Origin of the sequence: Lysinibacillus xylanilyticus (genome assembly GCF_001708185.1) — a bacterium.
Classification (GTDB): Bacteria; Bacillota; Bacilli; order Bacillales_A; family Planococcaceae; genus Lysinibacillus; species Lysinibacillus xylanilyticus_A.
Genome location: NZ_MDDN01000001.1, coordinates 634386 through 692056 on the forward strand (window position 1 = coordinate 634386; position 57671 = coordinate 692056).

General features: G+C 37.9%; 54 protein-coding genes and 1 pseudogene (2 of these 55 cut by a window edge). 14 read left to right on the forward strand and 41 right to left on the reverse strand.

Annotated elements, in window-relative coordinates; translation table 11 throughout:
* The 8 genes from rnc to recG form a co-directional block, all read right to left on the reverse strand.
* Nucleotides 1-744, reverse strand: partial view of a ribonuclease III gene (gene rnc, locus BFJ97_RS03160; RefSeq protein ID WP_068983178.1) — the 5' portion only. 21 nt of this gene lie to the left of the window's left edge; the window shows 744 of its 765 coding nt (coding positions 1-744); its start codon is at nucleotides 742-744; its stop codon lies off the left edge, out of view.
* Between the two features lie 26 nt (nucleotides 745-770).
* Nucleotides 771-1073, reverse strand: coding sequence for a hypothetical protein (locus BFJ97_RS03165; RefSeq protein ID WP_068983179.1), 303 nt, complete (start codon nucleotides 1071-1073; stop codon nucleotides 771-773).
* A gap of 269 nt (nucleotides 1074-1342) precedes the next feature.
* Complete coding sequence (gene acpP / locus BFJ97_RS03170) at nucleotides 1343-1579, reverse strand: acyl carrier protein (protein ID WP_068983180.1); 237 nt, start codon at nucleotides 1577-1579, stop codon at nucleotides 1343-1345.
* A 58-nt stretch (nucleotides 1580-1637) separates the two neighbouring features.
* Nucleotides 1638-2384: a 3-oxoacyl-[acyl-carrier-protein] reductase gene (fabG, locus tag BFJ97_RS03175; RefSeq protein ID WP_068983181.1), complete on the reverse strand. Its 747-nt coding sequence runs from the start codon at nucleotides 2382-2384 to the stop codon at nucleotides 1638-1640.
* Nucleotides 2377-3330 (reverse strand): ACP S-malonyltransferase, encoded by a 954-nt coding sequence (fabD, locus tag BFJ97_RS03180; protein ID WP_068983182.1) that lies wholly within the window; start codon nucleotides 3328-3330, stop codon nucleotides 2377-2379. The genes fabG and fabD overlap by 8 nt, the downstream gene beginning before the upstream one ends.
* Before the next feature lie 136 nt (nucleotides 3331-3466).
* The gene (gene plsX / locus BFJ97_RS03185) at nucleotides 3467-4459 is read right to left on the reverse strand and encodes a phosphate acyltransferase PlsX (protein WP_068983183.1); all 993 of its coding nucleotides are present in this window, start codon (nucleotides 4457-4459) and stop codon (nucleotides 3467-3469) included.
* Complete coding sequence (gene fapR / locus BFJ97_RS03190; protein ID WP_068983497.1) at nucleotides 4456-5034, reverse strand: transcription factor FapR; 579 nt, start codon at nucleotides 5032-5034, stop codon at nucleotides 4456-4458. The genes plsX and fapR overlap by 4 nt, the downstream gene beginning before the upstream one ends.
* 127 nt (nucleotides 5035-5161) lie before the next feature.
* Complete coding sequence (recG, locus tag BFJ97_RS03195; protein WP_068983184.1) at nucleotides 5162-7207, reverse strand: ATP-dependent DNA helicase RecG; 2046 nt, start codon at nucleotides 7205-7207, stop codon at nucleotides 5162-5164.
* A 438-nt stretch (nucleotides 7208-7645) separates the two neighbouring features.
* Here recG and BFJ97_RS03200 point away from each other — a divergent pair, with 438 nt between their 5' ends.
* Nucleotides 7646-7921: a transporter gene (locus tag BFJ97_RS03200; RefSeq protein ID WP_223552597.1), complete on the forward strand. Its 276-nt coding sequence runs from the start codon at nucleotides 7646-7648 to the stop codon at nucleotides 7919-7921.
* Between the two features lie 154 nt (nucleotides 7922-8075).
* Here the strand turns inward: BFJ97_RS03200 and sdaAA are convergent, their stop codons facing one another.
* The 10 genes from sdaAA to BFJ97_RS03245 form a co-directional block, all read right to left on the reverse strand.
* Nucleotides 8076-8987, reverse strand: coding sequence for an L-serine ammonia-lyase, iron-sulfur-dependent, subunit alpha (sdaAA, locus tag BFJ97_RS03205; protein ID WP_068983185.1), 912 nt, complete (start codon nucleotides 8985-8987; stop codon nucleotides 8076-8078).
* A gap of 14 nt (nucleotides 8988-9001) precedes the next feature.
* Nucleotides 9002-9667, reverse strand: a complete 666-nt coding sequence (gene sdaAB, locus BFJ97_RS03210; RefSeq protein WP_068983186.1) for an L-serine ammonia-lyase, iron-sulfur-dependent subunit beta — start codon at nucleotides 9665-9667, stop codon at nucleotides 9002-9004.
* Between the two features lie 351 nt (nucleotides 9668-10018).
* Complete coding sequence (locus BFJ97_RS03215; RefSeq protein ID WP_068983187.1) at nucleotides 10019-11668, reverse strand: DAK2 domain-containing protein; 1650 nt, start codon at nucleotides 11666-11668, stop codon at nucleotides 10019-10021.
* 18 nt (nucleotides 11669-11686) lie between these two features.
* Nucleotides 11687-12049 (reverse strand): Asp23/Gls24 family envelope stress response protein, encoded by a 363-nt coding sequence (locus BFJ97_RS03220; protein ID WP_053594173.1) that lies wholly within the window; start codon nucleotides 12047-12049, stop codon nucleotides 11687-11689.
* A 343-nt stretch (nucleotides 12050-12392) separates the two neighbouring features.
* Nucleotides 12393-12521 carry a GGDEF domain-containing protein gene (locus BFJ97_RS23405; RefSeq protein WP_254660108.1) on the reverse strand — a complete coding sequence of 43 codons (129 nt, stop codon included), beginning with the start codon at nucleotides 12519-12521 and terminating at the stop codon, nucleotides 12393-12395.
* Between the two features lie 41 nt (nucleotides 12522-12562).
* Nucleotides 12563-12769 (reverse strand): hypothetical protein, encoded by a 207-nt coding sequence (locus BFJ97_RS03225; protein WP_068983188.1) that lies wholly within the window; start codon nucleotides 12767-12769, stop codon nucleotides 12563-12565.
* A gap of 186 nt (nucleotides 12770-12955) precedes the next feature.
* Complete coding sequence (locus BFJ97_RS03230) at nucleotides 12956-14560, reverse strand: M20/M25/M40 family metallo-hydrolase (protein WP_068983189.1); 1605 nt, start codon at nucleotides 14558-14560, stop codon at nucleotides 12956-12958.
* Between the two features lie 46 nt (nucleotides 14561-14606).
* On the reverse strand, nucleotides 14607-16040 hold the full coding sequence (locus BFJ97_RS03235; RefSeq protein WP_068983190.1) for an amino acid permease: 1434 nt from the start codon (nucleotides 16038-16040) through the stop codon (nucleotides 14607-14609).
* A 92-nt stretch (nucleotides 16041-16132) separates the two neighbouring features.
* The gene (locus BFJ97_RS03240; protein ID WP_068983191.1) at nucleotides 16133-16894 is read right to left on the reverse strand and encodes a dimethylarginine dimethylaminohydrolase family protein; all 762 of its coding nucleotides are present in this window, start codon (nucleotides 16892-16894) and stop codon (nucleotides 16133-16135) included.
* A gap of 31 nt (nucleotides 16895-16925) precedes the next feature.
* Nucleotides 16926-17798: a dimethylarginine dimethylaminohydrolase family protein gene (locus tag BFJ97_RS03245; protein WP_068983192.1), complete on the reverse strand. Its 873-nt coding sequence runs from the start codon at nucleotides 17796-17798 to the stop codon at nucleotides 16926-16928.
* Nucleotides 17799-18019: 221 nt separating this feature from the next.
* Between BFJ97_RS03245 and BFJ97_RS03250 the strand changes: the two genes are divergently transcribed.
* Both BFJ97_RS03250 and rpmB read left to right on the forward strand, forming a co-directional pair.
* Nucleotides 18020-18760 carry an IclR family transcriptional regulator gene (locus tag BFJ97_RS03250; protein WP_068983193.1) on the forward strand — a complete coding sequence of 247 codons (741 nt, stop codon included), beginning with the start codon at nucleotides 18020-18022 and terminating at the stop codon, nucleotides 18758-18760.
* 229 nt (nucleotides 18761-18989) lie between these two features.
* Nucleotides 18990-19178, forward strand: coding sequence for a 50S ribosomal protein L28 (gene rpmB, locus BFJ97_RS03255; RefSeq protein ID WP_004227417.1), 189 nt, complete (start codon nucleotides 18990-18992; stop codon nucleotides 19176-19178).
* 511 nt (nucleotides 19179-19689) lie between these two features.
* On the opposite strand, the gene spoVM is transcribed toward rpmB, so the two are convergent.
* From spoVM to BFJ97_RS03325, 15 genes are all read right to left on the reverse strand, one after another.
* Complete coding sequence (gene spoVM, locus BFJ97_RS25605; RefSeq protein ID WP_139114376.1) at nucleotides 19690-19791, reverse strand: stage V sporulation protein SpoVM; 102 nt, start codon at nucleotides 19789-19791, stop codon at nucleotides 19690-19692.
* An 18-nt stretch (nucleotides 19792-19809) separates the two neighbouring features.
* The gene (locus tag BFJ97_RS03260) at nucleotides 19810-20463 is read right to left on the reverse strand and encodes a thiamine diphosphokinase (RefSeq protein ID WP_068983194.1); all 654 of its coding nucleotides are present in this window, start codon (nucleotides 20461-20463) and stop codon (nucleotides 19810-19812) included.
* On the reverse strand, nucleotides 20460-21128 hold the full coding sequence (gene rpe / locus BFJ97_RS03265) for a ribulose-phosphate 3-epimerase (protein WP_068983195.1): 669 nt from the start codon (nucleotides 21126-21128) through the stop codon (nucleotides 20460-20462). The genes BFJ97_RS03260 and rpe overlap by 4 nt, the downstream gene beginning before the upstream one ends.
* Before the next feature lie 2 nt (nucleotides 21129-21130).
* Nucleotides 21131-22015 carry a ribosome small subunit-dependent GTPase A gene (rsgA, locus tag BFJ97_RS03270; protein ID WP_068983196.1) on the reverse strand — a complete coding sequence of 295 codons (885 nt, stop codon included), beginning with the start codon at nucleotides 22013-22015 and terminating at the stop codon, nucleotides 21131-21133.
* Nucleotides 22016-22026: 11 nt separating this feature from the next.
* On the reverse strand, nucleotides 22027-24003 hold the full coding sequence (pknB, locus tag BFJ97_RS03275; protein ID WP_068983197.1) for a Stk1 family PASTA domain-containing Ser/Thr kinase: 1977 nt from the start codon (nucleotides 24001-24003) through the stop codon (nucleotides 22027-22029).
* Nucleotides 24004-24005: 2 nt separating this feature from the next.
* The gene (locus tag BFJ97_RS03280) at nucleotides 24006-24755 is read right to left on the reverse strand and encodes a Stp1/IreP family PP2C-type Ser/Thr phosphatase (RefSeq protein WP_068983198.1); all 750 of its coding nucleotides are present in this window, start codon (nucleotides 24753-24755) and stop codon (nucleotides 24006-24008) included.
* A 6-nt stretch (nucleotides 24756-24761) separates the two neighbouring features.
* Complete coding sequence (gene rlmN / locus BFJ97_RS03285; RefSeq protein ID WP_068983199.1) at nucleotides 24762-25904, reverse strand: 23S rRNA (adenine(2503)-C(2))-methyltransferase RlmN; 1143 nt, start codon at nucleotides 25902-25904, stop codon at nucleotides 24762-24764.
* The gene (gene rsmB / locus BFJ97_RS03290) at nucleotides 25904-27265 is read right to left on the reverse strand and encodes a 16S rRNA (cytosine(967)-C(5))-methyltransferase RsmB (RefSeq protein ID WP_068983200.1); all 1362 of its coding nucleotides are present in this window, start codon (nucleotides 27263-27265) and stop codon (nucleotides 25904-25906) included. Before rsmB ends, rlmN begins: the two co-directional genes overlap by 1 nt.
* Nucleotides 27262-28203 carry a methionyl-tRNA formyltransferase gene (gene fmt, locus BFJ97_RS03295; RefSeq protein WP_068983201.1) on the reverse strand — a complete coding sequence of 314 codons (942 nt, stop codon included), beginning with the start codon at nucleotides 28201-28203 and terminating at the stop codon, nucleotides 27262-27264. The genes rsmB and fmt overlap by 4 nt, the downstream gene beginning before the upstream one ends.
* Nucleotide 28204: 1 nt before the next feature.
* Nucleotides 28205-28699: a peptide deformylase gene (gene def, locus BFJ97_RS03300; RefSeq protein WP_068983202.1), complete on the reverse strand. Its 495-nt coding sequence runs from the start codon at nucleotides 28697-28699 to the stop codon at nucleotides 28205-28207.
* 114 nt (nucleotides 28700-28813) lie between these two features.
* Entirely contained in the window at nucleotides 28814-31228 is a 2415-nt protein-coding gene (priA, locus tag BFJ97_RS03305; RefSeq protein ID WP_083226892.1) for a primosomal protein N', read from the reverse strand.
* Nucleotides 31225-32235 carry a bifunctional phosphopantothenoylcysteine decarboxylase/phosphopantothenate--cysteine ligase CoaBC gene (coaBC, locus tag BFJ97_RS03310; RefSeq protein ID WP_068983500.1) on the reverse strand — a complete coding sequence of 337 codons (1011 nt, stop codon included), beginning with the start codon at nucleotides 32233-32235 and terminating at the stop codon, nucleotides 31225-31227. The genes priA and coaBC overlap by 4 nt, the downstream gene beginning before the upstream one ends.
* A gap of 270 nt (nucleotides 32236-32505) precedes the next feature.
* Nucleotides 32506-32733 carry a DNA-directed RNA polymerase subunit omega gene (gene rpoZ / locus BFJ97_RS03315; RefSeq protein WP_068983203.1) on the reverse strand — a complete coding sequence of 76 codons (228 nt, stop codon included), beginning with the start codon at nucleotides 32731-32733 and terminating at the stop codon, nucleotides 32506-32508.
* 4 nt (nucleotides 32734-32737) lie between these two features.
* Nucleotides 32738-33355 carry a guanylate kinase gene (gene gmk, locus BFJ97_RS03320; RefSeq protein ID WP_068983204.1) on the reverse strand — a complete coding sequence of 206 codons (618 nt, stop codon included), beginning with the start codon at nucleotides 33353-33355 and terminating at the stop codon, nucleotides 32738-32740.
* A 43-nt stretch (nucleotides 33356-33398) separates the two neighbouring features.
* Complete coding sequence (locus BFJ97_RS03325) at nucleotides 33399-34274, reverse strand: YicC/YloC family endoribonuclease (protein WP_068983205.1); 876 nt, start codon at nucleotides 34272-34274, stop codon at nucleotides 33399-33401.
* A gap of 282 nt (nucleotides 34275-34556) precedes the next feature.
* Between BFJ97_RS03325 and BFJ97_RS03330 the strand changes: the two genes are divergently transcribed.
* The 7 genes from BFJ97_RS03330 to BFJ97_RS25385 all read left to right on the forward strand — a co-directional run bounded on the left by BFJ97_RS03330 (nucleotide 34557) and on the right by BFJ97_RS25385 (nucleotide 43632).
* The gene (locus BFJ97_RS03330; protein WP_068983206.1) at nucleotides 34557-36254 is read left to right on the forward strand and encodes an Rqc2 family fibronectin-binding protein; all 1698 of its coding nucleotides are present in this window, start codon (nucleotides 34557-34559) and stop codon (nucleotides 36252-36254) included.
* Between the two features lie 1322 nt (nucleotides 36255-37576).
* A complete protein-coding gene (locus BFJ97_RS03335; RefSeq protein ID WP_068983207.1) occupies nucleotides 37577-39235 on the forward strand; it encodes a peptide ABC transporter substrate-binding protein in 1659 nt (552 codons plus the stop codon).
* Nucleotides 39236-39367: 132 nt separating this feature from the next.
* Entirely contained in the window at nucleotides 39368-40297 is a 930-nt protein-coding gene (locus BFJ97_RS03340; protein ID WP_068983208.1) for an ABC transporter permease, read from the forward strand.
* Nucleotides 40297-41217, forward strand: a complete 921-nt coding sequence (locus tag BFJ97_RS03345) for an ABC transporter permease (protein ID WP_068983209.1) — start codon at nucleotides 40297-40299, stop codon at nucleotides 41215-41217. Before BFJ97_RS03340 ends, BFJ97_RS03345 begins: the two co-directional genes overlap by 1 nt.
* Nucleotides 41218-41231: 14 nt before the next feature.
* A complete protein-coding gene (locus BFJ97_RS03350; protein ID WP_068983210.1) occupies nucleotides 41232-42287 on the forward strand; it encodes an ABC transporter ATP-binding protein in 1056 nt (351 codons plus the stop codon).
* Entirely contained in the window at nucleotides 42280-43206 is a 927-nt protein-coding gene (locus tag BFJ97_RS03355) for an ABC transporter ATP-binding protein (protein ID WP_068983211.1), read from the forward strand. Before BFJ97_RS03350 ends, BFJ97_RS03355 begins: the two co-directional genes overlap by 8 nt.
* 294 nt (nucleotides 43207-43500) lie before the next feature.
* A complete protein-coding gene (locus tag BFJ97_RS25385) occupies nucleotides 43501-43632 on the forward strand; it encodes a hypothetical protein (protein WP_302621779.1) in 132 nt (43 codons plus the stop codon).
* A 528-nt stretch (nucleotides 43633-44160) separates the two neighbouring features.
* Here BFJ97_RS25385 and BFJ97_RS03360 read toward each other — a convergent pair.
* From BFJ97_RS03360 to BFJ97_RS03380, 5 genes are read right to left on the reverse strand one after another with little or no spacing between them, the layout of a single operon-like run.
* Complete coding sequence (locus BFJ97_RS03360) at nucleotides 44161-45972, reverse strand: oligopeptide ABC transporter substrate-binding protein (RefSeq protein WP_068983212.1); 1812 nt, start codon at nucleotides 45970-45972, stop codon at nucleotides 44161-44163.
* A gap of 17 nt (nucleotides 45973-45989) precedes the next feature.
* Nucleotides 45990-46889: an ABC transporter permease gene (locus BFJ97_RS03365; RefSeq protein ID WP_068983213.1), complete on the reverse strand. Its 900-nt coding sequence runs from the start codon at nucleotides 46887-46889 to the stop codon at nucleotides 45990-45992.
* A gap of 36 nt (nucleotides 46890-46925) precedes the next feature.
* Nucleotides 46926-47888 carry an oligopeptide ABC transporter permease gene (gene opp4B / locus BFJ97_RS03370; RefSeq protein WP_068983214.1) on the reverse strand — a complete coding sequence of 321 codons (963 nt, stop codon included), beginning with the start codon at nucleotides 47886-47888 and terminating at the stop codon, nucleotides 46926-46928.
* A gap of 1 nt (nucleotide 47889) precedes the next feature.
* Nucleotides 47890-48825, reverse strand: a complete 936-nt coding sequence (locus tag BFJ97_RS03375; RefSeq protein ID WP_068983215.1) for an ATP-binding cassette domain-containing protein — start codon at nucleotides 48823-48825, stop codon at nucleotides 47890-47892.
* Nucleotides 48822-49835, reverse strand: a complete 1014-nt coding sequence (locus BFJ97_RS03380) for an ABC transporter ATP-binding protein (RefSeq protein ID WP_068983216.1) — start codon at nucleotides 49833-49835, stop codon at nucleotides 48822-48824. The genes BFJ97_RS03375 and BFJ97_RS03380 overlap by 4 nt, the downstream gene beginning before the upstream one ends.
* Nucleotides 49836-50723: 888 nt before the next feature.
* Here BFJ97_RS03380 and BFJ97_RS03385 point away from each other — a divergent pair.
* From BFJ97_RS03385 to BFJ97_RS03400, 4 genes and pseudogenes are all read left to right on the forward strand, one after another.
* Nucleotides 50724-50945, forward strand: a pseudogene (locus BFJ97_RS03385) (MBL fold metallo-hydrolase); the annotation flags it as partial.
* Between the two features lie 587 nt (nucleotides 50946-51532).
* Nucleotides 51533-52735, forward strand: a complete 1203-nt coding sequence (locus BFJ97_RS03390; protein ID WP_375200170.1) for an RNA-guided endonuclease InsQ/TnpB family protein — start codon at nucleotides 51533-51535, stop codon at nucleotides 52733-52735.
* Between the two features lie 186 nt (nucleotides 52736-52921).
* Complete coding sequence (locus BFJ97_RS03395) at nucleotides 52922-53509, forward strand: MBL fold metallo-hydrolase (RefSeq protein ID WP_068983218.1); 588 nt, start codon at nucleotides 52922-52924, stop codon at nucleotides 53507-53509.
* A gap of 180 nt (nucleotides 53510-53689) precedes the next feature.
* Nucleotides 53690-55219 carry a cardiolipin synthase gene (locus BFJ97_RS03400; RefSeq protein WP_068983219.1) on the forward strand — a complete coding sequence of 510 codons (1530 nt, stop codon included), beginning with the start codon at nucleotides 53690-53692 and terminating at the stop codon, nucleotides 55217-55219.
* 416 nt (nucleotides 55220-55635) lie between these two features.
* Here the strand turns inward: BFJ97_RS03400 and pyrE are convergent, their stop codons facing one another.
* The 3 genes in view from pyrE to BFJ97_RS03415 are tightly spaced (at most 2 nt apart) and all read right to left on the reverse strand, a layout consistent with a single transcriptional unit that may run on beyond the window.
* Nucleotides 55636-56265 carry an orotate phosphoribosyltransferase gene (pyrE, locus tag BFJ97_RS03405; RefSeq protein ID WP_068983220.1) on the reverse strand — a complete coding sequence of 210 codons (630 nt, stop codon included), beginning with the start codon at nucleotides 56263-56265 and terminating at the stop codon, nucleotides 55636-55638.
* A gap of 2 nt (nucleotides 56266-56267) precedes the next feature.
* Nucleotides 56268-56972, reverse strand: coding sequence for an orotidine-5'-phosphate decarboxylase (gene pyrF, locus BFJ97_RS03410; RefSeq protein ID WP_068983221.1), 705 nt, complete (start codon nucleotides 56970-56972; stop codon nucleotides 56268-56270).
* Nucleotides 56969-57671: the 3' portion of a dihydroorotate dehydrogenase gene (locus BFJ97_RS03415; RefSeq protein ID WP_068983222.1), read on the reverse strand. It continues 212 nt past the right edge of the window; the window shows 703 of its 915 coding nt (coding positions 213-915); its start codon lies beyond the right edge, outside the window — the gene reads right to left on this strand; its stop codon occupies nucleotides 56969-56971. The genes pyrF and BFJ97_RS03415 overlap by 4 nt, the downstream gene beginning before the upstream one ends.

A 57671-nucleotide genomic window follows, 5' to 3' on the forward strand; every position in this document is an offset into this window, starting at 1 on the left:
TTGATCACGCATTGCACGCATTGCACATTGCGCAGCTTGCTGCTCGGCTTCTTTTTTTGATTTCCCACGCCCAATACCAAGCTCCTGTCCATTTAATAGGACACTCGATACAAAGGTACGGTTATGTGCAGGACCCTTTTCATCAATAATTTCATAATGAAGAAGACCGTTATTTGTTTGCTGTACCATTTCTTGCAATTGACTTTTAAAATCCATCACATGCGAAAAAGCACCGACTTCTACTTTCGGGAATACGATTCGTTCTAAAAAGGACACAACCGTTTGTAAGTCTTGATCTAAATAAAGGGCACCTACAAATGACTCAAATACATCTGCAAGTAGCGCTGGGCGTTCCCGTCCACCTGTTAATTCCTCACCTTTTCCGAGTAATACAAAGCGACCGAATCCTAATTCATTTGCAAAGATCACAAGTGATGGCTCACATACAATGGATGCTCGTAGCTTCGTTAGCTCACCCTCACTCATATTAGGGTATTTCTCAAAAAGGTATTTAGAAACAGACAGTTCAAGTACTGCGTCTCCTAAAAATTCAAGACGCTCATTATCCGTAAACAATTTACGGCGATGCTCATTCACATAAGATGAATGTGTGAATGCTTGATACAATAGATTTTTATTAATAAATGTGATATTTAATTCATGCTGTAACAGCTCGAATTGATTGCGTACTTTTTCAGGAAGTACGCCAGATTTCTGCATAGTTCCTTTTCTTTTCATAGCCATTGAACAATCTGCCTTCCTAATAGTTTCTACCGTTTTAGTGTACCTTTTTCAAGGCATTTATGCAAAAGTATTTCGGCTGAAATACAACGTTTTGGAAATTTTTTCGCATTTTTTCCGCCATAATCAATTTCGCCTTGGCGTAATTGCCGCTGACGCTTTGCTTTCGCGCAGATAAACAATGCGTCTGGATTTTGAATTGTGCCCAGGCCTGCACGAAGGCCGACACGTTGTCGGTCATTTCGGTAATGCACAGGACGCGGTGCTCTTAGACTGAGTTCCTCTATTTCAGTAGGTGTTTGGACATAAAAAAGAACCACTCCTGCATTCATCTCACCATCTTTAGAGGTAAGAATCTTCTACTGAATAAAGATAAAAAAAGGGACGTCACAGTTCGAAAAACGAACCGTTTCGTACCCTTTTTAATACACCTTAGTATAGTATCTGCTCTTCACATTTAAGCAAAAAACAGGAGTAATCTCTGCCATAGGCTTTAACTTTATTCAACTAATTCATAAACACTTATTGTATAAAAACTATGACTGCGTTCATGTCAACACTGATAGCGGTGAAAAATTTATGCTGAATAAAGTAAACGAAATTAGTTTATTTTACTTTCGATGTATGAAATTGCAGAACCAACTGTTGAGATTTTTTCAGCATCTTCATCAGAAATTTCCATATCGAATTCGTCTTCAAGCTCCATTACAAGCTCAACTACGTCTAATGAGTCAGCACCTAAATCATCACGGAAAGAAGCTTCTAGAGTAACTTCACTTTCTTCAACACCTAAACGGTCCACGATTACTTTTGTTACGCGTTCTAATACTGTAGTCAAAACATTCACCTCCCCTCAAATGATTATACAAAAAATTATTATTTATGACTAATTGAAATTACATCACCATGCCGCCATCTATATGTAGCGTCTGCCCCGTCATATAGTTTGCATCATCTGAAGCTAGGAATACTACTGCCTTTGCGATATCCTCTGGCTGCCCAAGTTTAGCAAGAGGAATTTGAGTAAGCATTCCTTGCTTTATATCATCTGGTAGTTGATCCGTCATTTCTGTTTCAATAAAGCCTGGTGCAATCGCATTTACTAAAATATTGCGTGATGCCAATTCTTTTGCAGTCGTTTTAGTTAATCCAATAACACCTGCTTTGGCAGCTACATAGTTTGCTTGCCCCGCATTACCAGCTACACCGACAATCGATGAAATGTTGATGATACGACCTGCACGTTGCTTCATCATTTGACGTGTTACTGCTTTTGTACAAAGGAAAACACCTTTAAGGTTTGTATCTAACACATCATCCCACTCATCTTCTTTCATACGCATTAACAAGTTATCACGAGTAATACCAGCATTATTTACTAAAATATCAAGTGAACCGAATGTTTTCACAGCTGCATCCATTAATGCTGTAACTTCCTCTGTTTTTGAAACACTCCCTTGTACAGCAATAGCCTCGCCGCCATTTTCTTGAATCATCGCGACAACTTCTTCTGCCTTTGCCTGAGAGCCACTGTAGTTAACAACAACTTTAGCACCCTCATCAGCAAGCTTTAATGCAATAGCGCGTCCTATTCCACGCGAAGCACCAGTTACAACAGCTACTTTCCCCTCTAATTTACGCATTAATTGTCCACTCCTTCGCCGCTTCTAGCACAGCCTCTAATGATGCTTCATCATAAACACAATAAGTCGCAACAGATCGGTCGATTTTTTTCACTAATCCACTTAACACTTTGCCTGGTCCACACTCAATAAAGACATCCACACCTTGTGCAATCATTTCACGCACAGATGCTTCCCATTGCACAGCGCTATATACTTGTTCTACTAACTCATGTTGAATAGCAGGAACATCCTCTAATTCTTTTGCCATAACGTTGCCGATCACAGGAATTCGTGGTGCTGACAATGATATTTCAGCTAATGCTCCACTTAATTTTTCAGATGAAGGACGCATTAGCTCTGAATGGAATGGTCCACTAACAACTAAAGGAATTGCTCGTTTGGCGCCCGCTTCCTTTGCAGCTAACGAAGCCTTTTCGACCCCTTCCTTTGTACCAGAGATAACGATTTGTCCTGGACAGTTTACATTCGCTACCTGAACCGCATCACCTGCTACAGAAATTTGTTCAGTTACTTCATGGAGTGCCTCGAGTTCCATCCCTAAAATGGCTGCCATTGCGCCTTGCCCTGCTGGTACAGCTTCATTCATATAAAGTCCACGCTTATGAACGACAGAAACAGCATCCTCAAACGTTAGCACACCTGCGATTACTAATGCACCATATTCTCCAAGTGAATGTCCAGCTGCATAGTTTGGCTTAATTCCTGCTGCAAGTAATTTTTCTGCAACCATCACACCAGTAGTTAAAAGTGCTGGCTGTGCATGGTATGTCAATGTTAGCTCCTCAGCTGGTCCCGTTAACATAAGCTTAGATAACTCAAAGCCAAGTGATTGATTTGCACGATCATAAAATGCTTTACTTTCTGCAGCATTCTCAACAAACTCTTGCCCCATTCCAACTACTTGAGAACCTTGTCCTGGAAAAACAAATGCTATTTTCGTCATTTTGTATTAATCCCCTTTTTAATCAATTTTACCTCGGCATAATTGCGTCCAGAATCGGCTTTGTGCCTGCACAAAGAACTCCTTTACGATTCCGTGACATCCGCCGGAGGCTTCTACTTCTTTCAGCTGAAAGAAGTTAATTAAATTCTAAGTGGCGTACTGTATCTGTAATCGTCGAGATGACTGTATGCTCTACCATCGTATTTGCTTGGCGAATCGCACTGTAAATTGCTTTTGCATTGGATGAACCATGCGCTTTAATTACAGGTGCTTGTAAACCAAACAAACCTGCACCACCATACTCTGTGTAATCCATTTTATTTTTTAAGTCACGTAAATTATTTTTCATAAGGGCTGCCGATATTTTTGTTTTTGTTGAAGACATAAACGCTTCTTTAAGCATTGAAAATAACGCGCCAGCCGTACCTTCAATCGATTTCAGCACCATATTACCTGTAAAACCATCTGTTACAACAACGTCCGCTACCCCTTCAAGTAAATCTCGAGCTTCTACGTTGCCGATAAAGTTCAAGTCCGCTTCTTTTAATAGCTCGAAAGCAGCCTTTGTTAATTCATTCCCTTTTTTATCCTCAGTACCGATATTTAACAAGCCGATACGTGGCTTTTGTAAGCCGCCTACCTTTTTCGCATAAATATCGCCCATAATCGCATATTGCAATAAATGCTCAGGGCGCGCATCTGCATTTGCCCCTAAATCGAGCATTAAAAAGCCCTTACCGTCCAACGTCGGTAATGTAGTGGCTAAAGCTGGTCTAGCAATCCCTTCAATACGTCCTACTTTAAATAGACCGCCTGCCATTAAAGCACCCGTATTACCAGCAGAAAGACAAGCATCTGCCTTTCCTTCTTCAACCGCATCCATCATTCGCGCCATCGATGAATCCTTTTTCCGACGAACAGCGCGTGCTGGATCATCTGTTCCTTCCACAACTTCCTCACAATGTACTATTGTCAATCGATCATGTATTTTTAATAATGGCTCAAGCTTTTCCCGCTGACCATATAATTGTATTTCTAAATTCGGAATTTGCTCTAATGCTAATAAAGCACCTTCAATAACTGATTTTGGTGCGTTGTCGCCACCCATTCCATCAAGCGCTAATTTCATTGTTGTTCACCTTTACCTTTCGTGCGGTACATATCAAATTCACCAACAAAAACTGTTTCACCGTTAACAGTAGATGTTAACTCTACTTTTGTACGATGATTTTCGTCATCACGTCCAACAACGATTGCTTTTGTAATAACACGATCTCCAGCTCTAACAGGTTTCACAAAGGTAATGTTTGAATGTACTGTTAAAGCTAGTTCATCGTCAATTACCGCTACCGCTAATGAGTTTGCCTGTGCAAATAAATGATGTCCACGTGCGATGCCATTGCGCTGAAAAACATGCTCTTCTTTTACGTCAAAAATAGATAATGCACGATTATCCAATTCAATATCAACAATTTCACCAATTACTTCATCTATCGGAAGTGATTTCACTTCGTTTTCATATGTTTTCGAAGCAACATCTTTAATTCGTTCTCGTAATTCAGGAATTGCTAACTCCATACGATCTAAACGGATTGTTTGGACACTAACCTGAAACTGCGTTGCTAGCTGTTCATCTGTGACGAATGGATTTTCAGCTATCGTTTCAGATAATAGTCGTTGTCGCTCTTTTTTCGTTTGTCTCAACATCATTCGCCACCTTTTTAGTTGTTATTAGCACTTGGTACTAATATCAGTATATAGAGTATAAAAAAAGAATGCAAGACTTGTTTTCAAAACAAGTGCTTACATTCCAATCGGGTATCAAATTCAGTTAATCAAAGCGTTCTCCCTGTAGAACACCCGACTCTTCAAGCATACTACGTAAATATTTATACTCATCATCATGCCAAAATGCATCTGTCTCAAGCATAGTCGTAGCATCTTTTCTTGCTGTCTCCAGTATTCGATAATCATGTACTAAATCCGCTACTTTAAAATCAGGCAAACCACTTTGTTTACGCCCGAAGAAATCACCTGGACCACGTAATTCCAAATCCTTTTCAGCTAGGCGGAAACCATCATTTGTTTCCGTCATTGACTGCATGCGCTCCTTACCTTCATCGGATTTTGGATCAGCAAGCAACACACAGTATGACTGATGTTCACCTCGTCCAACTCGTCCACGTAGCTGATGCAATTGAGCTAAGCCGAAGCGTTCAGCATCATAAACAATCATAAACGTTGCATTCGGTACGTTAACCCCAACCTCAACTACTGTTGTCGATACAAGCACATGAATAGTCCCTTCACTAAACGCTCGCATAACTGCATCTTTTTCATCTGCCGTTAAACGACCATGCATTAATCCAACATTGTATTGTCCGCTAAAATATGTAGCAAGTTGTTCATAGATTTCTACAGCATTTTGTACATCAAGCTTGTCTGATTCCTCGATAAGGGGACAAATAGCATATGCTTGTCTTCCAGCAGCAAGCTCTAATTCTAACTTTGACATAACTGAGCCTAATTGCTCTTTTTTCATCCAATGTGTTTCAATTTGTTTACGCCCCGCTGGCATTTCATCAATCACGGAAACATCCATTTCTCCAAATGCTGTAATCGCAAGCGTACGCGGAATAGGTGTCGCCGTCATAAAGAGCACATCTGGATTTTCCCCTTTATCACGCAATATTCTACGCTGTTCAACACCAAAACGATGCTGTTCATCCGTTATAACAAAACCAAGCTTATAAAAGATGACTTCAGGCTGAATAAGTGCATGCGTACCAATTATAATATCTATTTCCCCGTTTGCTAGTTCTTCTAAAAGTAACCGACGCTCCTTTACTTTCGTCGATCCTGATAGTAAAGCTACACGTACACCAAATGGCTCAAACCATTCTTTCAAATTTTCAGCATGCTGCTCAGCTAAAATTTCTGTTGGTGCCATTAATGCCCCCTGAAAACCAGCAGTTACAGCTGCATATAAACATATTGCCGCAACAACGGTTTTACCTGATCCTACATCACCTTGAAGTAAGCGGTTCATGCGGTGCGGCTCTTTTAAATCTTTGCAAATTTCATTGACAACACGTTTTTGAGCATCTGTTAATTCATAAGGTAGCGATGTAATAAAAGCCCGTAGTTTTTGCAAATCGAATTGGATAACTGTACCGTGCTCACTATCCTTTCGAATTTTACGTAAAGCTTGAATACGTAGCTGAAAGTTTAGTAACTCTTCATAGGCAAAGCGTCTTCTAGCCTGCTTTGCATGCCCCGCATCAAGTGGGAAATGAATTCCCTCAAGCCCTTCACGCATTGAAACAAGCTTATAGTCTGCTTGAAAACGTTGTGGAACAGCATCCGATATCTCCGCACCAAACTCATCTAACACTTGTCGCATATATTTACGAAAACGTTTTTGCGGAATCAAACCTTTCAAACTATAAACAGGTTCAAAGTCGACCTGATCTATTTTTGGGCCAAATGTAACAGACGTTCCATTGATTACCTGTCTGCCTCGGTCCCATTTACCTGTGACGGTAATAATAGCTCCTGGTACCAGCTTCTGCTTTAAATAGCCTTGATTAAAAAATACAACCTTCACTAAATGTCGACCTGCCAACACTGTCACTTGTAATCGTGATTTATTGCGGCCTAAAAACAATACTGTGGGTTCACGTTCAACTTTACACTCAACGGTGACACGTTCATTATGTGGTGTTTGCGCTAAATCCTTTAAACGAAAATCTTCATGCCGATGAGGGAACGTCCATACTAAATCCGCGATCGTCTCGATGCCTAACGCCTCTAAATGTCCTGCTGTTTCTTTACCGATTCCCTTTAAATCAGTTACGGCACTCGTTAAATCAGTCACCTTGCACGACAGCTCCTCCAAAGATTTTCACCGCAAGTGCTTTATTTGTAGTCATTAGCATATGAGTTTTCCCCTTTCTTTACGATTACTCTCGGCTTTTATAATAATGTTGCTTGTGGTTAGCTATTCCCAACAGTTAATGCTATTCATCTGTATTTCCAATACTATTATATAACTTTTCAATTTCACTAACATAGCAATTCAATTCATCAATAATTGATTGATAGTTATATCTTTAAGTAGGCCAACATAAAGGACATGAACTTTTTCATCTTTAGCAAATAAAGAATCAATCACTTCAATGCCTTCTTAGGTATTTCGAGAAATAGCCAACCTTTAGTTTACATAGCTCTATAATCTTTTGGTTTTTAATAATCCAGTTAAATAAATGCATTTATTTTTTCTCAGCATATAATGTTGAAAAAGGAGTGAAATCACTTGGGCTATTTTCCACCTCAAGGGACAATGAGACCACAATCACCTCCACCAAACTTCAGACCACCAAAACCTTCTGTGTCCTATATCATTGATTGTTTATATCAAAATACCTATGTTTGGCTTAGGAACGGGAGAGAATTTTGGTTTTATCCTACTCGTGTAGAAATGGGCGAAGTATCTGGATATAGATGGAACGGTGCCTACTGGTCGTTCTACGGATTTGATGAAGGATTAATCGATGCCGTTGCCTGTTATCCTACCCCTACACTTTACTAAAATTTATTAGCTGTAATAGGGGCATCGCCAAAAATAGGGGATGACATTTATTCAAACGGATCCCATGTATATAAATTAACGTCACAGATGAGACCCATCTACACTATGTAGAAGCTCATAAAAAAAACACGCCCTAGGTGCGTGTTTTTTAATATTATTTTTGCAGTGATTGGATACTTTCTAAATTGCCATTATCAAATATAGCTTTGCTGATAGCTTTGCCTGTTGGTGTCGCAGCTAAGCCGCCACGGGCAGTTTCTTTTAAATTCGGACTCATAGATTGTCCAATTCGATACATCGCACCAATTACTTCATCACACGGGATGCGACTTGTTACACCTGCAAGTGCCATATCCGCTGCCACAAGCGAATTCGCTGCACCCATAGCATTCCTTTTAACGCAAGGAACCTCTACCAATCCAGCTACTGGGTCACAAACAAGCCCAAGCATGTTTTTAAGTGTAATCGCAAATGCTTCTGCACATTGCTGTGGAGAACCACCGGCCATCTCTACAATTGCTGCCGCTCCCATACCAGCAGCTGAGCCAACCTCTGCTTGACAGCCGCCAGCAGCACCTGAAATCGAAGCATTATTGGCAACAACGAAGCCAAAAGCACCTGATGTGAATAAAAAACGAATCATTTGCTCACGTGTTGGATTTAGCTTGTTTTTCACTGCAAACAGTGTCCCTGGCACTACACCAGCTGAGCCTGCAGTGGGCGTTGCACAAATTGTACCCATTGCCGCATTCACCTCATTAGTCGCAACGGCTTTACTCACTGCGTCTAATAATAAATCCCCTGACAACGAATTTCCTTGCGCAATGTAATTTTGAAGCAATACTGCATCGCCACCTGTTAAACCCGTTACAGATTGCACACCCTTCAAGCCTCTTTCAACAGCTTCCTCCATCACCGTTAAATTACGGTCCATTTGCTGCATAATTTCTTCTCTTGTACGTCCAGTTATTAACATTTCTTGCTCAATCATAATTTCAGAAATTAGTTTACCTTCTTGCTCGGCTCGTTCAACAAGCTCACGAACATTATGAAATAATACGTCCATACTGGGACACCCCCTTAGTTGTTATTAATTTTAGAAACCTTTGTAATATGTGGTATTAAAGAAATTTGTTGTAGTACTTTATCCTCGATGTTTTGATCGACTTCTATCACCATAAGTGCTGTTAAACCACGTTCAATTCGTGAAACCTCCATATGTCCAATGTTGACTGCATGCATTGCTAAGCAATTTGCTACATTGGCAATACAGCCAGCTCGATCATCATGAACTACAAGGATAGCCGGCATGCCTCCTGTTAATCGCAGCTTAAAGCCATTAACCTCACTCACTTCTATTTTACCGCCACCGATAGAAATTCCAACAACAGACATCTCTCCATCATCATCGCCAATCACAAGGCGAGCTGTATTCGGATGCTCTGTGTTAGCTGTTTCTGGGATAAACTCATAATCTAATCCAGCTTTCTCTGCATCGGCAAAAGCTGTTTTAATCCGCTCATCAAATGTATCGTAATTTAATAAGCCTCCTATCAGCGCTACATCTGTTCCATGTCCTTTATACGTTTCAGCAAAGGAACCATATAAGTGGATTTTCGCCCACTTTGGTTGTCTTCCAAATAAATCTCTGGCAACGCGGCCAATTCGTGCTGCACCTGCCGTATGAGAGGAAGAAGGCCCAATCATCACTGGTCCAATAATATCAAATACTGAAGTAAACTTCATACAAACACCCCTCTATTCTATCCATATAAATAAAATCGATTTTTACTATATCATGCTTGATAGTTACTACAAAAGTAAAGCACTTATTTATCAAATTTCAGAAAATTTACACTACAATAATTTACACATTGGAAATATTGTTTAACTTTTGTCTACTCCATATACACAAAAATTTCAAAAGGCTAATATTCCAGTATTTCCAAGTTCGTTGTCCTCCGGGTACATACATCAAATGATTTATTTTTAGCTAATCTCTATCATTTATTATCCTCTAATTTCCTTGTACCATAAACAAAAGCAGTACACGGCGTGTGCACTGCTTTGTCTACTTATGCGCAAAGAAGTATTAAATTATTCTACTGAAATAATATATGGATATAACCCTTGTTTACCATTAAATAACTCTACTTCGACCTCTGGATAATGTTCTTCAATAAATTTCACTAATGCTGAGGCATTTTCTTCCGTTGTGTCCTCACCATAGATGACTGTTACAATTTCTGCATCTTCATCTACTAAATCAGTAATTACCTTCTCAGCAGCATCTTTTAATGCTGGAGTAGATAATACAATTTTCCCTTCCGCAAGAGCCATGAAATCATCCTTATGGATTTCTACACCATCAATAGATGTATCTCGAACTGCATAAGTGACTTGGCCTGTTTTCACATTTGCAAAAGCTTCCGTCATTGTTGCTTGGTTCATTTCTACTGCCGCTTCTGGATTAAACGATAGAATCGCCGCCATACCTTGAGGGATTGTTTTCGTTGGAACTACAGCCGCTTCAATATCTAAAAGCTCCACTGCTTGTTCTGCAGCCATGACGATATTTTTATTATTTGGTAAAATCAACACTTTTTCAGCACCAATTTCTTGTACTGCCTTCACAATATCTTCAGTTGAAGGATTCATTGTTTGACCGCCCTCAATAACATAAGAAGCACCAATGGAACGAAGTAATTCAGCAACTCCCTCGCCCATTGCAATCGTTACAATTGCATACGGATGCTTTTCTACTTTTTTGGCTGGAGAAGGCACTTTATGATCCTCACCAACGATGGCAGAATGCTGTTCACGCATATTGTCGACTTTAATTTTAATAAGACTACCATATTTTTGACCCATAGCTAACACAGCGCCAGGTTGCTCGGAATGAATATGCACTTTTGCAATCTCTTCATCCGAAATAACAAGTAAAGAATCACCTAGAGGGTTTAATTCATTGCGGAATTGTTCTTCGCTAAATGGCTCTTTCCCATTTTCTAAACGTACCATTATTTCTGTACAATAACCAAACTCAATATCAGCAGTATTCATAAAATCTTGTGCTCTATGATGCTCTGCATTGATTAAATCATCTAAAGTTGCTTCATTTTTCTGCGGTAATGGCTCACCTTTTAAAGACGCTAAGAACCCTTCGTACACAAATAAAAGACCCTGACCACCACTATCTACAACACCTACTTCTTTAAGAACAGGTAGAAGCTCAGGTGTACGTTCCAACGAAGCTTGTGCTTCAGCAGTAAATGCTTCCATCACCGTAATGATATCGTTTTCAGTTTCTGCCACTTCCACGCCTTTTTGTGCCGCTTCACGTGCTACCGTTAAAATCGTTCCTTCAACTGGCTTCATTACTGCTTTATAAGCTGTATCAACGCCTGCTTGGAAGGCACCTGCAAAGCCCTTGGCATCAATTGTCTCCTCTTTTTCAATAGCTTTACCAAAGCCACGGAATAACTGCGATAAAATAACCCCAGAATTTCCGCGCGCTCCCATAAGTAAACCTTTTGACAAAGCTTGTGCTGTTTTACCGATATGTTCTGAAGCAGAAAGCTCTGTCTCTTTCGCACCAGATGTCATCGACAAGTTCATATTCGTTCCTGTATCACCGTCCGGTACTGGAAATACATTTAAAGAATCAACATAATTTGCATTTTGGAATAGGTGATGGGCACCCATTTGCACCATTTCTGCAAACTTTATTCCGTTTAAAGACTGCATTCGATTTAGTTCCTCCTCTTAATCATTCGCTACACGAACGCCCTGCACAAAGATATTGACAGATTTTACGCTCATACCTAATGTTTTATCCACTGTATATTTCACTTTCGATTGTACTTGATAAGCAACTTCTGAAATTTTCGTCCCGTAACTAACAATAATGTACATATCGATATGTAAATCGTCGTCCTGTTTTCGAATAACAACACCTTTTGCAAAATTTTCTTTACGTAAAATATCAGTTAGACCATCACGAATTTGATGTTTAGATGCCATGCCAACAATACCGTAGCATTCTACAGCAGCGCCACCAGCAATTTGTGCAAGTACATCTGTTGAAATATCAATTTGGCCGAATTCATTGTTTAATTCAATCGACATAGAAATGCCCCCTTGGCTCTTTTTGACTAAACTATATTGTAACACTTTCGTTATACATTAAGCAACCTAGGAGGGGACGGAAACGCACTGTATCAACGTTTTACTGACATTACAGGTTAACACACCATTTCATCGAAATATTCATTTTTGCTATAAAAGTTGTTACGACCTTTTTGTTTTGCTTTGTATAAATGCTTGATCGGCTCATTCACAACACGTTTTCAAATGCTCGCCAATTGAGATTTGGGCATGGCACATCCCAATACTGACTGTTACAACATCTGCTATGTTCGAACACTCGTGAAGAATATTTAAGTTGCAGACTTCCTCTAAAATTCCCTCCTCAACATGCAGCAAATGCATTATACTTTTCTAAAATTTCATCTAACAGAGCTGCCACTTTTGTTAACGCTTCACCACTCTGTAAATGACCATAATAATCATTAAAGAAATCAATATTCACCATCATCATTGTTAGAGACTTTGGTTTACTAAGTTGTTGCCCAATTTGTGTTAATTTATGATTAAAAACGAATGGTTTGTCAACGTGTCACGAAGTGCTTGCTCAGATAGCACATTATTTTTCTCAGCTAATAATGTTGATAATTTCTTGGATTTTGTCATTTCTTCACCTAATAAAATATGCTGTGTCGTAAATTGCCTTTGTACTTTATAAGGGTGACGCTGAATAGTTAGCCCCATTGACATAATAAGGGACATCAGAAAAAACACTTTAATACTTTTACCTGATATCCCATTACTATATAGGCACTTATTAAAATCGGTGGAACTGTTATGAACATAATCCAAAAAAATTTCCGAAAAGGAATGGCAAAAACGGTACAAATTATAAAAAAGCTGATACCATTTAGCATCAGCTTCCTTACTTAAATCCATTTTTATAATCTAAATCAAGCTTTTAATAAGCGTGTCAATCATCACTGGCATTTCCTTAAATGCGCTGTCGACATGTAATCTTTCTGTCTTTTGATGGGCATCCTTTCCAAAAGGTCCAACATTTAATACAGGGCCCTGCAATGCAGACATAGCTTCAAACGGGATGCTATATGTATCTCCCCATACAGGTGTATTACGTTCGAATGCTGTCCATTCGTTTAAGTCATCTGAATAATTGACATAACTCAAATCGCAAATACCATTAAAATAGTGAATTTGCTCCACTTCAATATCAAACGTTTTTGCCGTTTTCTTCATCAACTCTATCGATTGGATGACAAGTGGATGATTCGACGAATTGATTGCAGGATAGTAAGGTGGTGCATACAACAGCACTGTTGCCGGCGTCAGTTCCTGGCAACGGATCATTAGCTGATCCACAATGCGAATGGATTTCTCTCGATCATCCCATAAATCATTATCAAGAACATGTCGTTTGATCGTATTTACTTCCTCAGTTCCTAATTTAATGATCGCATGCTCTAAAAGCGTTTCATAACGAAGTACTTTTACTTCTCCTACACCCTTTACCTTTTCTCGCTCACAAATTTGCTTATACTGCTCATTACAAGCTGCCATTGCCTCCAATGCAACTTGTTCAAAAATATCCATTACTTCTGATGCTGTGCGCTTTAATAAAAACACATTGTAAAGAGCTGCTGCACGATATGGTGTTTGTGTAGAATACTCCCTTTTCAAATCTTTTAATTGTAAGGATACAGGTAATGGCGTACTTTCACCAAGATCTGATTCACGGAAAACTGGGTTCCACTCCATACGCTGCGTCATATATGAAGCAATAAAGTTTGCTGTCATTCCTTTTAAAGGCTCACCTACATGGGTCTCTTTTCCATAAAATAAGGCAGCAGGCATAATTTTACCGATCGTTCCTGAATAAATATATTCATTCGTATCAGCTGGACCTTGTGAAAAAGAAGGCTCACTATTTAAAAATAGTTTATAAGATAATCCATGCTGTTCACGAAGCCTTACAAGCTCAACAACTGCTGCTCGCATCCCTGCAGAGTTCACTTCTTCATCTGGCACAGCCGTTAAAATGAGATTAATTGGCCACTCTTCAATGCTTGCTTTTTCAATTAATTGCATATGCAAAGCAAGTCCCATTTTCATATCCATCGTTCCACGACCGAATAAATAGTTTCCTGATTCCAAATCAATTCTCGCCGTTTCAGGTAAATCCTTTTTGTATTTAGGTTCCATTAGCTTTTTTGTTAATTCTTCAGGATAGAAGGCAAACGGCTCAAGTTCACCATATTCTTCCGTATGAACAGTATCAAAATGACTAATTAACACAACCGTTTCTGTCGCAGATGGGTGCTTGTACAAGGCAGTCACAGCATTGCGCCCAAGCCCTGCATCATGTAACTCAATCAATTCTGGCCTTTTTTGAAAGTAAGAGAGCGTTTGCAATTTATTTGTTAATTTATAGGCAAATTCATTTTCACCTTGCGTTAATGTCCTACTTTCCCAACTGACAATTTCACATAATAATGCACGCAGTTTTTCAGGTGTATTCCAAAGATAATTAGTCATAATCATTCTCCTTTATCCAATGCCTCAAAATCGAATGCATTTCTTTTCAATGTAAATCAAACGATTCCTCATTTTTCACTTCAATCTCAGAAGAAATTGTTTTTATTTTACTCAATTTTAATTTATAGAAAATCATACAAGCAATGAAGAATCCAATACCGTATAGTAAACCAATTCTTTGTGTTGGATCGAATGCTAAAAAGACAAGAATTAGCATACAAAAACTAATACAGAATATTGGAATCAATGGATAAAATGGCGTTTTAAATTTTAAATCAGCCACATTTCCCCCCGCTTTCACATAGCGATATCGGAACATCAATTGGGAAGCACAAATTCCCATCCATGAAATTGTGACAGAAATCCCTGCAACAGACATGAGTAAAACAAATACTGCATCTGCTTCCATCACGCTCGTTAATAAAGAGAGCAGCGAGAAAAGCATCGTGAAAACGAGTGCATTTAATGGTACTTTATTTTTCGTTAGTCGTCCAAATAATTTCGGAGCCATCCCCTCTTTTGACATCGACCATAATAAACGTGTTGAAGCATATAGACATGAGTTACCTACCGATAAAATCGCAGTTAGAATCACAAAATTCATAATACTAGCAGCATAAGGAACGCCCGCTAAACTCATCAATGTGACAAATGGACTTTCCAGTAGTCCAAGCTCCGATGACGGGAATATGGCAGATAAAACAATAATAGAAGCAATATAGAAAACAATTATTCTAAAAAGAATTGTCCGTATTGCCCGCGGAATATTTTTTTCTGGATTTTCAGTTTCCCCTGCTGCAATACCAACAAGTTCAGACCCTTGATAAGAAAAGATAACATTCATCATTGTGACAAAAATAATCGCAATACCAGCCGGGAATAATCCTGTCGGCGCTAAATTTGTTAGATGTGGCGTAGGGCGATCAGCTAATGGAATCAAACCAAAAATTACAGCGCCCCCAATGATGATAAAGGCTATCACCGCAATTACTTTAATGCTCGCAAACCAAAACTCCGCTTCAGCAAAACCTTTCGTTGTTAACGCGTTTAATGCAAACAAAAGAACCATAAAAACTGCACACCAGATCCAAATAGGTACATTCGGGAACCAATGTTGCATCAATATCCCCGCTGCTGTAAATTCTACCCCCGCTGTAGCAGCTGAACCGACAAAATACATCCACCCTAAAGAAAAGCCTGCTGAAGGACTGATAAATCTTGTTGCATACGTTTGAAAAGAACCCGTTACAGGCATATAAACAGCTAATTCCCCAAGACAATTCATAACCATGTACAATATTAAACCACCAAATAAATAACCAATTAATGCTCCTCCAGGACCTGCCTGATTAATGGTATAGCCAACGTTTAAAAACAAGCCTGTCCCAATAACTCCACCGAGTGATAGCATTAATAAATGACGACTTTTCATTGAACGATTTAATTGATCATCGTGCCGTTGTTCCCCTTTACTCAACATCCATCCCCACTCTCTAGTTACTGTTAATATCTTAACCCTACTAAAGTACCCAACCAATTTATCCTATTTAAATTGGTTGGGTATTTATAAAACTAAAAACGTAATGACAGGCAGCTTAACCCACCATCATGTTTTCTAAATTCAGACATTTCAAGTTCAATTGTTTGATAGCCTAAATCATTTAATTTACGGTTTGTTTCTGGATAGCCTGCTGGAATAATGACATAATCATTTACTTGAATACAGTTTGCTGAATACTCATCCTCTTTTGGAATTATAATTTTTTCGTAAGATTCAAACGCAGGGTGATCGACAAATTCTCCTGCTAGCACCATTCGATTTTCACCAACATAGGCGATACCCGTTTTTAAATGGAAAAATTCTTTTAACGGAATAATCGTTGCCTCATAGCCTTCTTTTTCAACGATTTCTTTAAATTGTCGTGCTCCTTCTTCATTCGTACGATCAGAGGTACCGACATAAAATTTCTTTTCTGCCTGCAATACATCTCCACCATCAAGTGTTCCTGGACCTTCGATATAGTACATTTTTTCATAGAACTTTTTAACAGCTGGTTCAATGTCCACAATCTCACGATTACGAGCTTCTGCGCCAGGGTTTGAAATAATGGCAAACTCAGGTGTTAAAACAGCTGTATCTTCTACGAATGTCGAATCCGGGAAAGCTTCGTTCGCTTGAAGCTGTGTAACCTCTACGCCACATTTCTTTAAAGCCTCTACATATTTTCCGTGCTGCTCAAATAATTTCTCTAAAATTGGTTTTCCTAAGTCACTAGTCGTTAAACCGTTTATATAACTATTTCCTGGATTTTTTACGATCACATTTTTAAACATTTACTTCGTCCCCTTTTATTCTTCTATTCTTTTATCCTCTTACTACTGGACAAGTTAGGCATGTAGGTCCACCTGTCCCTTTTACTGTAATTTCATTTCCTTTATATTCATAAACTGTTGCGCCTGCATCAAGTAATTGTTGCTTTGTCATTGGACTTCCATTTGGAAGTATACATACTCTAGGCGCAAGTGCTAAGACGTTACAGCCTAGCGCATCATACTCATCCTTCGGTACCTCAACTAATTGAATACCTCGTTCGATCAAAAGCTGACGGAAAAAAACTGGCATTAATCGTGAATGTACAACCGCTAAATCCTTATCCACCATACTAATAAAGGACATTAAGTGTAAACATTCCGCTTCACCTAAATCATGTGATAGCTGGACAACAATGAATTCATCGACAATATCCGCCGTCATATCCTTTAGCTGATGAATTGCTTCATCATTCGTTCGATAGCCTCGACCTACAACAAGTGTACGGCCATCAAGCCAAACGATATCGCCACCATCTGCAACAGCATCTCCTGTCAATTCACCGATTATTGGAATGCCCTTTTCTTGTAAAAATGTTTTATAAACGGCTGCTTCTGACTGTCTTAATTTTTTGCCAGATTTTAAGATCATTGCCCCATTTGGCGTAAATTTAACAGGGTCATGTGCATATAGAGAATCCAACCCTACTTCTTCTGATTCTGGTAGATAATCAATTTTTTCAACATATTTTTCGAGAATACTTGTAAATTCAGCATATTCTCTAAGAGCCTCATTATAGTTAGGTTCTGATAGGTAGTTAAATGTTTTCCATTTATCACTAAGATGCTCTTGGCTCCGGAAAGCATCTTTTGGATGTTTTACTATTACGTGTTTCAAAGGTGCATACATTGATGAACAATAATGCATTCCCTTTACCTCCTTTTTTCCGTGTAGTGGAAAACGTTTCCGTTAAGAGGAAAGTTTATATGAAAAATATATTTGTTTTATGTTACACTGTCAATATATTTAGAAAAATTTTTATATTCACTCAACTTTCAGTGCAGAAAGAGGTTTACTAAACCATAGTGCTATGTTTAAGCTAGACATAGACAAAGTATAAAAATAAGGGAAGGACAGGTGGGACATCAATGCAATTATTAGAACGTGCTATGACAATTGCTAAAGTTTTAGCTTCGGAAGCAAGTGAAAGCAGCTTGTCCATTTCAGAGCTTGCAGCAAAATGCGATCTGCCACTAAGTACATTACATAGAATTTTAAAAGCGATGATTAAGGAAGGGATGATTGAACAAGACGATCAAACGAAACAATACCGTCTTGGTACAATATGGATGGAACTTGGCCTACAAGTGTATGATACGATGGACTACATTAGTAAAATTAGGCCAGAATTAGAGCGTTTAGCTAGAGAGGTCGAGCAAAGCGTCTATTTAAGTAAGCCTGCCGGTTTAGATACGATCATTATCGAAAGAATAGACAGTGCAGCTAATCCAATTCGTATTTATGATCAGTTAGGAATTCGGATTCCGATGCATATTGGCGCCGCAAATAAGACAATCTTAGCCACAATGCCCGTTTCTCAAGCAAGGGAAATTATTGAACAGCTTCTCCCGCATGAAGAAATCGCTGAATTAGAGGCACAACTTGACCAAATAAGATTACAGGGATTTGCCATTAGTCATGGGGAAAGAACAGCAGGAACATCCTCAATCGCAGTTTCCATTTTAAATGGTTTTAATGAAGTAGTAGGTGCTGTAAGTATAGGTTTTGTTAGCTTTAACGTTTCAACAGATCATATTAACACCCTTACGGAGCGTTTAGTGGAAACTGGTAAACGTGTTTCTATGAAGCTTGGCTATCGAGAGAAATAATATTGAAAATTTATTGAAAACTTTTTAATTATATTAGCTTAAATTTGCTGTATCCAGAAATTGATTCCCTCTTATCTGACAATTATTTATGTCTGTAAAGGTTTTTTTCTTGAAAGGTTATGTGAAAACTGTTGCACTGAACGTCATCGTATGTTAAATTATTATGGTATGTGAAATACCGAACTGAAATAATAATCTTTCAGCATCAACAGTAAGGAGGGAATACAACATGCCAAAACAATGTGTAATCACTGGACGTAAAGCTCGTACTGGTAACAACCGTTCCCACGCTATGAACGCTAACAAACGTACTTGGGGTGCTAACCTTCAAAAAGTTCGTATCTTAGTAGACGGTAAACCAAAACGTGTATGGGTTTCTGCTCGTGCATTAAAATCAGGTAAAATTGAGCGCGTTTAATCGTTGCTTCCAAAAAATCGATTTGGCATTTGGCGCAAATCGATTTTTTTCTTTCTAATTAACTGGGCAGACTACCAACCGCCTTTGTGAATATTTAGATATAAGTAGAAGTTGTATTTAAACATCCTTCTAGTGGACGACCATAAATACAATAAAATGACTAAGCCGTTAGAAATTACATCTCGTTGTAATTTCTAACGGCTTTCTTTACATATAACAGCCTCATTTCAGCACAACAATCGCCTGTTATCTAGAGAAACCGCAGTTACAATATACTAAAGTATGGCTCTCCGGCAAAACAAAGGGTTGATTTCCGTTCCGACTGGACGCTTTGCGCTGACGCGCAGAGCAGAGCTTCCTGGGGGCGTCGAGGCAACAGATGTTTTTTGCGCGAAAGCGAAGCGTCAGCGGCAAAGCGAGTAGCCTGGAACGGAAATCACCCACCACAATATTCACAAAGATTCCCTTGGCCATTTTGTTTTTCAACACTAAAAGAAAAATCCGACTAGTGTTAGTCGGATTTTTTTACTTTCTTTTCTTTTTTAAAAAGATTGATACACGTACGCGTAATACTACTCACAAATTTCGGTAGCTGGAACGTATATACTTTCAGGACCCTCTCCCCCTCACACTAATCTATGCTTCTTATCATTAAACATATGCCTTGCGAGAAAGATATAGACCCTGAATTACCTATTATTTCATTACTTGTAAAGCGGGATGTCCCTAGAGAGATTTCTTCATTTGTTGTTTCATATTTCACTTGCCTTAATGTCACTTCTTTAATCGGCTCTTCATGTGCAAAAAAAGACAAATAACGATATTGCTCGTTTGCTTCTATGTTATGTTTGCCCGGCATTAAAAATTGCAACATATTTGCATGATTACTAATCTTCAATACTACCTGTGGATGCTCTTTTTGTAAGCGATACATCGAACGAACCGCTGCCTCATAATGATCTAAGCGCCCACCTGTAACACCTGTAAGAACAATTTCTAGCGGTGTATACGTCAAGGCTTTTAACAACGCTAAATCCGTATCTGTTTCATTTTTTTCTTCCAGAAATCGTTGACTATCATTTGTATGAGTCATCACCATTTCGTATTCCTCTTGTGAGAGTGAATCAAAATCTCCTACTATGGCATGTGGTGTAATTCCTTGCTCAACCAAATAAAGTGCTCCTCGATCAGCTCCGATAAAAATGACATCATTTTGCTCTTTAAACGGTTTAAATGAACAGAGTTCCTCTTTTGGTCCACCTGCACAAACAACGACTATTGTCATGCTTTAATCGCTGCCTCACCAGCAGCTAATATTTCCTGAAGTGCCGCTGTACGATCTTCTTTATTATAAATTGCTGAGCCAGCTACAAAAATAGTTGCTCCTGCTTTTGCACAAGGAATAATAGTCTCTGCATTAATACCACCGTCGATTTCGATAGCAATATCAAGATTACGTTCTTTAATAATAGCTGCTAATGCTTCAATTTTTGGTACTACAGAATGAATGAATTTTTGTCCACCAAAGCCTGGATTCACAGTCATGAACAACACCATATCAATATCCTCTAAAACATGTTGAATTGATTCTATTGGTGTATGTGGATTTAATACAACACCAGGTTTGACTCCATATGAGCGAATTAATTGAATCGTACGGTGTAAATGACGGCAAGCCTCTACATGCACTGTAATATAGTCTGCTCCTGCTTTTGCAAATTGTTCTATATACTGATCAGGATTTTCAATCATTAAATGAACGTCCAACGGTAAATCAGTTAAAGGACGGATTGCATCTAAGGCGATGGAGCCAAATGAAATATTCGGCACAAAATGACCATCCATAACATCAATATGAATAAGCTGTGCACCCGCTTTTTCTACTTCCTTTACTTCTTCTCCTAATTTAGCAAAGTTAGCTGCTAAAATTGATGGTGCTATTTGTATCATCATTAATACCTCGGCTTTCGATCCATAATTTCTTGTATAAATTGTTCGTAGTGCTTATAGCGATAATCACGAATTTCTCCCGCTTCCACGGCTGCCTTTACCGCACATTTTGGCTCCTTTAAATGTAAACAGCCTCTGAATTTACAATCCTCGGCAACTCGGGCCATATCAGGGAAGCATGCACCTATCTCTTCTTTTTCTATTTCATCAAAATCAAAAGAACTAAATCCAGGTGTATCTGCTAATAAACCGTCACATACCTCGATTAATTCGACGTGGCGAGTCGTATGTTTTCCACGTCCTAAGCTTTGTGAAATAACGCCCGTTTTTAAATTTAAATCTGGGATTAATGTATTTAGTAGTGTGGATTTCCCCACTCCAGATTGTCCTGCTAAAACAGATGATTTCCCTTTTAATATGGGCTGCAAGCGTTCAACTAATTCTTCCTCACCCTTATAGGTTTGCAGCACGGTATACCCCATGCTTTCATAATCTTCAATATAGCTTTGTAATTCCTCACGTTCATGCTCTTCTAGCAAATCCATCTTTGTTAAACAAATAATCGGATGGACATGAAATGACTCTAAAACAACTAAGAATCGATCCAGCAAAATGGTATTAAAATTAGGTTCTTTTACAGAAAAAACCAGAATACCTTGATCAATATTAGCAATCGGAGGGCGTACTAATTCATTTTGGCGATCCATAATTTTTTGAATGGTACCGTCCGACCCCTCTGTTTCCACTGTGTATTCTACAATGTCGCCAACGAGTGGGGATTCCCCGCGATTGCGAAATACCCCACGTCCTCGACATTGTATAAGCTGCTTTCCATCATATACATAATAATAACCGCTTAATGCTTTACGAATTTGGCCTTGCGCCATCCAATTCCCCCTTATTTAATATCATCATATCCAATTTTATCTTCAGCGATAATTTCCGAATCACGTATAATTTTATAGGCCGCTTCCTGCCCCTCTTCAATGACAAGCTGTATTTGGTATTGTGTATCAGCCGTGATCGTAAATTCCTTAAATGTTTCTAGTATCGAATGGTTTTTATCTTGAATATCAATTCGAATAGTTTGCTCCATACCTTCCTCTTTTGGCTCGTATGGAATTTCTACCGTGCTCACCCAAGTTTTAACAGGTTTTTCAGCGGGTCCTTTACTTAAAACAACAGCTATTGTGGAGCCTGCTTCAACTTCTGCCCCTTCTTTTGTCAATTGTAAAATTACACTTCCAGCCGGTACTGTATCATCAAAGTCTTCACGAGCAACGCGCCATTTTAAGCCTTTTCTACTTACATAGTCATCCATTTGAGCCTTCGTGTAATTCACAACATTATCTACGGTCACCATTTTTACCCCTGCGCTTACCTTAAATTTCATCGATGTATCTTTAGCAATTACCTCTTCTTGTGGTTGCGGCTCTTGTTCAATAATTTGTCCTTCTGGCGCTGTTGAATGCACGTAGGTAATTTGTGGCTCTAAAAATTTCCCCTTTAACATCGATTCGACTTGGCTGATTTGTTGCCCTACATAATTATCCACTTTCGTCATTTCTACTCCAAGACTAACGACTAAGTCTACTTCCGTACCTTCTACACGCTCTGTCCCCTCCGAAGGGTCTGTTTCAATAACTTTATCCTTTTCAACATTCTCATCAAAACGCTCCTGATGTTCACCAACAATAAAACCTTCAGCCTCTAATTTCTTAGTAGCTTCCTCAATTGTCAAATTAGCTACACTAGGTACAGGAAACTTTTTCGGACTAAATACATCTGTTGCAAATATCAGGAATAGAAGAATGGCAATGGCTACAATTACTAATCCAGCGACAAATATTGGCCATTTTTTCTTTTTCTTTACAGGCACTGATTTCTCAACTGGCTTCTTAACTTCTGGTTCAGGCTTGGATTGCGTAATTGGTTCGATCGCTCTTGTCTTCGTTAAATCTTCATCTTTACGTACAACTGACTCTTTTATAATCGGAATTGCCTTTGTAACATCATTATCAACCGGTATGACAAATTTTGGTTCGTTGATACGATTTGGCGATAAAACTGTCTCTAAATCCTCTTGCATTTCCTCAACAGTTGAATATCGGTGCGATGCGTCTTTTGCAGTAGCCTTCAGCACAACATTTTCCAAGCTTTGTGGAATCGTAGCATCGAATGCGCGAACTGACGGTGTCTCCGCTTGTAAATGCTTAAGCGCAATCGAAACAGCTGATTCTCCTGAAAACGGTAATTCCCCTGTTAATAATTCATATAAAACAATCCCAAGTGCATAAATATCAGATTTATTTGTTGCTGTACCGCCACGAGCCTGCTCTGGTGACAAATAATGCACAGTTCCAAGCACGGAGTTTGTTTGTGTAAATGACGTTGCACTAAGCGTCATCGCGATGCCAAAATCAGTTATTTTCACATTGCCCTCAGCATCCATTAAAATATTTTGAGGTTTAATGTCACGATGAATAATATGATTTTCATGAGCATTGGCAATTGCAGATGTTAACTGCTTCATAATATGCACACTTCTGGCAGGAGAAATTGGTGCAAATTCCTGTATGTACTGCTTTAATGTTTTTCCTTGGACATACTCCATTACAATATAATGTAGATCACCATCATCACCTACATCATAAACACTAACAATATTCGGATGTGTAAGACTTGTAGCAGAAAGTGCCTCACGTTGAAAACGTCGATGTAATTCATCCTCATTGGTAAAATCATAGCGCAATATTTTGATCGCTACATCACGGTTTAAAATCATGTCATGTGCCAAATAAACATTGGACATACCTCCGCCACCAATGAGCTCTTTAACTTTATAGCGGTCACTAATTCGTTTACCTACAAACATACTTACACCTCCTCATCTTGCCTTGTGAGTAGCACGAGGGAGATATTGTCTTCCCCCCCGCTTGCATTTGCTAATTCCACAAGTTTCCGTCCTTTTTCTTCTATTGAATCTGGATACGTAATAATTAATGCCATTTCATACACGGTTAGTTTATTGCTTAAACCGTCAGAGCAAATGAGTAAATACGATTCTGATGCTAAATCAACTTCATAAAAGTCAGGTTCAATCGTTTCTTCTGTACCAACAGCTTTTAAGATGAAATTTTTCTTTGGATGTGTCAACGCTTCCTCTTCACTTATTTCACCATTTTCAACGAGAACATTTACATATGAGTGATCTCTTGTTATTTGTTGTGCACCATCATCAAAGAAATAATACACACGACTATCGCCAACATGTGCGATAAAGCAATGATTATCTTCAATTAACACCGCAATAAACGTCGTGCCCATTCCTTTACAGTCTTCATGTGATAAAGAATAGTCATATATATTTTTATTTAATTGCTTAACTGCTTGTAATAACCATTCTTTTTTTGATGTTGTTGATGCAAAATGATGTGCCTCTGCCTGTAAAAAAACGGATTCTATCTGTTTCATTGCCATATCACTTGCTACATCGCCAGCATTATGACCCCCCATGCCGTCCGCTACAAGTGCAAGTGCAAGCCCGTCTGGACGTTTAAAAAAAGCCGCACGGTCTTCATTAATTGCTCTTTTTAACCCAATATCACTTTCGACTGTGTATTTCAACACTGGTCACCTCGTCTCTTCAGATCTCTCTTGCGCACGTAACTGTCCACACGCAGCTGCAATATCTGAACCTTGCTCTCTGCGGATCGTTACGTTAATACCATTTTTCTTTAAAGTTTTTTCAAAGGCAAAAATTTGACTACGAGATGTGCGAACATAATCACGTTCTGGTACGTAGTTTACAGGAATTAAGTTCACGTGGCATTTAATTCCTTTTATTAATGCAGATAATTCTTCAGCAACTTCAACTGAATCATTTTCACCAGACATTAAACCATACTCAAAAGTTACACGTCGGCCAGTTTTTTTAGTATAGTAACGGACCGCTTCCATTAATTCATCCAATTTGTAAGCACGTGCAATTGGCATTAGTTTTTGACGAGCCTCTTGGTTTGGTGCGTGCAAGGATACTGCGAAGTTGATTTGTAACTGTTCATCAGCAAATTGATAAATTTTCGGAACAATCCCTGATGTCGATACAGTGATGTGACGAGCACCAATGTTTAACCCTTTTTCATGGTTGATGACTTTTAAGAAGTTCATCATTGCATCATAATTATCGAAAGGTTCTCCAATACCCATAATAACGATATGCGATACACGCTCGCCCACTTCATCTAAAGTTTGTTGTACTTTGACAACTTGCTCTACGATTTCCCCTGCTAGTAAGTGACGTTTTAATCCACCTAATGTTGACGCACAAAACGTACAACCAATTCGGCAGCCTACCTGTGTCGTCACACAAATAGAGTTCCCGTATTCATGACGCATTAATACAGTTTCAATAGAATAGCCATCTTGTAATTGGAATAAAAACTTGATAGTACCATCTTTTGATTCCTGTTGAATAATTGTTGACAATGTCGTCAATACAAAACTTGCTTCAAGCTTTTCACGTAATCCTTTTGAAAGGTTAGACATTTCATCAAATGTTTTTACACGTTTATTATAAAGCCAATCAAAAATTTGTGCTGCACGGAATGGTTTTTCACCATTTTCCTTTAACCATTCTTCTAACTGTTCCGGCTGTAATGAGTATACCGATTCCTTTAAATTTGGTTTTTCTTTTTTCGCGCGTCGAACGGGCTTGTCTTCTGCTTCTTCAACTAAGTCGCTAATGCGCTCATTAAATTTCTCTTGATCCACCATTAGTTGGATTCTCCTTTTTTACGAAAGGCTGCAACGAAGAAACCGTCACTGCCAAAGTCTTGTGGAAAGACTTGAAGCATGCCATTTGCTTGCTTTTCCGCTAATTTTGTTGGTAAAGATTCTAGTTGTATAGCTTCCATTTCTGGATGCGTAGTTAAAAAGGCTTCTACAGTGCCTTCATTTTCTTTTTTATCGACTGTACATGTACTGTACACAAGTTTGCCACCAATTTTCAATACTTTTGTTGCAGCATTTAATAACGCCAATTGTATTTTTTGGAGATTTTCTAAATCTTCTTCTCGTTTTGTATATTTAATATCTGGCTTACGGCGCATAACTCCTAAACCACTACAAGGCGCATCGACTAAAATAGCGTCGAATGATTCTGCTTGTAGAAAATCCGGTGCCTTACGTCCATCAATTGGAGCAGTCTCTACTATATCAATCCCTAGACGATCAGTATTATGGTCGATTAAATCTAATTTATGAGGGTGAAGGTCAGTCGCTAAAATCGAACCTTCATTTTTCATAATCTCAGCTATATGTGTTGTCTTTCCACCTGGAGCTGCACACATATCTAAGACACGCATGCCAGGAGATGGGTGCAAAACATTCGCTGGAATCATGGAGCTTTCATCCTGAATGGTAATAAGACCTTCTTGGAATGCCTTTGTTCGAGCTGGCTGACCATTTGTTACATGTAAGCATTCAGGCATTATATCGCTTTTTTTCGCTGTTAAGCCTTCCGCTTCTATGCTAGCAATCGCTTGATCAACGCTCACTTTTGTCGTATTTACACGGACAGTTTGCACTGGAGGCACATTATTTTCATGTAACATTTCAGACGCTATTTCAATACCATAATTCTCGACAAAGCGTTGCACTAACCACTCCGGATGACTCGTTTCAATGACTAGACGCTCAATCGGATCTTTAATCTCATCAGTAGAAGCTACACCCTGACGTAAAATAGAGCGTAAAATACCGTTAACCATTGAAGCTATACCTTTGTGACCTCGTCGCTTGGCAATTTCTACAGCTTCATTCACCGCTGCATGTGGTGGTATACGCGTTAAATAATGCATTTGATATAAAGATAAACGTAAAAGCCAGCGCACCCAATGATCTACTGAACCACGAATAAATGGCTCTAAATAGTAGTCAAGTGTCATTTTAAATTGTAAAGTGCCGTACGTAATTTCCGTTAAAAGCGCACGATCTTTCGCTTCAATTTTATGGCGCTTTATCGTTTCATTTAAAAGTAAATTACTATAGGCTTGATTTTTATCCACTGCTAACAAAATAGAAAGTGCAGCATCACGCACATTTCCATCCCAAATTACTACGCTTTTTTTACTCATTTAAATTGGTCCCCAATCTGTAATTTAGAACCTGTACCACGCAAATATTCCTCTGCTGTCATGCGTTTTTTTCCAGCTGGTTGTACATCATACAGGGCAAGTGTTGTTCCATTTCCTGCTGCAACTTCAAAATAATCCTTTGAAATCGCAACGACCTCACCAGGTATGGCATCATGCTTCGTGTCGCCAACTTGTGCCCACCAAATTTTAAAGTTTCCATCTTCAAATGTTGTATAGGCAACTGGCCATGGATGAAGACCACGCACTTGATTGTATAAAGTTGTAGCACCTTTTGCCCAGTCGATTCGTTCCTGTTCACGTGAAATATTGCTGGCAAAGGTTACTTGTGCTTCATCCTGTACGGTACGATTATTTGTTCCATTTATAATAGAAGGAAGTGTTTCTTTTAATAATTCGCAGCCTACAACACTTAGCTTATCAAATAGTCTACCTGTATGATCTTCCTCTTCAATTGGGATAGCCTTTTGGGAAATGATATCACCAGCATCTAGCTTTTGTTCCATATACATAATTGTTACACCTGTCTCTTTTTCACCATCAATAATGGCTTGGTGAATAGGTGCTCCACCGCGATACTTCGGTAAAAGCGACGCATGGACGTTAATGCAACCAAGCGGTGGTGCATCTAGCAATTCCTTCGGCAAAATTTGGCCAAAAGCTGCTGTTACGATTAGGTCAGGCTGTAAATCAATAATTTGTTGTAATTCCTCTGAACCACGTAGCTTTTCAGGCTGAATAACGTGTAAACCTAATTCTAAAGCTGCTGCCTTAACAGGTGGTGGTGTTAGCACACGTTTACGCCCAACTGGACGATCTGGCTGTGTAACTACCGCTTTAATAACATAGCCTTCATGGTGTAGCATACGCAAAATTGGCGCGGAGAAATCAGGTGTTCCCATAAAAATTATTGAAGTCATGTTATTCCTCCTCTTCAGCGTACATTGCTTCAAGCTCTTCTTCAGTTAGAATACGTTTGATTTTTGAATCAAATAGCACGCCATCTAAATGATCGATTTCATGTAAAATTGCTCGTGCATCAAAGCCTCCCGCTTCTAGCTCATAAACACGTCCTTCACGGTCACATGCTTCAATTTTTACATAGTCAGGGCGTTCAACCTCACCATATAATCCTGGGAAGCTTAAGCATCCCTCAATATCTACTTCCGCTCCATCCGTTACAATAACAGTCGGATTAATCATTTCTAAAATATCTCGTTCCTCGCCAAGCTCAACAATTGCAACTCGTAAGCCTACATCTATTTGTGGTGCTGCAATACCAACACCATCATATTCAACCATTGTGTCATATAAATCATCTAGTAAAGCAATAATTTCTTCATTAATTTCTGTTACTTCCGCACACGGCGTCGATAATACCTTTGCTGGATGTTCAACAACTTTTTTAATTGCCATCTTCTATTCCTCATTTCTATATTTAAGGCTTTACCTTGTCTAATTGTAACGCCACATTATAATCTAACTAGTTCATATAAAAATGTCATCCCTGACTTTTGGTGATGAACTATTTTATATAGTTGACGGATCTAAATCTACCGTCATTAATATACCCTGTTTAATCCATTCCGCTCGATACATCGCTAGAAGGCGTTGTAATACAGGAATTAGATTTGGTTCAATTTTATATTTTATCAAACATTGATAGCGATATCTATTTTGGAGACGACTAATACTTGCCGTTGTTGGGCCAATAATGGCAACCCGGTTTGATAAGTTTTCTCTGAGCCAATCTGCCGCTCGTCCAGCATACTCTGCAGCCATCATGACATCTTCATGAGACATTTGAACAAGCGCTACAAAATAATAAGGTGGGTAGCCTGAGCGACGGCGTAAAAACATTTCACGTTCGTAAAACGGCTCGTAATCTTGTATTTTTGCCAATTCAATCGCATAATGCTCTGGTGTATACGATTGAATAATAACCTCACCATGCTTTTCATGACGGCCAGCTCTACCACTAACCTGCGTTAATAATTGGAATGTACGCTCCGCTGCACGGTAATCGGGTAGATGCAGAGATGTATCAGCACTAAGGACACCAACAAGCGTGATATTAGGAAAATCAAGACCTTTAGCAATCATTTGCGTCCCAAGCAAAATATCTGCCTGTCCTTCCCCAAATGCCTGCAAAATTTCTTCATGTGCACCTTTTTGCTTTGTTGTATCAACATCCATTCGGAGAACCCTTGCCTCAGGAAATAGCTTATAAATTTCTTCCTCGACTTTTTGTGTTCCCGTCCCAAAATAACGAATATGCTCACTCTGGCATTGTGGACATATTTGAGGAACACGCTCCTCATAGCCGCAATAATGACATTTTAATTTCTCTGTCGTTCGATGATACGTTAACGAGATGTCACAGTTCGGACATTGTACAACCGTTCCACAATCACGACAAAGCACAAAAGAAGAATAGCCACGACGATTTAAAAACAGCACCATCTGTTCTTTTTTCTCAAGTCTTACTCGTATAGCATCAATAAGTTGCTCCGAAAACATAGAACGATTTCCTTTTTGAAGTTCTTCTCGCATATCTGCAATAAAAACCGTTGGTAACGGTTGATGCAAAGCACGTTGTTTTAATGTTAGCAAACTATAAACGCCCTTTTTTGCTCTCGCAAATGATTCAAGTGCAGGCGTTGCACTACCTAATATAACAGGGCATTTGTAAAATTCACTTCTCCATATCGCTACATCTCTAGCATGATAACGTGGTGAATCTTCTTGCTTATATGTTGATTCATGCTCTTCATCTAAAATAATAAGACCTATATTTGTAAAAGGTGCGAAAATTGCTGAACGAGCTCCAACAACTACACTCACTTTCCCTTGCTGAATTTTACGCCATTCGTCATACTTTTCGCCGACAGATAACCCACTATGCATCACAGCAACCATCTCACCAAAACGACTGCGGAAACGTTCCGTCATTTGTGGTGTTAATGATATTTCAGGCACTAGCATAATGGCTTCCTTACCTTCATCTAACACCTTTTGTATTGCTTGCAAATAGATCTCCGTTTTACCACTCCCCGTGACGCCATGTAGTAAAAAAGTTTTCGCAGTCTGTTCTTCTAACGATGTTGTAATAGCCTTTAGGGCAGCATGTTGCTCATCCGTCAATTGTAAAGATTGAGTACGGGAAACCTCCTTCGTAAAAGGATCACGATACACCTCTTCTTGTATAAAGTGAGCGGCTCCCTTGTCAATAACTGACTGTAATACTGCCGAAGATACACCTGTTTCCTCATAGATTTTCTGTGGCAAAAGAACTTCTCCAAGGTGTGCATTCATCCATTCAATCAGCAGGCGCTGTTTAGCTGCTCTCGCTGCCTCTTCCATCGCCTTGTCGATATCTTGCTGATTATCTGAAATTTTGACCATTCGTATTTCTTTCACATTCCCTTGTTGCTTCACAACATTTTCAATTCTTACAATTTTATTAGTTATAAGCTGCTTTAATAACGGGAGTAAACCTGCACGCTCAAAATCCTTGAAATTAGCCTGTTGTCGCTTACCGAAAATAGCCTTAGCCTCTTCCGGTAAAGCATCTTTGTCCTCTTCCATCATGATGATTTTTTCATACTTCGCTCGAAGCGCTGATGGAAGCATGACCTGCAAGGCATCAATTTCATAGCAAATCGTTTCGTTTTTCAGCCACTTTGCCATTGATAGCATTTCTTCCGTTAGCACAGGCTCTATATCTAAAATTTGCGCAATAGATTTTAATTTGTTAGATGGTACATCTGTGTTATTTTTTAACCCGACCACAAAGCCTAACACATTTCTTGGTCCAAACGGTACTTTTACACGACAGCCCATTTCTATAATATTTACCCATTCTGTAGGTACTTCATAGTCAAATGGACGATCTACATGATATGTTGAAACATCCACTATAACTTCTGCAATCAAAAAACTCATTGCTTCTCACCATCTAAAACAAATGTCCAAAATGCTTTAGAAAACTGCGTGGCATCTGTCGCATCCCAAAATTGACCATTTACTTCTGCCGTATCACTAAAATCAATCCACGTGTCAGATACGATTGTTAACATTTGATCCCCAATAACTTTTTGTCCAAAGGTTATAGCAGTCTTTCCTTTTACGGATAATGTCGGTGCTCCTTCAATTGTAGGCGTATTTGCAGCATGGATAAAATATGCAGATGGATATTGTTTTTGATAATCCTCAAGCTGTTCAAAAAGCTTATGCACATTTGCTTCTTTCTCATTGATCAGGATAACATTTGCCCCAAGTTTTTTTGCTTCTTCTGCTATTGCTTGACCAATTCTTCCATTCGCTTGTGTACTAATAACATGGTGCTCGTCCAATGGAACATAAAATGCTCCAGCTGTGACCACTACCGTTTTACCAGCTAGTGGCTTGGCCTTCTCCGAAAAAAATTCTTGCACAATCGCCGTTATTTTTTCTGGCTCCTCTAAACGACCTTTCCCAACATAGCCACATGCCAAAAATCCTTCCGAAGGCTCAATAAATTGATAGCCGTCAGATTTTAGTTGAGCCAAATTTCGTTTTACCGCTGGATGGTCATACATATGTACATTCATCGCTGGTGCAAGCCATACAGGGGCAGTTGTTGCAAGCAAGGTCGTCGTTACCATATCATCTGCAATGCCATTCGCCAGTTTCCCGATGACATTTGCAGTAGCTGGTGCAACTAAAATTAAATCTGCCCAATCAGCCAAATCAATATGGGCAATAACACTCGAATCCTTTTCATCAAAAGTATCGAAAAAAACATCATTTTTGGACATCACTTGAAAGCTCAGCGGATTAACAAATTGTCTTGCTGATGCTGTCATGATAACCTTTACATATGCCCCTGCCTGAGATAGCTTGCTAACAAGAGCGACAGCCTTATAAACCGCTATACCACCTGAAACACAAAGTAAAATATTTTTATTCATGCACAATCGTCCTTTCAAATGATAAGCTCCCAAAGGAAAATTCCTCGGGAGCTCTCGACATTCTGTATAATCAAAAATCCACTGCAGATGATCAATTATGCCTTGGCATAATTGCGTTTGAACATCCGCTGAAAAGTAGCTTAAATCGGCATTCATCTCACCACCGCCTAGAGAGGTGGGAGACTTCTGTACCTGTCGCTACGCTTTCGGTACAAAAGACTTTTGCTGAAAGAAGTTAACATTAATTTGGCAAAAGCTTATTTATCAATGTTAGATTTCGTCTTCGTATACAGTTGACTCATCCTGTGACACTTTCGTAAGTACACCCGCCGCTACTTCTTCAAGTGCTTTTCCTACGTATTTGTAAGAAACATACTTGTGTAAGCGTTCAGTGCCTTCTTCTTCTTGCATTTGACGAGCACGTTTAGATGCTAAACTTACTAATGAATATTTTGAATCGATTTCTTTTTTTAATGTATCTACTGATGGGTATAACATAGGTTTATTCTCCTCTCAACATTGACAAATATCTTTTTTCAACACGTTCTCTACGACAATGCTCGGCTTTAATAATCGCATTTATACGATCGCAGGCATTTGTCACTTCATCATTTTCAACCACATAATCATATAGGCTCATCATTTCGAGCTCTTCACTCGCAGTTGCAATACGCTTTGCAATCACTTCTGCTGTTTCTGTCCCACGACCAACTAAACGGTCTTTTAGTTCTGTTAAGCTCGGTGGGGCTAAGAAAATAAATAATGCATCTGGTGCCTTTTTACGGATTTGCGCAGCACCCTGCACTTCGATTTCTAAAAACACATCACGTCCTGCATCAAGTGTTTCATTTACATAGGCTAACGGTGTTCCGTAATAATTGCCTACAAATTCAGCATGCTCCAATAAACCACCATGATCAATTAACGTTTCAAATTCTTCACGTGTCTTGAAAAAATAGTCTACACCATCTACTTCACCTTCGCGAGGATTTCGTGTTGTCATCGAGATGGAATACTCATAATTCGTATTCGGCTGAGAAAATAATTCTTTACGCACTGTCCCTTTACCTACACCAGATGGGCCAGACAGAACAATTAATAATCCACGTTCTTTTATCATTTTTTCTCTATATCTCCCTTAATTTATAACAGATACATGCGAGCTATTCGATATTTTGAACTTGCTCACGCATCTTTTCTAAAATTGTTTTCGCCTGAACTACCGCAATGGCCGCCTCTGTAGATTGATTTTTTGAACCAATCGTATTGATCTCACGGTGTATTTCCTGCATTAAAAAGTCTAGTTTACGGCCAACCGAAATCGTTTCTTGTAACGTTTCTTTCAGTTGTTGAAAGTGACTATCTAATCGGTCCAATTCTTCGGTGATGTCCACACGTTCTGCAAATATCGCTACTTCTGCAAGTAGGCGATCTTCTAACAAAGCTCCATCCGCCACTTCAGAAATTCGTTCTAATAATCGTGTACGATATTTTTCAACAGCAAGAGAGGAACATGAACGAATCTGTTTCACTTGTTCCATTAACTGTTCTTTAAATTGTACAACAACATCTTGTAATTCTTGCCCTTCACGCTCACGCATTTGAAGCAACTGCTCAATTGCTTGCGTAATCGCCTTTTCAACAGCCGAAAGTAAATCCTCAGGTGTAAGCTGCGGTTTTTCCTGTACAAGTGCTTGTTCAAGCGATAGTAGCTCTTGCATCGTCCATTTTTCTTCTAGTGGTACTTTACTTGCTAATTGCTCTTTTGCCTTACGATACGCTTCAATTAATGACCAATTAATTTCAATAGTTTGCTCGACGTTATCTAAGTCCTTAACGTATACCATCACATCAATTTTGCCACGTGACAAAGCTTGTGAAATTAACTTCTTTGCAAAAATTTCTGCTTCAAGCCATTCTTTCGGAAATTTTGCATGAATTTCTAAAAAGCGATGGTTGACCGAGCGCATTTCTACGGTTAATTGAAAGTCTTTTGTTGTTGTGACACCTCTGCCAAAACCAGTCATACTACGCACCAAGGTTCGTCACACCTTTCTTTGCATACTGGGATTATTATAACATAAGCTCTGTCATTTATGACGTCTCTCCATAAAAAATTAGATAGAGCAAAAGCTAATTCTACCACAATTGAAGCTATATTTTAATATTCACCTAAAAAATGCTATGATAAACATAAGAAAAGTGCATTTGTGCTACCTAAATGACTAAATGAACACTAACCTAGTGTAACAATGCACCATTAAAATATTAAAAAGACGAAAGTACCAAGATGCTTTATATTCTTGGGAAGAGGAATTCATATGGCATTTGATGGCTTATTTACTTATGCAATGACAGCCGACTTACAACAATTAGTAACAGGTCGGATCACTAAAATACATCAACCAAACGCTCAGGAGGTTGTTCTACATATTCGTGCGAACGGAAGCAATCATAAATTACTTTTTTCAATACATTCTTCTTACGCACGTGTCCATCTTACTGAGCAGTCTATCGAGAATCCAGCAGAACCTCCTATGTTTTGTATGCTGTTGCGCAAGCATTTAGATGGCGGTTTTATTTCTTCTATTAAACAGCATGATTTTGATCGCATTATAATAGTAGAAATTCACAGTAAAAATGAAATTGGCGATCCTATTGTCAGGGAATTACATGCTGAAATTATGGGACGTCACAGTAATCTGTTGTTAATAGATAAAGAGCAGGGGAAAATAGTCGACAGCTTAAAGCATTTGCCGCCTTCTGTGAATAGTTTTCGAACAGTGTTACCTGGTCAACCTTATATCGCGCCGCCTGCCCAAAATAAATGGCATCCTCTAGCAGTAACAGACGAACAGCTCACTAGTTTTTTCTCTGAACAAAAAACGGCTAAGGAAGTTGTTGCGCAATTTGTCGGCTTCTCACCCAATCATGCAGAAGAATTATTGTTCCGTTTAACAGATGCAGATGATCAAGTAAATTGCTTTAAAAATTTTATTTCTTCCTTTAATAACGGTGGAACGGAGCCAATGTATGTCATCGCGAATAATAAAACTTACTTCTCACCAATCGCTCTAACACATTTACAAGGGGATGTAACGATTTATCCAAATGTACATGAGCTGCTTGACCGCGTATTTTTTGCACGAGCCGAACGAGATCGCGTCAAACAGCAGGCAGGTGATTTAGAGCGATGGTTACAAAATGAAATTGATAAGCTTACATTAAAAACTAAAAAGTTAAATAAAGACTACGAACGTGCATCTAAACTTGATCAGTTCCAATTATATGGAGAATTACTGATGGCCAACATTTACGCGTTCGAAAAAGGTGTAAAGGAAGTAACTGTCGTTAACTACTATAGTGAGACTGGAGAAGAAGAAATCACCATTCCAGTAAGCGAACGTAAAACACCGATTGAAAATGCTCAAAGTTATTACACAAAATATACAAAAGCAAAAAATGCACTTATTATGGTTCAAGAACAGCTAGAAAAAACGAAGGAAGAAATAGCATATTTTGAAATGCTTGCTCAGCAAGTTCAACAAGCTGCTCCTGGGGATATAGAAGAAATTCGTGAAGAATTAGCAGAGCAAGGTTATTTAAAATTACGTCATGTAAGAAAAAAGAAAAAGCAAGTGAAGCCTGAGCCTGAACGTTATGTCTCTTCTACAGGTATAGCCATCTCAGTTGGGAAAAACAATAAGCAAAATGACATGCTTACATTTAAAATGGCTAAACGTACAGATATTTGGCTACATACAAAGGATATTCCTGGCTCTCATGTTGTCATTCATACGAGTGAACCAGACGACACAACATTACGAGAAGCTGCTACACTTGCTGCTTATTTTTCAAAAGCAAGAGACTCTTCCTCTGTTCCAGTCGATTACACAGAAATACGTCAGGTAAAAAAGCCAAATGGCGCTAAACCTGGTTTTGTTATTTACTTTGAACAAAAAACTTTATACATCGATCCAGATGAAACTGTCATTTTACAGTTAAAAAAACAGTCTTAAAAGTGGGGGCTGGGACAGAACTCGATTATTTTGAAAAATAGCGAAAACAGATAATAACTTTTTCGCTTTAATGAGTAGAGTGTTCCTTCCTAAATCAAAAAATGTTAGACCGAAATTGGTCTAACATTTTTTCTTTTGTCCCAGACTCTTTTTTTGGCTCATCACCATATAACGTATGTTTTCTGACCTGTCACTTAAACAAACCTCAGCAAATCCGTACGAAAGCGAAGTGTCTGGATGTTCCAAAATGCCAATCGCTGATAACATCATGAAAACCGCTGATAAAATGCCGTGAATCGCTGATAACACCTTGAAAAACCGCTGATAAAGTGCCGTGAATCGCTGATAACACCTTGAAAACCGCTGATAAAATTCCGAGCAGCCATCACCTCGACGTTCAACATTTATATTACCCTATGTGGCTTCTCATTCACCCACCTACAACTGCTTTACTGTTTATTTTTAAAAAGCCTTTTATATAGAATTCATAATATGGTAAAATCGACCATATATAGAAGTTAAGTAAATTTTCTACTCATTAAGTTCTACTTAGATGATTTTTTAGTAATTATATGTAGAGGTCTTCCTTCTAAGAGAGACAAATGGCTTTCTCCATAAAACAGCAACATAAAAGTACTTAGAAGCATGTATGTTTTTCCATTTACATATACAAAATTCTGTTTGCATATAATTAATAAAATATAATGTTTTTTCATACATAGTTGTATATGCAAGCAATGTGTAAATTATTTCAAAAAAATATATTTAACCAAAATGCAATACACAATTTACTTAATAAATGTTCATTTTTTCAACATTTACTCTATTTCTTCTTTTTTCTCTTTTATACGAGATAACCTTAGATAAATACAAAACAAGATTCCTATATATCATTAATAGCTAAAAATATTCATTCTTTGCGATTAGAAATTACAAAAAAATACCTGAACTTGAAGCTAATTCACTCAGTTTTACAATGATTTTCTACATTTCTATACAAATCTCTCCAAGCATCTCTCCTGTGACTTTTGAATCATTTTTCGAATAACAATAGCATTATCGGAAGAATATGAATTTTCGGTATAATAAATCTTTTTTTAATTTTTGTTTTATTTTTGATATTCATAACAAATAAATATCAAATTTTTATTATCATATTACTTTCAAACACTAAAGTGATGAATCGAAAAAAATTATTATTCTATTAGATGTCAGATAATACTATATAAATTTGAATCTTTTTTATTTTGTGCAAATGATTTTTTTGGTATATTAAATAAGAGCTTCACAAAAGGCTTAAAAATTGTATAAGGGGGATTCACATGAATAAAAACAAAAAGTTTTTATTATTAACAGTCCTTGCAGTCTTTTCATTAGTACTAGCTGCATGTGGCTTCGGTGGAGATTCGTCTGAAAAATCAAAAGACGAAGGCAAAGATTCTGGTTCATCTGGAAAAGCTTCTCAAGAGTTAGATCTAGTAGTTGCTTCTGAACCACCATCACTACATCCACAATTAGCAACAGATTCAACTTCTAGTGTTATTCTTAAAAACATCTTTGAAGGATTAACAACACTAGACGATGATGCAAAACCAGTTCCAGCAGCTGCTGAAAGCTGGGAAATTAGCGATGATAAATTAACGTATACTTTCAAACTACGTGATGCTAAATGGTCAAATGGTGATCCAGTAGTTGCTGGTGACTTTGAATATGCGTGGAAATGGGCATTAAACCCTAATAATCTATCTGAATATGCTTCAATCCTTTATCCTATTAAAGGTGCTGAAGCTTACAATTTAGGTAAAGGTTCTGCTGATGCTGTAGGCATTAAAGCTCAAGACGAAAAAACTTTAGTAGTTACTTTAGAAAATCCAACACCTTACTTCTTAGAATTAACAGCATTTAAAACATATGCACCGTTAAATCAAAAAGTTGTTGAAGGCAAAGAAAACTGGTACGCAGATGCTGGTGAAGACTATGTAACAAACGGTCCTTTCACTTTAGCTGATTGGCAACACAATGCTACAGTTGTATTAAAGAAAAATGACAATTACTGGGATGCAGATAAAGTATCTTTAGAAACTGTAAATATTGACATGGTAGAATCTGAAGCAACTGCAGCTACAATGTACAAAAATGGAGAAATCGACTACCTTGGAGCACCATTCCAAGCTGTAGCTCTTGACTCAATTGATGAATTTAAAGAATCTAAAGTATTAAATATCGCTGACCAAGCTTCTGTTTATTGGTACAAATTCAATACAAAAGATAAAATCACTGGAAACGCTAACATCCGTAAAGCGTTAACATTAGCAATTGACCGTCAAGGATTAATTGACAACGTTACTAAAGGTGAACAAAAACCTGCATTAGGTATGGTTCCTATCACAGTTCAAGGTTTTGAAGAAGACCGCGGTTACTTCAAAGACAACGATATCGAAGGTGCTAAAGCAGCACTTGAAGCAGGTATGAAAGAACTTGGCATTAAAGATCCAAAAGACATTAAAATTAACGTTTCTTTCAACACAAGTGAAGCACACGCTGCTATCGCTCAATTTATCCAAGAGGGCTGGACTAAAAACCTTGGTATTACTGTAGGTCTTGATAACTCTGAATGGCAAGTATATTTAGAAAAAATTAACCAAGCAGACTTCCAAGTTGGACGTATGGGCTGGATTGGTGACTACAATGATGCTTATACATTCTTAGAAATGTTTAATACAGCTGCAAACGGTAACAACGATACTGGTTGGGAAAACGCTGAGTACAAAAAATTATTAGATCAATCTAATAAAGAAACAGATCCAGCTAAACGTATTGAACTTCTAAAACAAGCAGAAAAAGTTGCTGTTTCAGAATTCCCAGTTGCACCTATCTACTACTACACGAACCTTTCTGTAGTACATGATAACGTGAAAAACATGAAAGCAGATAAACTTGGTAACATCCAACTTAAAGACGTTGTAGTAGAAGAAAAATAGTCTAATTCATATCGCTTATTTAGCTCTACAGCGAAGAGCTGCCTCGTAGCCACTTCGGCGCGAGTCAGCTCTTTTTAAAATACGAAGGCATATATTTGTCTGAAAATTGACAAATAGAAGGAGGAGTTTCATGTGATTAAATATATTTTGAAAAGGCTGATGTATATACTTCTCGCGCTTTTCGTCATCGTAACGGTTACGTTTTTCTTAATGCGTCTTGCTCCGGGTAGTCCTTTTGCGAGTGAACGTAATTTCCCCCCTCAAATTGAGGAAAAGTTAAACGAAACGTATGGATTAAATAACCCTTGGTATATTCAGTACAAAGATTATTTAATCGATACGGCCACTTTCAATTTCGGTGAGTCAATGAAATATAAAGCGCGTTCTACAAATGATATGATCAAAGAAAGTTTCCCTGTTTCTTTAACATTAGGGATTGAAGCTATGCTATTGGCAGTTGGATTCGGTATTTTAATAGGAGTAGTTTCCGCGCTTTATCATAATAAGTTCCCGGATTATTTGGCAACGTCCTTTGCGGTGCTAGGTATTTCAGTACCTTCATTTATTTTAGCGGGTTTAATGCAGTATTTCTTATCCTACAAACTAGGCTTGTTCCCGGTAAGTGGATGGAAAGGCTTTGTTTATAGTATATTGCCAGCCCTTGCAATCGCTTTCAGCCACATGGGCTTTATCGCAAAATTAACACGTTCAAGTATGCTTGAACAAAATAATAGTGATTATGTAAAAATGGCACGTGCAAAAGGAATTGGTAAATGGACAATCGTCTTCCGTCACACTTTACGTAACGCTCTACTTCCAGTGGTGACATACTTAGGTCCTTTAACTGCAGGTGTTGTAACAGGTAGTTTCATAGTTGAACAAATTTTTGCTATCCCAGGACTAGGTAAACACTTTGTACAAAGTATTACAAACCGTGACTATACAGTAATCATGGGTACGACTGTGTTCTATTCCATCATCCTTTTATTTGCGGTATTAATCGTTGATATTTTATATAGTGTGATTGATCCGCGAATTAAACTGAAAGGAGCGAAAAAATAATGACACAGCAACAAATTGAAAAAGATAAGTTTAAAATTGTCGGTGGTAATCATGAAGCAACGGAAAAATTAGCTGATAAATCAGTCTCCTTTTGGAAGGAAGTATTTATCCGTTTCTCTCATAACAAAATGGCCATTCTAGGGATAATCGTTTTAATTATTATTATTTTAATGGCTACTTTCGTGCCTATGTTCTCTCAATATAAAGCAAGTGATCAACTTGGTGTTTATAATGCCCCACCATCTGCTGAATTTTGGTTCGGAACTGATGATTTAGGCCGTGATATTTTCGTTCGTATTTGGGAAGGTGCACGTATTTCATTATTTATCGGAATCGCTGCAGCTATCATCGACTTAATTATTGGTGTTATTTGGGGAAGTATTTCTGGTTTAGCTGGTGGACGCGTTGATAATATTATGATGCGTATTGCCGATGTTTTAACTGCTGTACCTTACCTATTAGTAGTAATCGTACTATTAGTTGTTATGCAGCCTGGTTTAGTTCCTATGATTATCGCACTTTCAATTACGGGTTGGATTAACATGGCTCGTATTGTACGTGGTGAAGTATTATCGATTAAAAATCAAGAATATGTTCTAGCTGCTCGTACTTTAGGTGCTAGCACTGGTCACCTAATTATTAAACATTTAGTTCCTAACGCACTTGGAGCGATTTTAGTAACGATGACATTAACAATTCCATCTGCGATCTTTACAGAATCATTCTTAAGTTATCTTGGCCTTGGGGTTCCTGCTCCAACAGCTTCTTGGGGCACAATGGCTTCTGAAGGGAATAAAGCGATTGGTAATGCTCCATGGCGTTTGATTTTCCCAGCAGTGTTCATTTCACTTACAATCTTTGCATTTAACGCAGTTGGTGACGGCTTACGTGATGCATTAGATCCAAAACTACGTAAATAAGGAGGTGGCCGACAATGAGTAAAACTATTTTAGAAGTAAAAGATTTAAGAATTAACTTTAAAACGTATGCAGGACTTGTCCACGCTGTTCGTGGCGTAAACTTTGACCTAAAAGAAGGTGAGACACTCGCAATCGTTGGTGAATCTGGTTCAGGTAAAAGTGTTACGAGTAACGCATTAATGAAACTAATTCCACAGCCACCTGGTATTTATGCGTCAGGACAAATTTTATTTAACGGCCGTGATTTAGTTCCGTTAAGCGATAAAGCAATGTCAAAAGTACGCGGAAATGAAATTGCTATGATTTTCCAAGACCCAATGACAAGTTTAAACCCTACTATGAAGGTCGGACGTCAAATAACTGAAGTTATTTTACAACATAAAAAAGTATCTAAAGCTGAAGCTAAAAAACGTGCAATCGAGCTATTAACTCAGGTAGGCATCCCCTTCCCTGAAAAACGTTTTAACCAATACCCACATGAATTTTCAGGCGGTATGCGTCAACGTGTTGTTATTGCCATTGCACTTGCAGCTGATCCAAAGCTTCTAATTGCCGATGAGCCAACAACAGCATTAGACGTTACAATTCAAGCGCAAATTTTAGAGCTAATGAAAGAAATCCAAAAAAATTCGAAAACATCTATCATTTTCATTACTCACGATTTAGGTGTCGTTGCAAACGTTGCTGACCGAGTAGCAGTTATGTATGCAGGCCAAATCGTCGAATATGGTACTGTTAATGATATTTTCTATAATCCGAAGCATCCATATACATGGGGTCTACTTGGTTCAATGCCAGACTTAGATAACGATACAGATGAGCTATTACGCACGATTCCTGGTTCACCACCGGATCTGATCAACCCTCCAAAGGGTGATGCGTTTGCTGCTCGTAATGAATTCGCAATGGCTATTGACTATGAACAAGAGCCTCCGATGTTCCAAGTAAGTGACACACACTTTGCTAAAACTTGGTTGTTGCATCCTGATGCGCCAAAAATTCCGCTTCCAGATGCAGTTGCTAAACGTATTGATGGCTATTTAGCAAAGGAGGCACAAGAAAATGACTAAATCGGGTGCAAAAAAAATTCTTGAAATCAAAAATTTAAAGCAACATTTCGGTTCACCAAGTAACCCTATTAAAGCGGTCGACGGTATTAGCTTCGATGTATACGAAGGTGAAACACTCGGTCTTGTAGGTGAGTCGGGTTGCGGTAAGTCAACAACTGGTCGTTCCATTATTCGCCTATATGACATTACAGATGGTGAAATTATTTTCGATGGCGAAAACGTTCATGGAAAAAAATCTAAAAGTGAATTAAAGAAATTTAATAGTCAAATGCAAATGATTTTCCAAGATCCATACGCTTCTTTAAACCCTCGTATGACAGCAGGTGAAATCATTGGTGAAGCCTTTGATATTCACGGTCTACACAAGGATAAAAAAGCACGTCGTGAAAAAATTAATCAACTACTAGAGGCCGTTGGCTTAAACAAAGAGCACGCAAACCGTTATGCACACGAATTCTCTGGTGGTCAACGTCAACGTATTGGGATTGCTCGTGCACTAAGCTTAGATCCTAAGTTTATTATCGCCGATGAACCAATTTCAGCACTTGACGTATCGATTCAAGCACAAGTTGTTAACTTATTAAAACAGTTACAAAAAGAACGTGGTTTAACATATCTTTTCATTGCCCATGATTTATCAATGGTTAAGTACATCAGTGACCGTATTGCTGTTATGTACCGTGGTAAAATTATGGAAATCGGTAAAGCAGATGATATTTACAATCACCCTGTTCATCCGTATACAAAATCATTATTATCGGCAATTCCACTTCCTGATCCAATGTCAGAAAAACGCCGTCAACGTATTCCGTACAAGCATACAGAGGTTGACGATAGCGCAACATACCATGAAGTAGGCGATCAGCATTACGTTTATGGGACTGCAGATCTTGTGAAAACTTGGGTTGCTAATCGATAACTATCAGAACTCTCATTAACAGTATAAACGCTGTTGATGGGAGTTTTTTATTGCTTAAAAAGCTCTAAAGCTTACATATAATAGTAAAACGCTATAAAACCATTAACATACTAAATATCTCGGACATTATAACTTCTAAATTTATTATGAGTCAGTTCCCTCTGTTCTTCTTACGCTTCATCAATACCAACAATTCGGAAATATCAGATTTTGCAGATTTTTCAATAAAATATATTCCTGTTTTACCACTAATATACTATAATGTGAGTATTAACTATAAAGGAGAGATTAAATATGAAAAAAAGCATTAAACTGATCATTTCTACTTTATGTCTTACGGTATTTTTAATTAGTGTTAGCACAGTGCCTGCTGCTGCTTATTCAGGTCCGTGTCACAGTCCAGAGCCATGTGTTATACGTCCATAAATTAATCTTTTTGACCCAATATTTGAAAAATGCTCTCAACTTATTTCATACATGCAAACAGAGGTTGACGATAGCACAACATACCATGAAGTAGGCGATCAGCATTAGCATTACGTTTATGGTACTGCAGATCTTGTGAAAACTTGGGTTGCTAATCGATAACTATCAGAACTCTCATTAACAGTATAAACGCTGTTGATGGGAGTTTTTTATTGCGTTTTGTCTTACTGTATTATTTAGTAGGTCCAAGCGTCTTGGATGTTTCTGCTGCTAATGCACATCCTCCAGCATTTGGTATTAGGGGATGCAAAAACAGTCCTAATTTCAGACACACCCTACTTACGATTAAGCTGTTGTTTTCTATTATTATTGAAACTACTCCTTTTTATTAATTTTCATTGAAATATCAGATGTTCAACTGTAAATATGTTGATTTAGTTGTTTTACTATACCTATTCTTTTGGTAACTTTATTGATAAAAAACAGCCTTTCTTGTGACAAGAAAAGCTGTTTTTTTGTGATTTTAAACTATTTTAATGGTTCATCAGCTAATAATTCTACTGTGTGAAGATTATCTTTAGTATCAGTAGCATAAGATGCATCCCAGTTTTTCACACGCTTATTCACAGGAATAACTTCAGTTCGGAAGAATGTTGGGAATACCATTGCTTGTTCACTCATATATTCTTGCCAAGCACGGAATGCTTTTTTACGTTTATCTGGATCCATCGCATCCTCAGAGTCGATAGCATCTAATAATTTTGTTAACTCAGGAGACACAAAGCGACTGTAGTTGAACTCAGCACCTTCTCCATACAAACCTTTTGGAGATGGGTTTGTACCAGTTCCCCATGCTGCCATATACATATCGATTTCTGGATCATCCGCTTGTACTTTATCATAGAAAGCATTGAATTCGATAAGACGACCCGTTGTTAATTGCACATCTAAGCCAATATCTTTCCAGTTCTGACGGTAGTATTCTACAATCGCTTCGTCCGTTTCTGAGCCAGCCATAGCAGCTAAACGAATAGTGAATTTTTTTCCGTCTTTATCTTCACGAATTCCGTCTCCATCTTTATCCTTATACCCAGCTTTATCTAGTAATTCCTTAGCTTTTTCAGGGTCATAGTGATAGCCCTCTAACGTTTCATCGTAGAATGAGAATACCGGAGGAATTAAAGAATTTCCACGCTCACGTAACCCTTGGTAGAATTTTTCTGAAACACCCTCAATATCCATTGCATACGCAACTGCTTGACGTAATTCCACATTGTTCATTTTTGACTTCTCGTCAAAAATATTTTTACTATCCACTTTATCGTATTTCCCTAATTTAAAACCTAAATAAGAGTATGCTAACTCTGGACGACCTAGAACTGATACATTTGAAAGATCTTTTATACCATCATATTGGTTTGTTGGGAATGATGTTGCAATATCATATTTTCCAGTTCGTAATGCTTCACCAATTGAAGTTGGTGGTACAACCTCAAGCACAACTTTATCAATTTTTGGCTTTCCTTTAAAGTAATACTCGTTTGCTACAAATTGTACAGATTCACCATTAACAATTTTATCAATTTTAAATGGTCCAAGTGTTACAGGGTTCTTTCGTACTGCATCGGAAGAAATTAAATCTTTTACTGGAATAGACTCTAATTGATGCTTCGGAGCTGCATACCCCCATAAACCATCTCCACCATAATAAATTGCTGGTGATACTTTCTTAAATTGAATTTGAATTGCTTTATCGTTAACTTTTGTAATACCTGAAATTGTATCTGCTTTACCGCTATGATATTCTTCTACACCAACAATATTTTTGAAATCATCATCATAACGTATACCAGTGTAATCTGGATGTCCGATAATTAAATATGGGTAAATTAAATCTTCGGCCGTTACTGCTTTACCATCTGACCATTTATAATCACCTTGAAGTGTAATCGTTGCTTTTTTTGCGTCCTTATCAACCTCTAATTTTGCAGCACCTTGATCTGTAACAACAAAGTCGCCATCTGTACTAAAGATAGAGTTAGTAGCAAAATCCATGATCTCTTTATCATATGCATCTTCATATAGCTCCCAATTGAAAATCCCTTGGAATGGAGAACTTGTTACAAGACCTACTCTTAATGTACCGCCTTTAATTGCCTCTCCTTCATTAGTCACTTCTGATGACAGTAAATTTTCTTCTACTTTAGTCGTTTCTTTTTCTCCTGATTTCCCTTTGTTATCTGTTTCTGAGCCTTTCTCAGTACCACCTCCGCCATTGCAGGCTGCTAAAACAAACATGACTGCAAATAGCACGGACAAGAATAACCAATTCTTCTTCATGAGTAAATCCTCCCCTTTTATCCTAATCGTTGTTTTGCGTCAGCCGCACGTCTGAGCGCTTGACCGACATAATTTATACCAAGCATCAATACTAAAATTAATAATGATGCGGGCAACCAAACCCACCACTTAGTAGATAAAACAATTGGATTCGTTGCATAGCTTACAAGAGTCCCTAAGCTAGGTGTAGATGGTGGTAAACCAAAGCCTAAAAATGATAGACCTGTTTCAATCCCAACATTCCCTGCAAAATTTAGTGTTAACTCTACAATTAGCAACGAGCTTAAATTTGGTAATATCCCCTTAAACATGATGACAAAATCACTAGTGCCCATTGTTTTAGAGGCACTCACATAATCACGGCGTCCTTCTGATAAAGCTTTACTGCGGACTAAACGTGCTGTCCCTATCCATTGGAAGGCACTCAATATTAATATCAATTCAAAAACACCATATTTGGGAATAATTGTAACTACTACAATTATAATCATTAACGTTGGTAATGTCATGAGAAAATCGATGATACGCATAAAAAAATTATCAATAAAGCCACCGTAATAGCCCATAATAATGCCGAGCACAACCCCTATTGTATTGGCGATGAGCGTAATAGCGATCGCAATTAAAATGGAGTTTTTCGCACCGATAATAAGCTGGCCAAACATATCGCGCCCAGCTTCATCAGCTCCAAGAATATAACCATTTACCCCCGGCTCTGTAAAGCGCTCTAATAATTTAATTTTTAATATTTCATCTTGGTTCATAAACATGGCCATAATTAATATCGTAATAATCAGTAAATTCATACCAATGAATGAAAATAACGCTAGCTTATCTTTCCGAAATTCACGTATTATAACTTGTATCCCTGTTGGTGGAGTACTTTCAACTGTCATTGTGTCATTTTTTTGTTCCATTTATATTCACCTCTCCTTAAACATTAAATTTAACAGTTAGTCTATGCGGATACGTGGATCAACAATGCTCATAATAATATCTGACAGTAGACTACCTAATAATGCTAAGAAGCCATAAAGCATAACGAGAGCTGTAATCACACTATAATCGCGACTCGTTATAGAATGGATGAATAATTGCCCCATGCCCGGGAAGCCAAAAATTGTTTCTATAAAAATCGAACCACCTAATAAGCCCGTAATTGTAAAACCTAGGAAGGCTGCAATTGGCAATAAGGAATTGCGGAAAATATGTCTTCTATAGATTCTTTTCATCGGTACGCCTTTACTACGTGCTGTTTTAACATAATCCTGTGTCTTAGCATCGATAATTTCTGAACGTAAATATTGAATAATCGTTGTCGTACCTAAAATCGCATATGTCATCGCAGGTAAAATTAAATGATAGATGCGATTCCAATAATATTCCAGCGTTCCCGGTTCTACACCTACATCAACTGTTCCACTCGTCGGGAACCACATTAAACGATAACCGAAAATATATAGGAAAATTAAACCCAAGACAAAAGTCGGTATCGCGTAGCTTATAAAGCTATAGAGTGTGATCGACTTATCGTACAATGTATCTTGCTTACGCCCCGCAATCATTCCTAATGGAATAGCAATCGCATAAACGAGAACCGCACTTAGTAGAGCGAGCCAAAATGTATTTAATGCGCGCTCACCAATCAGTGTGGACACCGCAATTTTATATGTATAGCTTTGTCCAAAATCTCCTTGGAAGGCGTTAGTTATCCAATGGTAATATTGCACATACCATGGATCATAAAATCCTGACTGAATTCTCAATTCTTCGATACGTGAAGGGTCTGTTTCTGGTGTAATCAAACCTGTAAATGGATCACCTGGCATTTGCTTCGCCAAAATAAAGATAATTAGGCTTAGCACAAACATTTGAGGAATCATCAAAAGTGTTCGTCTAACAATTGTTTTCCACATTTTATATACCCCCTGACATCGCAACCATATGTGTATCTGAAATGGATTTAAGCGGGTATACTTTTCCATGCTCATCATAATATTGATGTTGCTCTTTTTGATAGTTCTCTTCTACTTTTTGTCGAATGAGTTTGCGCTCTAAGCGTGACTCTGGTTCAATATTTGGAATAGCAGATAACAGACGTTTTGTATAAACGTGTTGTGGATCCCTATATATATCATGTCTCGTACCTGTTTCTACGAAGCGTCCTTTATACATAATGGATATATGATCGCACATATGTTTTACAACACCTAAATCATGTGAAATAAATAAATAAGTAAGACCATATTCAGTTTGAATATCTTTCATAAAGTTTAACACCTGTGCTTGTACGGATAAATCCAGCGCAGATACAGGTTCATCAGCTATAATCATTTTGGGATTACAAGCAACAGCTCGCGCGATTCCTAGACGTTGTTTTTGACCACCAGAAAATTCATGCGGATATTTTAACAATACATCTTCAGACATCCCTACAATTGCTAGTAACTCTTTGATGCGCTTACGCTCCTCTTGATCACTAAGCTTCATAAAATTCCGAATAGGCTCTGCTAAAATGTCTAGTACCCGTTTTCTAGGATTCATACTTGAATGAGAATCTTGGAAAATCATTTGAATGTCTTTGTTATAAGCTGAATTACGATTTCTGCGTTGGTTTGTTACATCCTCACCTTCGTAGAAAATTTGGCCTGAAGTGATTTTTTCTAAACCAATAATGGCCTTTCCTGTAGTAGATTTTCCTGATCCTGATTCTCCTACTAAACCATATGTTTTTCCTTTTTCAAACTCCATTGTGACGCCATCAACCGCATATACCTTATCGATTACTGTATTAAAAAAGCCGCCTCGAATTGGGTAATGAACGTTTAAATCATTAATTTGCATAAAGCTCATACAGCCCCGCCTCCTTCTTCACCTTCTAAATGAAAGTGTTTCCAGCAGGTACATCTAACAAAATGACCTGGTGCAATTTCATGTAATTGTGGTTTTCTTTCATGTGCAGATGCATCTATCCACGGTATTCGTGCTGAAAATCGGCAGCCTTCTCGAGGCAAATTCTTCAGCGATGGCACCATACCTTGAATAACTTCAAGTCTTTCATTTTCACTATGTGTTTGTGGAATAGAATTCAATAGAGAACGAGTATAAGGATGTTTAGCATTTTTAAATAATTCCTGAACAGGTGCTTCTTCTACTACTTCACCCGCATACATTACTGCAACTCGATCAGCCATTTCTGCCACCACGCCTAAATCATGGGTGATTAAGATAATACCTGTTTCAGTTTCTGACTGTAGTGCTTTTAATAAATCAAGTATTTGAGCTTGGATCGTCACATCTAAAGCTGTTGTCGGTTCATCTGCAATTAAAATAGATGGTTTACATGACAAGGCAATGGCAATCATGACACGCTGACGCATCCCCCCAGACAATTGATGAGGGAATTGTCTTGCCACACGCTCTGGATTAGAAATGCCTACCTGATTCAACAATTCTAATACTCTCTCCGCGCGCTGTTGCTTTGAGAGCTTTGTATGATATACCAGCCCCTCTGCAATCTGTTCTCCTATCCGCATTAACGGATTGAGAGCTGAAAGAGGATCCTGAAAAATAAAACCAATATCATTACCTCGTAATCTATTAAATTGCTGCTCATTTAATTGCGTTAAATTTTGATTATTATAATGAATTTCCCCTGTAACCTTTGTGTTAACTTCATTGTGCAGGCCTACAATAGTAGTTGCTAATGTACTTTTACCACAACCAGATTCTCCAACGATTGCTAATACTTCATTCTTTTTAAGCGAAAGCGAGACATCCTCTACAGCAGCGTGGTAAGTTTCTTTAATGCGAAAACTTGTAGTTAAATTTCTAATTGTTAGTAGGTCATTTGCTGTATTCAAACAATCTCCCCTCCCATATTCAATATTCTGAAAAATGATTTCACTTGGCTATAAATTTATTTCAGAATTATATTCTTTGAACTATTCTTTACACCTCCATTTATATTTGTAAACACCCTTAATATTTTTTTACTTCTTCAGACAACAAAATCCGATGCAGGAATTATCTGAAAATTAAATGTAACATTATTTTATCTAGAAATAATACATTAAATCAAGTAGTTTTTTTGAAATATTATAAATATATAAACAAATCAAGTCCTTACATCTTTATCAAATAATTTTACAAGTTTAATTTTTTCTTTACATGATTATTTGCTTCTTTTTTAATCTATTAACTAAACTCCTCGATTTTTATTATCCAAATATAATTTTCTTTCACAAAAAATGTTTTCTTTATTTGTAAAAATACACTTTAATTTTTGATTAATTCTATTTAACAGTAAAAAGTTATCAATTCTTATTCCCATATATATTTCCAATTAAGTTATTTCCGTTTTAATATATAGTTTTCTCATTTAAAGCGTTAAAAACTACAAATCATTATTGCTATACTTAAGAGAGTAATTTTTGGATATCTTCTTCCTATCCACTTACGTACTTCTTGATTACACTTAATTATATTTTTTCTAAAAAAAAATTAACTTTATAAATAATATATGTAGAATTAAAGGAAAAATATGATAAAAGTTCGAATAAAAGCATCATAATCAATTATACTTCGGCATAATTGCGTCCGGAATTGGCTTTGTGCTAGCGGCAGCGGCAGATGTTTTTTGCGCGAAAGCGAAGCGTCAGCGGCAAGTGTTTTTTGCCGAAAGCGAAGCGTCAGCGCAGATGTTTTTCGAAGTTATAATAGATTAATTAATTTAAAGGGGCGTATATTTAATGGTTATTATTAAGGATTCTTGGTTTACAGTAGAAGAAATTAATGAAGAAACGTTTGCAATAAGTGAATATGGACATTGGGAAAAAGTTCATTCATTTTTACTGATCGGGACGGATAAAGCTGTTTTAATTGATACTGGTTTAGGCATCGATAACATTGAAAGAATATGTAATCAACTAACATCTTTACCTATTACGGTCCTCACTACCCATGTTCATTGGGTAACTAAACTGTTACAACAAATTTAGACAAAACTATACAAACCTGTATAGAAGTATAGATTTATAACAGAATACCCTTCGTATCAAGCGATTGGTGCGAACTCCACGTTAATTGCTTTTAACTCCTAAAGCCTTGTGACCAAAGCGGAGCTGGAAACGGCAGACGTAACGGTGCGAAAGCAGAAAAAACAACAAGGATGGCATAAGCTGAAAAAAATTACTCAGTGTCCGTAAAGGATCATCGTGACAACGGAAAACGGTAGCGCTAAGTGCTTTGGTAATGGATGTTTAGCAGCGAACTCCTAAATCTCTAATGAGACAAGGAAGACGTTCAACGACTATCTCCTTGAGGGAGAGTAAAACCGCAAGCGAATGGCGGAAGAAAAATGTGGCTCTTATTAAAAGATAAGATGAAGATATAGTCTGCGCTTATGTGAAAGCATAAGAGGTCTACTCGTGAGAGAAAGACTGCATGAAGGGTTGCGCCTTCGTGTGAACAAGAAAAATAGATACAAATTTAAAAAATGTTAACAACCTCTCTAAATAGGGTAAAGTGATTTTATCATATTGAAAGGGAGGTGGTACGCATGGAATTAATGTCCATTGGAAAATTTGCTAAACGTGTTGGTGTAAATGTTGTCACGCTAGGGACAAAGATCAGACTAAAACCAACTAAAGAACAAGAGGTTTTGTTTTGGAAGTCTGCGGGGACTGCGAGATGGGCTTACAATTATTTCTTGGCTGAAAGCGAACGTATTTATAACGACGAGAAGCGTACAGTCAAAGAGGGCGAAGTTCGTAAGAAAATCAATAACGAGCTGAAACCAACAACGCATAAATGGCTGAAGGAAGTCGGAAGCAATGTGATGAAACAGGCGGTGAAAGATGCCGATATTGCTAGAAAGCGTTGGTTCGAAGGCATGACTGAAAAGCCAAGGTTCAAAAGCAGACGAAGAAGTAAAGTTAGTTTTTATGTAAATTACGAAAGTTTAAAACGAACAAATGAAGGTTTTAGAGGAGAAAAGATTGGTAGTGTAAAAACTTGCAATGCGCTTCCTAAGCTTAAAAAAAGTCATAAATATTCGAATCCACGCATTTCGTTTGACGGACGAAACTGGTTCTTATCCATTGGGTTTGAGCAAGAATTTGAGCCATATGATTTGACCGACGAAAGTTTAGGAATTGATGTGGGTATCGAAAAATTGGCAGTTTGTTCTGATGGTGAGTTCAAAAAGAACATTAACAAAACCAAAGAAGTCAAACGATTAGAGCAAAAGTTGAAGCGAGAACAACGACAACTAGCTCGTAAGCTTGAAGCCAACACGAAAGAGTATACTAAAAAACGAAAGCCAATCTATAAAATACCTTTAAAGAATATGAAAAATATTCAAAAACAAAACACTGAAATTCGTAATTTATATAAGCGACTTAACGACATCCGAACAAATCATTTACATCAGTGTTCTAATGAGATCGTGAAAACCAAGCCATCTCGTATTGTAATGGAACATTTAAATGTAAAAGGTATGATGAAAAACAAACATCTGGCGAAGGCGGTAGCCGGGCAGAAGTTATATGAATTCAAACGGCAAATTCAATACAAATGTAAAAAATACGGAATTGAATTTATTGAAGCCGACAGATGGTTTCCATCATCAAAAACTTGTTCTTCTTGTGGACAAGTCAAATCAGATTTGAGACTGAAAGACAGATTATTTATCTGCTCTTGCGGATTAAAGATGGATAGAGATTTGAACGCAAGCATTAACTTAGCAAATTATTCAATCTAAGAAGCTTAACTGAAACTAAGCCTTAGATGTGTACGCAACGATACTGCGGAATTTAAGCCTTTGGAGAGTCATACAAAATGGTAGTAGCGTTTTGCGAAACCAGACTCGGAGAATAAGGAAGACACAAATACGAAAGTCGGAAGATATAAGTTGTGTCACAGTAGAGATGTCTACATTTTTTAAGAAATGTATATGTTTTTCGTATCGGACCATATTGGTAGTCATAGACAATTTGAGCATATTTACGTACACAAGGAAGAGGCTGATTGGCTAGTAAATGGCATTAAAAAGTTATCGATTGAACAGATCAGAAAAGACGTCAGTCGTGATATCACGATACCTACGCCCAAAACGTTTAATCCTGAAACATATAAACCTTTCCAAGGACAGCCCTCTGGTGTTTTAGAGGATGGAGATATTATCGATATCGGAAATAGAAAATTGACTATACTGCATACACCTGGCCATTCACCAGGGCATATATCTATTTTAGATCATAACAACGGTTATTTATTTACTGGTGATTTACTGTATGATAAAACGCCAATTTATGCTTTTTTCCCTACAACAAATCCAGTAGATTTAGTAGATTCCTTAGAGAAGATAGCGAACTTACCTAATATTACGAAGATTTTCGGGTCTCATAATACATTGGGGCTTGATTCTTCTATTTTAATAGAAGTAAAACAGGCAGTTACTACGTTGAGAGAAGAGGATCTTGTAAAATTCGGTACGGGAATCCATCATTTTAACGGTTTCAGTGTTCAATTTTAATCGAGTAGGAGGAGGTGGATTTGCTCATTAACTAGAAACGTAAAAATATACGTTATAGAAGGCACATGCGGAAATGCCTATATTGTTAAAAAAAAGAAAACAATTTATCATAAAAATATGAAAGTACAACTTCCTCTTATGAAAATTATATTTAAGAAAGAATAGGTGAAAATGCATCATATGAAAAACCGCGTTGTCCAATTACTATTTTTATTTACAATTGCAGCAATTATGCTCATATTCTTAAATAAGTCTATCATTCCCTTATCTACCTTAATCGGCTTATTATGGCCCATCACACTTATAGGGATTGCTTTCGTTATTTTTATTGAAAACCGTTCTCCGCAAAGTACATTAGCTTGGCTTTTAGTTTTAGCTATTCTCCCTGGTATTGGTGTATTTATGTACTTACTTTTCGGAAGAAGTCACTGGAGAAGAAGGAAGCATTTACATCGTTCAGAAGAAAGGAGAATAATATTTCGTGAGATTTTAGAAGGGAAAAGTTTTAATTTAGAAAACTCCCCTCCTTTAAATGAACGATCCACCTATTTGACTCAAGTTATACAAAAATTTGGTGGTGGTCCTGCTGCTAATGAAACTACAACAAAGCTCTTAACAAACGGTGATGAAACATTTACTGAAATCATACAAGCGATTGAAAATGCTACACATCATATTCATATTCAATACTATATTTATCGATCAGATGAAATCGGCACAGAAATTCGAGATGCCTTAATAAGGAAAGCAAAATCTGGCGTGATCATACGCTTTCTTTACGATGGACTCGGAAGTAATAAATTACGGAAGAGTTTCTTACAACCAATGAAAGAAGCAGGGATTGAAGTAATCGAATTTGATTCTATACTTTCACCTTGGCTATTAGAAACCGTCAATTATCGTAATCACCGTAAGATTGTTATTGTAGATGGGACAATCGGTTTTACAGGTGGACTCAATGTCGGGGATGAATATCTTGGTCGTTCGAAGAAGTTTCCTATTTGGCGTGATAGTCATTTAAAAATAGAAGGAAAAGCATTATATAAACTACAGGCCATTTTCCTAGAAGATTTTCTTTATGCCACTAACAGTTTAAATGCTTACTCTTGGAATCAATTTATGGATAGAGCATACTTTCCAAGTCAAGGAATTCATCAGGCGCAAGGTGCCGTTCAAATCATTGCAAGTGGACCTAGCTCAGATGATACAAGTATTCGAAATGCTCTATTGAAAATTATGGGCTCTGCCAAAAAGTCAATTTGGATTGCCACTCCATACTTCATTCCTGATCAGGAAACATTAACATTATTACGTTTGAGTGCACTTTCCGGAGTAGATGTTCGAATTTTATATCCGGGAAAAGGCGATAGCGTCATTAGTGATCAAGCATCCCAATCATACTTTACACCACTTCTAAAAGCGGGAGTCTCCATTTACAGCTATAAAGATGGCTTTATGCACGCTAAGATTGTACTTGTTGATGATGAAGTTGCAACAATTGGTACAGCAAATATGGATATTCGTAGTTTTGAACTTAATTATGAGATCATTGCGGTCCTATATGAATCTATAACGGTTCTAGATATAAAAAATGATTTTGAACAAGATTTTAAAGACTCCATAGAAATTACATGGGCGTCATTTCAAAAGCGAAGTATTCAAAAACGCATGCTCGAATCTCTTATGCGACTCATTTCTCCCCTACTTTAAGTTAATCAATTATGCCTCGGCATAATAGCGTAAGGAGGTTTTAACTTCTTTCAGCAGAAGTTAAAAAAATATAAAAGACTGTAAACATACCTGATATTGTTTGGGTATGTTTACAGTCTTAAGTAGTCAAGGATATATTTTTCAATGTTGATGCGCTTGAAATGAGGATGATTTACATTCCAGCCCCCTACCGCTTTACTACAGGTGCGATTCATGATGCTATTGGCGGTTCTCGAAATTTTATCAGCGATTCTCGGCATTTTATCAGCGGTTGGCATTTTGGAGCGCCCAGTCGGAACGGAAATCAACCCCTCGTTTTGCCTGAAGAGGCCATGCTTTATTTATTTTGACGCAATAGTTTTAAGCAAATGAAAAGATGGTATGAGAAATTTTCATACCACCCTTTTTTAAATCAATTAAAGCTCGCCTGCTTTTAATTTGCCATGCCACTCTTTAAGGAATGGGATGTCTCCTTCTTTAATAGCGCCTGATTCGTTAGCTGCTTCAATTAAATAATCAAAGTTTGTTAGCGATACATATTGAATGCCAGCTTCTTCAAATGCTTGTTCAGCACGTGGAAGATTGTATGTGTAGACACAAACAACGCCTAGTACTTCACAGCCTGCAGCGCGTAATGCTTCTACAGCTGTAATTGATGAGCCGCCTGTAGAAACGATGTCTTCTACCACTACAACTTTTTGACCTGCTGCGTATTTTCCTTCGATTTGGTTACCACGGCCATGTTCTTTTGCTTTAGAACGTACGTAAACCATAGGTAATTCTAAAATATCACTTACCCAAGCAGCATGTGGAATGCCTGCTGTTGCTGTACCTGCTACGACTTCTGTTGCGCCAAAGTTTTCTTTAATAAGAGATGCTAAACCGTTTGCTAATTGTTTACGAATTACAGGGTCAGAAATTGTTAGACGTGTATCACAGTAGATTGGCGATTTAATGCCTGATGCCCATGTGAATAGTTCTGTTGGATTTAATTCTACTGCACCTACCTTTAACATAGCGTGTGCGATTTCATTTTGTAATGTCATATTTATGCCTCCCATAATTCACTTACGATTTTATATGCTGCTACTGGATCTTGTGCACCTGTTACGGCACGTCCTACGACGATTAGCGAAGAACCGTCACGTTTTGCGCCGTCTGGTGTTGCAATGCGCTTTTGGTCGTGTGCATCGCCACCTGCTAAACGGATACCAGGTGTCACACGTAAGAAATCTTCACCGCATACTTCAGCAATTGCTTTTGCCTCATGTACGGAGCAGACAACTCCATTTAAACCAGCTTGTTTTGTTACGCTTGCATAATGTAATACCGATTCCTGTAAAGATAAAGCAATTTTTTGCTCTGCCTGCATTTGCTCTTCTGTTGTAGAAGTCAGTTGTGTTACTGCAATTAATGCCGCACGTTCACGCCCTGCAGGAGTACCCGCTTCAAGTCCCTCAAGTGCCGCTTCCATCATCGGACGTCCACCTGCCGCATGAACGTTGACTAAATCTACCCCTAATTTCGCTAAGCCTTTCATAGCAGAGCCAACTGTATTCGGAATATCGTGTAGCTTTAAATCAAGGAAAATATCATGACCTAAATCTTTTACCTTGCGTACAATATCCGGTCCTTCCTGCATATATAATTCCATACCAATTTTCACGAAAAGAGGCTCATTAAAATGCTTTAGAAAATTGAATACTTCTGCTTCTCCAGGAAAATCTAGTGCAAGTATTGGTTTTGTATTCATGAACGATGGCTCCTTCCGATAATTTCTGAAATATGCTCTACACCTAAGGCATCAAGCTTTGCTGGTAATTCATCAATAATAGTAGGACAAACGAAGTGATCGACAAAGTTTGCTGTTCCAACAGCAACTGCTGATGCACCGGCCGACATAAAGTCAATAACGTCTTGCGCTTCTGTCACGCCACCCATGCCAATAATCGGAATATTGACAGCCTTATACACCTCATAGACCATGCGAATTGCAACTGGCTTTACAGCAGGACCAGATAAGCCACCTGTACCATTCGCAATCACTGGCTTACCTGTACGCTCGTCTAAACGCATACCGATTAATGTATTGATCATTGTAATACCATCTGCACCGCCTGCTTCAACAGCTTGTGCGATTTCTACGATGTTCGTTACATTAGGAGACAATTTCACGTATACAGGCACCTCAGAAGCAGCTTTTACAGCTTTCACTAACTCGCGCGCTGTTGCTGGGTCTGTACCAAACTGAATACCACCACATTTAACGTTCGGACAAGAAATATTAAGCTCTAATGCTTTCACATTTGGTGCAGTCGAAATACGTCGTGCTACTTCTACGTAATCTGCTGTCTCTGTGCCAGCAACATTTGCAATAATTGGCACATCATATGCTTCTAGAAACTTTAATTCTTCATTCATTACTTTTTCAATGCCGGGATTTTGTAAACCA

Bases quoted from the DNA above. Each gene is read 5' to 3' on its own strand.
- rpmB (WP_004227417.1), top strand. From the start codon at position 18,990: ATGCCAAAACAATGTGTAATCACTGGACGTAAAGCTCGTACTGGTAAC.
- rsmB (WP_068983200.1), bottom strand. From the start codon at position 27,265: ATGAGTAAAAAAAGCGTAGTAATTTGGGATGGAAATGTGCGTGATGCT.
- BFJ97_RS03225 (WP_068983188.1), bottom strand. From the start codon at position 12,769: ATGTCCCTTATTATGTCAATGGGGCTAACTATTCAGCGTCACCCTTAT.
- pyrF (WP_068983221.1), bottom strand. From the start codon at position 56,972: ATGAATACAAAACCAATACTTGCACTAGATTTTCCTGGAGAAGCAGAA.
- fabD (WP_068983182.1), bottom strand. From the start codon at position 3,330: ATGACGAAAATAGCATTTGTTTTTCCAGGACAAGGTTCTCAAGTAGTT.
- fmt (WP_068983201.1), bottom strand. From the start codon at position 28,203: ATGACTTCAATAATTTTTATGGGAACACCTGATTTCTCCGCGCCAATT.
- BFJ97_RS03250 (WP_068983193.1), top strand. From the start codon at position 18,020: ATGCAATTATTAGAACGTGCTATGACAATTGCTAAAGTTTTAGCTTCG.
- BFJ97_RS23405 (WP_254660108.1), bottom strand. From the start codon at position 12,521: ATGATGATGGTGAATATTGATTTCTTTAATGATTATTATGGTCATTTA.
- pyrE (WP_068983220.1), bottom strand. From the start codon at position 56,265: ATGACATTACAAAATGAAATCGCACACGCTATGTTAAAGGTAGGTGCA.
- BFJ97_RS03215 (WP_068983187.1), bottom strand. From the start codon at position 11,668: ATGCAGTCTTTAAACGGAATAAAGTTTGCAGAAATGGTGCAAATGGGT.
- BFJ97_RS03360 (WP_068983212.1), bottom strand. From the start codon at position 45,972: ATGAAGAAGAATTGGTTATTCTTGTCCGTGCTATTTGCAGTCATGTTT.
- BFJ97_RS03390 (WP_375200170.1), top strand. From the start codon at position 51,533: ATGGAATTAATGTCCATTGGAAAATTTGCTAAACGTGTTGGTGTAAAT.
- BFJ97_RS03365 (WP_068983213.1), bottom strand. From the start codon at position 46,889: ATGGAACAAAAAAATGACACAATGACAGTTGAAAGTACTCCACCAACA.
- plsX (WP_068983183.1), bottom strand. From the start codon at position 4,459: ATGAAATTAGCGCTTGATGGAATGGGTGGCGACAACGCACCAAAATCA.
- BFJ97_RS03230 (WP_068983189.1), bottom strand. From the start codon at position 14,560: ATGACTAATTATCTTTGGAATACACCTGAAAAACTGCGTGCATTATTA.
- opp4B (WP_068983214.1), bottom strand. From the start codon at position 47,888: ATGTGGAAAACAATTGTTAGACGAACACTTTTGATGATTCCTCAAATG.
- BFJ97_RS03260 (WP_068983194.1), bottom strand. From the start codon at position 20,463: ATGACAATAGTCGTTGTTTGTGCAGGTGGACCAAAAGAGGAACTCTGT.
- BFJ97_RS03350 (WP_068983210.1), top strand. From the start codon at position 41,232: ATGAGTAAAACTATTTTAGAAGTAAAAGATTTAAGAATTAACTTTAAA.
- BFJ97_RS03335 (WP_068983207.1), top strand. From the start codon at position 37,577: ATGAATAAAAACAAAAAGTTTTTATTATTAACAGTCCTTGCAGTCTTT.
- BFJ97_RS03165 (WP_068983179.1), bottom strand. From the start codon at position 1,073: ATGAATGCAGGAGTGGTTCTTTTTTATGTCCAAACACCTACTGAAATA.
- rpoZ (WP_068983203.1), bottom strand. From the start codon at position 32,733: ATGTTATACCCATCAGTAGATACATTAAAAAAAGAAATCGATTCAAAA.
- def (WP_068983202.1), bottom strand. From the start codon at position 28,699: ATGGCAATTAAAAAAGTTGTTGAACATCCAGCAAAGGTATTATCGACG.
- BFJ97_RS03235 (WP_068983190.1), bottom strand. From the start codon at position 16,040: ATGTTGAGTAAAGGGGAACAACGGCACGATGATCAATTAAATCGTTCA.
- BFJ97_RS25385 (WP_302621779.1), top strand. From the start codon at position 43,501: ATGAAAAAAAGCATTAAACTGATCATTTCTACTTTATGTCTTACGGTA.
- BFJ97_RS03345 (WP_068983209.1), top strand. From the start codon at position 40,297: ATGACACAGCAACAAATTGAAAAAGATAAGTTTAAAATTGTCGGTGGT.
- sdaAB (WP_068983186.1), bottom strand. From the start codon at position 9,667: ATGAAGTTTACTTCAGTATTTGATATTATTGGACCAGTGATGATTGGG.
- BFJ97_RS03220 (WP_053594173.1), bottom strand. From the start codon at position 12,049: ATGTCGATTGAATTAAACAATGAATTCGGCCAAATTGATATTTCAACA.
- BFJ97_RS03330 (WP_068983206.1), top strand. From the start codon at position 34,557: ATGGCATTTGATGGCTTATTTACTTATGCAATGACAGCCGACTTACAA.
- BFJ97_RS03395 (WP_068983218.1), top strand. From the start codon at position 52,922: ATGTATATGTTTTTCGTATCGGACCATATTGGTAGTCATAGACAATTT.
- BFJ97_RS03400 (WP_068983219.1), top strand. From the start codon at position 53,690: ATGAAAAACCGCGTTGTCCAATTACTATTTTTATTTACAATTGCAGCA.
- BFJ97_RS03355 (WP_068983211.1), top strand. From the start codon at position 42,280: ATGACTAAATCGGGTGCAAAAAAAATTCTTGAAATCAAAAATTTAAAG.
- coaBC (WP_068983500.1), bottom strand. From the start codon at position 32,235: ATGAATAAAAATATTTTACTTTGTGTTTCAGGTGGTATAGCGGTTTAT.
- rsgA (WP_068983196.1), bottom strand. From the start codon at position 22,015: ATGGCGCAAGGCCAAATTCGTAAAGCATTAAGCGGTTATTATTATGTA.
- BFJ97_RS03240 (WP_068983191.1), bottom strand. From the start codon at position 16,894: ATGTTTAAAAATGTGATCGTAAAAAATCCAGGAAATAGTTATATAAAC.
- fabG (WP_068983181.1), bottom strand. From the start codon at position 2,384: ATGCGTAAATTAGAGGGGAAAGTAGCTGTTGTAACTGGTGCTTCGCGT.
- sdaAA (WP_068983185.1), bottom strand. From the start codon at position 8,987: ATGGACGTATTATTTCATAATGTTCGTGAGCTTGTTGAACGAGCCGAG.
- BFJ97_RS03245 (WP_068983192.1), bottom strand. From the start codon at position 17,798: ATGCATTATTGTTCATCAATGTATGCACCTTTGAAACACGTAATAGTA.
- pknB (WP_068983197.1), bottom strand. From the start codon at position 24,003: ATGTTTGTAGGTAAACGAATTAGTGACCGCTATAAAGTTAAAGAGCTC.
- rlmN (WP_068983199.1), bottom strand. From the start codon at position 25,904: ATGGTGGATCAAGAGAAATTTAATGAGCGCATTAGCGACTTAGTTGAA.
- BFJ97_RS03375 (WP_068983215.1), bottom strand. From the start codon at position 48,825: ATGAGCTTTATGCAAATTAATGATTTAAACGTTCATTACCCAATTCGA.
- priA (WP_083226892.1), bottom strand. From the start codon at position 31,228: ATGAGTTTTTTGATTGCAGAAGTTATAGTGGATGTTTCAACATATCAT.
- rpe (WP_068983195.1), bottom strand. From the start codon at position 21,128: ATGATACAAATAGCACCATCAATTTTAGCAGCTAACTTTGCTAAATTA.
- gmk (WP_068983204.1), bottom strand. From the start codon at position 33,355: ATGATAAAAGAACGTGGATTATTAATTGTTCTGTCTGGCCCATCTGGT.